The organism is Cellulosimicrobium funkei (assembly GCF_001019615.1).
GTDB classification, from domain to species: domain Bacteria; phylum Actinomycetota; class Actinomycetes; order Actinomycetales; family Cellulomonadaceae; genus Cellulosimicrobium; species Cellulosimicrobium cellulans_E.
Window position 1 is genome coordinate 1 of record NZ_JNBQ01000024.1, and the last position, 55,867, is coordinate 55,867.

Annotated in this window: 55 protein-coding genes and 1 tRNA gene (1 of these 56 cut by a window edge); 32 read left to right on the plus strand and 24 right to left on the minus strand. The window is 74.0% G+C overall.

The features are described from left to right. From FB00_RS22400 to FB00_RS14760, 9 genes are all read left to right on the plus strand, one after another. On the plus strand, nt 1-194 hold a 194-nt coding region (locus FB00_RS22400), incomplete at its 5' end, for a PUA domain-containing protein (RefSeq protein WP_047233690.1). 53 nt (nt 195-247) lie between these two features. Further along, nucleotides 248-1,594 carry a glutamate-5-semialdehyde dehydrogenase gene (locus FB00_RS14730; protein ID WP_047233691.1) on the plus strand — a complete coding sequence of 449 codons (1,347 nt, stop codon included), beginning with the start codon at nt 248-250 and terminating at the stop codon, nt 1,592-1,594. Nucleotides 1,595-1,785: 191 nt separating this feature from the next. Next, nucleotides 1,786-1,941, plus strand: a complete 156-nt coding sequence (locus tag FB00_RS22405) for a hypothetical protein (protein ID WP_021483496.1) — start codon at nt 1,786-1,788, stop codon at nt 1,939-1,941. 43 nt (nt 1,942-1,984) lie between these two features. Next, a complete protein-coding gene (gene nadD, locus FB00_RS14735) occupies nt 1,985-2,590 on the plus strand; it encodes a nicotinate-nucleotide adenylyltransferase (protein ID WP_047233692.1) in 606 nt (201 codons plus the stop codon). Next, nucleotides 2,583-3,692 (plus strand): hypothetical protein, encoded by a 1,110-nt coding sequence (locus FB00_RS14740; RefSeq protein ID WP_156186424.1) that lies wholly within the window; start codon nt 2,583-2,585, stop codon nt 3,690-3,692. Before nadD ends, FB00_RS14740 begins: the two co-directional genes overlap by 8 nt. 25 nt (nt 3,693-3,717) lie before the next feature. Then, on the plus strand, nt 3,718-4,164 hold the full coding sequence (gene rsfS, locus FB00_RS14745; RefSeq protein ID WP_047233694.1) for a ribosome silencing factor: 447 nt from the start codon (nt 3,718-3,720) through the stop codon (nt 4,162-4,164). After that, entirely contained in the window at nt 4,161-4,841 is a 681-nt protein-coding gene (locus FB00_RS14750; RefSeq protein ID WP_047233695.1) for a histidine phosphatase family protein, read from the plus strand. Before rsfS ends, FB00_RS14750 begins: the two co-directional genes overlap by 4 nt. 79 nt (nt 4,842-4,920) lie before the next feature. After that, nucleotides 4,921-4,993 (plus strand) — tRNA-Ala (locus FB00_RS14755). Between the two features lie 184 nt (nt 4,994-5,177). Beyond that, nucleotides 5,178-6,536 (plus strand): hypothetical protein, encoded by a 1,359-nt coding sequence (locus tag FB00_RS14760; RefSeq protein WP_047233696.1) that lies wholly within the window; start codon nt 5,178-5,180, stop codon nt 6,534-6,536. A 16-nt stretch (nt 6,537-6,552) separates the two neighbouring features. Here FB00_RS14760 and FB00_RS21240 read toward each other — a convergent pair whose 3' ends face one another. Then, nucleotides 6,553-7,533 (minus strand): SH3 domain-containing protein, encoded by a 981-nt coding sequence (locus FB00_RS21240; RefSeq protein ID WP_156186425.1) that lies wholly within the window; start codon nt 7,531-7,533, stop codon nt 6,553-6,555. A 171-nt stretch (nt 7,534-7,704) separates the two neighbouring features. Here FB00_RS21240 and FB00_RS14770 point away from each other — a divergent pair, with 171 nt between their 5' ends. After that, entirely contained in the window at nt 7,705-8,550 is an 846-nt protein-coding gene (locus FB00_RS14770) for an aldo/keto reductase (protein ID WP_047233697.1), read from the plus strand. Between the two features lie 94 nt (nt 8,551-8,644). On the opposite strand, the gene FB00_RS14775 is transcribed toward FB00_RS14770, so the two are convergent. The 3 genes from FB00_RS14775 to FB00_RS14785 all read right to left on the minus strand — a co-directional run bounded on the left by FB00_RS14775 (nt 8,645) and on the right by FB00_RS14785 (nt 11,010). Further along, a complete protein-coding gene (locus FB00_RS14775) occupies nt 8,645-9,094 on the minus strand; it encodes a hypothetical protein (protein ID WP_047233698.1) in 450 nt (149 codons plus the stop codon). 79 nt (nt 9,095-9,173) lie between these two features. After that, nucleotides 9,174-10,106, minus strand: a complete 933-nt coding sequence (locus tag FB00_RS14780) for an aldo/keto reductase (protein ID WP_047233699.1) — start codon at nt 10,104-10,106, stop codon at nt 9,174-9,176. A 43-nt stretch (nt 10,107-10,149) separates the two neighbouring features. Further along, entirely contained in the window at nt 10,150-11,010 is an 861-nt protein-coding gene (locus FB00_RS14785) for an aldo/keto reductase (RefSeq protein WP_047233700.1), read from the minus strand. A gap of 164 nt (nt 11,011-11,174) precedes the next feature. Here FB00_RS14785 and FB00_RS14790 point away from each other — a divergent pair, with 164 nt between their 5' ends. The 5 genes from FB00_RS14790 to FB00_RS14810 all read left to right on the plus strand — a co-directional run bounded on the left by FB00_RS14790 (nt 11,175) and on the right by FB00_RS14810 (nt 15,284). Continuing rightward, nucleotides 11,175-12,128, plus strand: a complete 954-nt coding sequence (locus FB00_RS14790) for a LysR family transcriptional regulator (protein ID WP_082141357.1) — start codon at nt 11,175-11,177, stop codon at nt 12,126-12,128. Beyond that, nucleotides 12,125-13,405, plus strand: coding sequence for an MFS transporter (locus FB00_RS14795; RefSeq protein WP_047233701.1), 1,281 nt, complete (start codon nt 12,125-12,127; stop codon nt 13,403-13,405). Before FB00_RS14790 ends, FB00_RS14795 begins: the two co-directional genes overlap by 4 nt. Before the next feature lie 9 nt (nt 13,406-13,414). After that, nucleotides 13,415-13,666, plus strand: coding sequence for a hypothetical protein (locus FB00_RS14800; protein ID WP_047233702.1), 252 nt, complete (start codon nt 13,415-13,417; stop codon nt 13,664-13,666). A gap of 107 nt (nt 13,667-13,773) precedes the next feature. Further along, nucleotides 13,774-14,367, plus strand: a complete 594-nt coding sequence (locus FB00_RS14805; protein WP_047233703.1) for a carboxymuconolactone decarboxylase family protein — start codon at nt 13,774-13,776, stop codon at nt 14,365-14,367. Further along, nucleotides 14,364-15,284, plus strand: a complete 921-nt coding sequence (locus FB00_RS14810) for an RNA polymerase sigma-70 factor (protein ID WP_082141358.1) — start codon at nt 14,364-14,366, stop codon at nt 15,282-15,284. The genes FB00_RS14805 and FB00_RS14810 overlap by 4 nt, the downstream gene beginning before the upstream one ends. Here FB00_RS14810 and FB00_RS14815 read toward each other — a convergent pair. After that, on the minus strand, nt 15,271-15,489 hold the full coding sequence (locus FB00_RS14815) for an SCO4848 family membrane protein (protein ID WP_047233704.1): 219 nt from the start codon (nt 15,487-15,489) through the stop codon (nt 15,271-15,273). The genes FB00_RS14810 and FB00_RS14815 overlap by 14 nt on opposite strands. 170 nt (nt 15,490-15,659) lie before the next feature. Between FB00_RS14815 and FB00_RS14820 the strand changes: the two genes are divergently transcribed. After that, on the plus strand, nt 15,660-16,490 hold the full coding sequence (locus FB00_RS14820; RefSeq protein WP_047233705.1) for a siderophore-interacting protein: 831 nt from the start codon (nt 15,660-15,662) through the stop codon (nt 16,488-16,490). A gap of 36 nt (nt 16,491-16,526) precedes the next feature. On the opposite strand, the gene FB00_RS14825 is transcribed toward FB00_RS14820, so the two are convergent. Both FB00_RS14825 and FB00_RS14830 read right to left on the minus strand, forming a co-directional pair. Further along, the gene (locus FB00_RS14825) at nt 16,527-17,636 is read right to left on the minus strand and encodes a fatty acid desaturase family protein (protein ID WP_047233706.1); all 1,110 of its coding nucleotides are present in this window, start codon (nt 17,634-17,636) and stop codon (nt 16,527-16,529) included. A 154-nt stretch (nt 17,637-17,790) separates the two neighbouring features. Continuing rightward, nucleotides 17,791-18,744 carry a helix-turn-helix domain-containing protein gene (locus FB00_RS14830; RefSeq protein ID WP_047233707.1) on the minus strand — a complete coding sequence of 318 codons (954 nt, stop codon included), beginning with the start codon at nt 18,742-18,744 and terminating at the stop codon, nt 17,791-17,793. Between the two features lie 90 nt (nt 18,745-18,834). Here FB00_RS14830 and FB00_RS14835 point away from each other — a divergent pair, with 90 nt between their 5' ends. After that, on the plus strand, nt 18,835-19,233 hold the full coding sequence (locus FB00_RS14835) for a hypothetical protein (protein WP_047233708.1): 399 nt from the start codon (nt 18,835-18,837) through the stop codon (nt 19,231-19,233). Nucleotides 19,234-19,317: 84 nt separating this feature from the next. Here FB00_RS14835 and mqo read toward each other — a convergent pair whose 3' ends face one another. The 4 genes from mqo to FB00_RS14855 form a co-directional block, all read right to left on the minus strand. Beyond that, entirely contained in the window at nt 19,318-20,838 is a 1,521-nt protein-coding gene (gene mqo, locus FB00_RS14840) for a malate dehydrogenase (quinone) (RefSeq protein WP_052877706.1), read from the minus strand. A 484-nt stretch (nt 20,839-21,322) separates the two neighbouring features. Next, nucleotides 21,323-22,150 (minus strand): maleylpyruvate isomerase family mycothiol-dependent enzyme, encoded by an 828-nt coding sequence (locus FB00_RS14845; RefSeq protein ID WP_197088824.1) that lies wholly within the window; start codon nt 22,148-22,150, stop codon nt 21,323-21,325. Further along, nucleotides 22,147-22,836, minus strand: coding sequence for a pyridoxine/pyridoxamine 5'-phosphate oxidase (locus tag FB00_RS14850; RefSeq protein WP_047233710.1), 690 nt, complete (start codon nt 22,834-22,836; stop codon nt 22,147-22,149). Before FB00_RS14850 ends, FB00_RS14845 begins: the two co-directional genes overlap by 4 nt. Next, a complete protein-coding gene (locus FB00_RS14855) occupies nt 22,833-23,408 on the minus strand; it encodes a TetR/AcrR family transcriptional regulator (RefSeq protein WP_047233734.1) in 576 nt (191 codons plus the stop codon). The genes FB00_RS14850 and FB00_RS14855 overlap by 4 nt, the downstream gene beginning before the upstream one ends. Before the next feature lie 122 nt (nt 23,409-23,530). Here FB00_RS14855 and FB00_RS14860 point away from each other — a divergent pair, with 122 nt between their 5' ends. Further along, nucleotides 23,531-24,943, plus strand: coding sequence for an MFS transporter (locus FB00_RS14860; protein ID WP_231581873.1), 1,413 nt, complete (start codon nt 23,531-23,533; stop codon nt 24,941-24,943). 14 nt (nt 24,944-24,957) lie between these two features. On the opposite strand, the gene FB00_RS14865 is transcribed toward FB00_RS14860, so the two are convergent. Then, on the minus strand, nt 24,958-26,136 hold the full coding sequence (locus tag FB00_RS14865; protein ID WP_047233711.1) for an aminopeptidase P family protein: 1,179 nt from the start codon (nt 26,134-26,136) through the stop codon (nt 24,958-24,960). Nucleotides 26,137-26,260: 124 nt separating this feature from the next. On the opposite strand from FB00_RS14865, the gene FB00_RS14870 reads away from it, so the two are divergent. Continuing rightward, nucleotides 26,261-26,641, plus strand: coding sequence for a cupin domain-containing protein (locus FB00_RS14870; RefSeq protein ID WP_047233712.1), 381 nt, complete (start codon nt 26,261-26,263; stop codon nt 26,639-26,641). Between the two features lie 77 nt (nt 26,642-26,718). Here FB00_RS14870 and FB00_RS14875 read toward each other — a convergent pair whose 3' ends face one another. The 6 genes from FB00_RS14875 to FB00_RS14900 form a co-directional block, all read right to left on the minus strand. Beyond that, on the minus strand, nt 26,719-27,654 hold the full coding sequence (locus tag FB00_RS14875) for an NADP-dependent oxidoreductase (protein WP_047233713.1): 936 nt from the start codon (nt 27,652-27,654) through the stop codon (nt 26,719-26,721). A 102-nt stretch (nt 27,655-27,756) separates the two neighbouring features. Beyond that, entirely contained in the window at nt 27,757-28,164 is a 408-nt protein-coding gene (locus FB00_RS14880) for a VOC family protein (protein WP_047233714.1), read from the minus strand. 68 nt (nt 28,165-28,232) lie between these two features. Beyond that, on the minus strand, nt 28,233-29,540 hold the full coding sequence (locus FB00_RS14885) for an amidohydrolase family protein (protein WP_331386748.1): 1,308 nt from the start codon (nt 29,538-29,540) through the stop codon (nt 28,233-28,235). Further along, on the minus strand, nt 29,537-30,793 hold the full coding sequence (locus FB00_RS23025; RefSeq protein ID WP_047233715.1) for a YncE family protein: 1,257 nt from the start codon (nt 30,791-30,793) through the stop codon (nt 29,537-29,539). Before FB00_RS23025 ends, FB00_RS14885 begins: the two co-directional genes overlap by 4 nt. Before the next feature lie 114 nt (nt 30,794-30,907). After that, complete coding sequence (locus FB00_RS14895; RefSeq protein WP_047233716.1) at nt 30,908-31,417, minus strand: nitroreductase/quinone reductase family protein; 510 nt, start codon at nt 31,415-31,417, stop codon at nt 30,908-30,910. Between the two features lie 83 nt (nt 31,418-31,500). Beyond that, a complete protein-coding gene (locus tag FB00_RS14900; protein WP_047233717.1) occupies nt 31,501-34,203 on the minus strand; it encodes an ATP-dependent DNA ligase in 2,703 nt (900 codons plus the stop codon). Between the two features lie 254 nt (nt 34,204-34,457). Between FB00_RS14900 and FB00_RS14905 the strand changes: the two genes are divergently transcribed. Then, nucleotides 34,458-35,156: a GTP pyrophosphokinase gene (locus tag FB00_RS14905; RefSeq protein WP_082141365.1), complete on the plus strand. Its 699-nt coding sequence runs from the start codon at nt 34,458-34,460 to the stop codon at nt 35,154-35,156. Nucleotides 35,157-35,204: 48 nt separating this feature from the next. Here FB00_RS14905 and FB00_RS14910 read toward each other — a convergent pair whose 3' ends face one another. Next, nucleotides 35,205-36,011: an ABC transporter permease gene (locus FB00_RS14910; RefSeq protein ID WP_047233719.1), complete on the minus strand. Its 807-nt coding sequence runs from the start codon at nt 36,009-36,011 to the stop codon at nt 35,205-35,207. Then, nucleotides 36,008-36,979: an ABC transporter ATP-binding protein gene (locus tag FB00_RS14915; protein ID WP_047233720.1), complete on the minus strand. Its 972-nt coding sequence runs from the start codon at nt 36,977-36,979 to the stop codon at nt 36,008-36,010. The genes FB00_RS14910 and FB00_RS14915 overlap by 4 nt, the downstream gene beginning before the upstream one ends. Before the next feature lie 172 nt (nt 36,980-37,151). On the opposite strand from FB00_RS14915, the gene FB00_RS14920 reads away from it, so the two are divergent. Both FB00_RS14920 and FB00_RS14925 read left to right on the plus strand, forming a co-directional pair. Continuing rightward, entirely contained in the window at nt 37,152-38,354 is a 1,203-nt protein-coding gene (locus FB00_RS14920; RefSeq protein WP_052877709.1) for a sensor histidine kinase, read from the plus strand. Beyond that, nucleotides 38,351-39,019, plus strand: coding sequence for a response regulator (locus FB00_RS14925; protein WP_047233721.1), 669 nt, complete (start codon nt 38,351-38,353; stop codon nt 39,017-39,019). Before FB00_RS14920 ends, FB00_RS14925 begins: the two co-directional genes overlap by 4 nt. Nucleotides 39,020-39,025: 6 nt before the next feature. On the opposite strand, the gene FB00_RS14930 is transcribed toward FB00_RS14925, so the two are convergent. Further along, entirely contained in the window at nt 39,026-39,328 is a 303-nt protein-coding gene (locus tag FB00_RS14930; RefSeq protein ID WP_047233722.1) for a DUF1905 domain-containing protein, read from the minus strand. Between the two features lie 124 nt (nt 39,329-39,452). Here FB00_RS14930 and FB00_RS14935 point away from each other — a divergent pair, with 124 nt between their 5' ends. From FB00_RS14935 to FB00_RS14945, 3 genes are all read left to right on the plus strand, one after another. Continuing rightward, on the plus strand, nt 39,453-40,496 hold the full coding sequence (locus FB00_RS14935; protein ID WP_047233723.1) for a Ku protein: 1,044 nt from the start codon (nt 39,453-39,455) through the stop codon (nt 40,494-40,496). Between the two features lie 122 nt (nt 40,497-40,618). Then, the gene (locus tag FB00_RS14940; RefSeq protein WP_047233724.1) at nt 40,619-41,071 is read left to right on the plus strand and encodes a VOC family protein; all 453 of its coding nucleotides are present in this window, start codon (nt 40,619-40,621) and stop codon (nt 41,069-41,071) included. A 135-nt stretch (nt 41,072-41,206) separates the two neighbouring features. Continuing rightward, complete coding sequence (locus FB00_RS14945) at nt 41,207-42,937, plus strand: hypothetical protein (protein ID WP_047233725.1); 1,731 nt, start codon at nt 41,207-41,209, stop codon at nt 42,935-42,937. Nucleotides 42,938-43,017: 80 nt separating this feature from the next. Here FB00_RS14945 and FB00_RS14950 read toward each other — a convergent pair whose 3' ends face one another. After that, complete coding sequence (locus FB00_RS14950) at nt 43,018-43,638, minus strand: TetR/AcrR family transcriptional regulator (protein WP_047233726.1); 621 nt, start codon at nt 43,636-43,638, stop codon at nt 43,018-43,020. Between the two features lie 220 nt (nt 43,639-43,858). Between FB00_RS14950 and FB00_RS14955 the strand changes: the two genes are divergently transcribed. The 6 genes from FB00_RS14955 to FB00_RS14980 all read left to right on the plus strand — a co-directional run bounded on the left by FB00_RS14955 (nt 43,859) and on the right by FB00_RS14980 (nt 51,359). Beyond that, complete coding sequence (locus tag FB00_RS14955; RefSeq protein WP_231581874.1) at nt 43,859-45,427, plus strand: MFS transporter; 1,569 nt, start codon at nt 43,859-43,861, stop codon at nt 45,425-45,427. A 97-nt stretch (nt 45,428-45,524) separates the two neighbouring features. Further along, nucleotides 45,525-47,381, plus strand: coding sequence for a metallophosphoesterase family protein (locus FB00_RS14960; protein ID WP_047233727.1), 1,857 nt, complete (start codon nt 45,525-45,527; stop codon nt 47,379-47,381). 54 nt (nt 47,382-47,435) lie between these two features. After that, a complete protein-coding gene (locus FB00_RS14965; RefSeq protein ID WP_052877710.1) occupies nt 47,436-48,140 on the plus strand; it encodes a YceI family protein in 705 nt (234 codons plus the stop codon). A 35-nt stretch (nt 48,141-48,175) separates the two neighbouring features. Further along, complete coding sequence (locus tag FB00_RS14970) at nt 48,176-48,910, plus strand: metal-dependent transcriptional regulator (RefSeq protein WP_047233728.1); 735 nt, start codon at nt 48,176-48,178, stop codon at nt 48,908-48,910. A gap of 126 nt (nt 48,911-49,036) precedes the next feature. Next, entirely contained in the window at nt 49,037-50,347 is a 1,311-nt protein-coding gene (locus tag FB00_RS14975; RefSeq protein WP_082141362.1) for an MFS transporter, read from the plus strand. 355 nt (nt 50,348-50,702) lie between these two features. Further along, nucleotides 50,703-51,359, plus strand: coding sequence for a vitamin K epoxide reductase family protein (locus tag FB00_RS14980; protein ID WP_052877711.1), 657 nt, complete (start codon nt 50,703-50,705; stop codon nt 51,357-51,359). 57 nt (nt 51,360-51,416) lie between these two features. On the opposite strand, the gene FB00_RS14985 is transcribed toward FB00_RS14980, so the two are convergent. Beyond that, nucleotides 51,417-51,860: a YbjQ family protein gene (locus FB00_RS14985; protein WP_047233741.1), complete on the minus strand. Its 444-nt coding sequence runs from the start codon at nt 51,858-51,860 to the stop codon at nt 51,417-51,419. 68 nt (nt 51,861-51,928) lie between these two features. On the opposite strand from FB00_RS14985, the gene leuS reads away from it, so the two are divergent. Then, on the plus strand, nt 51,929-54,928 hold the full coding sequence (leuS, locus tag FB00_RS14990) for a leucine--tRNA ligase (RefSeq protein WP_082141363.1): 3,000 nt from the start codon (nt 51,929-51,931) through the stop codon (nt 54,926-54,928). Between the two features lie 315 nt (nt 54,929-55,243). Here leuS and FB00_RS14995 read toward each other — a convergent pair. Further along, nucleotides 55,244-55,867 carry part of the coding region annotated (locus FB00_RS14995; protein WP_047233729.1) for a helicase HerA-like domain-containing protein on the minus strand (this coding region is incomplete at its 5' end). 1,178 nt of the annotated region lie beyond the right edge of the window, so 624 of the 1,802 annotated nt are shown.

Below are 55,867 nucleotides of genomic sequence, written 5' to 3' on the forward strand. Positions count from 1 at the left end.
CCGGGGACCCGGTCGAGCTCGTGACGTCGGACGGGCGCGTGGTCGCCCGCGGGCTCGTCGCGTTCGAGTCCCGCGACATCCCCGACCTCCTGGGCCGGTCCACCGCCGAGCTGCGCGCCGAGCTGGGCGAGGGCTACGACCGCGAGGTCGTGCACCGCGACGACCTCGTCCTCGTCCGCAAGCGAGCGCGCTGACCGGTCGTCGGACGGCGCCCCCGGCGCACGGTCGACCGACGTAGGCTCGGTCCATGACCACCACCGAGGACGCGCCCGTCGTCGCGGGCGCCGCCGAGCCCCAGCCCGCAGGTCACGCCGCAGCGGGTGCCACGACCGACGTCGCGACCGCCGTCGAGGACGTCGCGCGCCGCGCCAAGGTCGCCTCGCGCACGCTGGCCACGGCCACGCGCGCGACCAAGGACGCCGCCCTCCTCGCGCTCGCCGACGCGCTCGTCGCGGCGACGGACGAGATCGTGGCCGCGAACGCCGTCGACCTCGAGCGCGAACGCACGAACGGGATGAGCGAGGGCCTGCTCGACCGCCTCGCGCTCGACGGCCCGCGCATCGCCGCGATCGCCGACGCGCTGCGCGCCCTCGCGGGTCTGCCGGACCCGGTCGGAGAGGTCGTGCGTGGCTCGACGCTGCCGAACGGGCTGCGCCTGCGCCAGCTGCGCGTGCCCATGGGCGTCGTCGGCATGATCTACGAGGCGCGGCCCAACGTCACCGTCGACGCCGCGGGGCTCGCGCTGAAGAGCGGCAACGCCGTGATCCTGCGCGGCGGGTCGGCGGCGGCGAGCTCCAACGAGGTGATCGTGGGCGTGCTCTCTCGCGCGCTCGAGGCGCAGGGCCTGCCGGGCGACCTCGTGCAGTCGATCGACCGTCACGGGCGGCCGGGCGCCGTCGCGCTCATGCACGCGCGCGGGCTCGTCGACGTGCTCGTGCCGCGCGGCGGGGCCGACCTCATCCGCACGGTGGTCCGCGAGTCGACCGTCCCCGTCATCGAGACCGGCGTCGGCAACGTCCACGTGTACGTCGACGCGAGCGCGGACCGGGCCATGGCGCTCGAGATCCTGCTCAACGCCAAGACGCAGCGCGTGGGCGTGTGCAACGCCGCGGAGACGCTCCTGGTCCACGCGGACGCCGCACAGGACTTCCTGCCCGCCGCCCTCGCCGCGCTCACCGCGGCGGGCGTCGTGGTGCACGGCGACGACCGCACGGCCGGTCTCGCGCCCGAGGGCACCGAGGTGCTCGCGGCCACCGACGAGGACTGGGCGACCGAGTACCTCGCGCCCGAGATCGCGGTGCGCGTCGTCGACGACCTCGACGCCGCGATCGAGCACGTGCGCACGTGGACGTCCGGGCACACCGAGGCGATCGTCACGCGCGACCTCGCGTCCTCGGAGCGGTTCGTCGCCGAGCTCGACTCGGCCGCGATCATGGTCAACGCCTCGACGCGGTTCACCGACGGCGGCCAGTTCGGCCTCGGCGCGGAGATCGGCATCTCGACGCAGAAGCTCCACGCGCGCGGCCCGATGGGCCTGGCCGAGCTGACGACGACGAAATGGGTCGTGCACGGCGACGGTCACGTTCGTCCGTGACGAGCGGTTCGTCGGCAAGTACCTGATACCTGCCGGACCAGGCCGCCGGGCGGTCGTGAGAGACTGGTCGGCGACCGGAGCCCGTCCGGTCCGCCGTCGGGCCGGTCCCGGCGGGCGTACCGATCCACCGCACCACCCCGGACCGCGGCACGACACCGTCCGCCCCGGGGACGACCTTCGAGGAGGACGTCGTGATCTCTGCCGTCGTGCTGGCCGCCGAGGAAGGCGCCGAGGCCGCGTCGCACCTGCCCATCCCGCCGCTCGCCTACGGGCTGCTCGGGTTCGGCGGGCTCGTGGCCCTGCTGCTCGTGACCTACGCGTTCCGCAGCGTCGGCACGCGGCACTGACCGGTAGCGAACGACGGAAGCGCCCGCGACCGATGACGCCCCGATGAGCCCCCGCCGTCCCCGCCTGGGGGTGATGGGTGGCACGTTCGACCCCATCCACCACGGCCACCTCGTCGCGGCGAGCGAGGCCGCGGCGCGGTTCGACCTCGACGAGGTCGTGTTCGTCCCCACGGGCAAGCCGTCGTTCAAGCAGCACCAGAGCGTCAGCCCGGCCGAGCACCGGTACCTCATGACGGTCATCGCGACCGCCTCGAACCCGCGGTTCACGGTGAGCCGGGTCGACGTCGACCGGCCGGGACTGACCTTCACGGTCGACACGCTGCGCGACCTGCGGGCCGCGCGTCCGGACGCGGAGCTGTTCTTCATCACGGGTGCGGACGCGATCGAGCAGATCCTGACCTGGAAGGATGCCGACGAGCTGTGGAAGATGGCACACTTCGTGGCTGTCTCCCGCCCGGGCCACAGCCTGAGCGTCGAGGGTCTGCCGCCGGGCGTGGTCACCATGCTCGAGGTCCCGGCCCTCGCCATCTCGTCGACGGACTGCCGTCGGCGTGCGGAGGCGGGCCAGCCGGTGTGGTACCTGGTTCCGGACGGCGTGGTCCAGTACATCGCCAAGCACGGTTTGTATCGAGGTCAGCACGATGAGTGACAACGGCAGCAACATGCAGCCCGTCCGCCCCCTCACGCGGCGCGAGATGCGCGAGCGCGAGCAGGCGGCCGCGGCCGAGCGGTCCGCGCAGCCCGGCACGCCTCCACCCGCGCCGGCGCCCGGTGCCGGTGGGTGGCAGCAGCCCGCCCCGGCGCGGCCCGCTGCTCCGGCGACACCGCCGCCGTCGCGCCGCACCCTGCGCGAGACGACCGGTCCGACGGACTATCCGTCGCAGCCGTCCGTCGTCCGCCCGCCGGCCGCCTCGGGCGGCATGCGCGGTCTCGACGAGACGGGTCGCCTCACCCCGGTGCAGGAGACCGCGGAGCGCGTCGCGATCCGCCCGCCGGCCCCGACCCCCGTCGTGCCGACGCGCACGAGCTCTCGCCCCCCGGCGGGCACGCCGCGGCCCACCGTGCCGGGCGCTACCGGCCCCGTCCGACCCCCGACGCCGTCCGCCCCCGTGGGCGGGTTCGGTTCCGCGCCGGTGGGCCGGGTCGGAGCGCCCGAGGCGCCGCCCGCCCAGCCGCAGCGGCTGTCGGCCTTCTCGGCCCCGGCCGCGGGACCTGCCGCGCCTCCCGCCACGCCTGCTCCGGCACCCGCCCCGTCGCCGTGGGGAGCGACCGCGGCGCCCGCGCCCGAGCGCACGCCCGCTGCCGCGCGGCCGGCGGCTCCGCCCGCGGCGGCCCCGCCCGCCGAGACTCCCGGGGCCGCGCTCCCGTGGTCGGCGATCACGTCGGGCTCGGCGCCTGAGCCGGCGAGCGCGGGTCGCGAGCCCGCCTCGCCCTTCGGCGGCGTGCGCGAGCAGCCGGCCGCGGCGCCCGCCGCCGCGAGCGGCCCGTCCGACGACCTCTTCCCCCGTGTGCGCGCCCGCGCGGACGAGCTCGACGACGAGGCGGACGACGACCTCGACGACGAGCCGCGCGGCCCCTCGTACACGTGGCTGCACTACCTCATCCTCGTGGCCGTGGCGTTCGTCCTCGGCCTGCTCGTGTGGACGCTCGTCTCGCGCGACGACCCGGGCCTCGCCACCGAGGACACGAGCGCGTCGGCGACCGCCGTGTCGACGTGGGACGACCCCGGCACCCTCGACACCGGCCGCTGAGCGGCCGCACCACGAACGGAGACACGTGACTGCCACCGAACGAGCCGTAGAGCTCGCCGTCATCGCGGCGCGGGCGGCGTCCGACCGCAAGGCCGAGGAGATCATCGCGCTCGACGTGAGCGAGCAGCTCGTCCTCACGGACGTGTTCCTCATCGCCTCCGGGTCGAGCGAGCGCCAGGTCTCGGCGATCGTCGACGCGGTCGAGGAGGCGATGTACAAGGCGGGCTCCAAGCCGATCCGACGTGAGGGCAAGCAGGAGGCCCGCTGGGTCCTCATCGACTTCGGCGACGTCGTCGTGCACGTGCAGCACTCCGAGGACCGCGTCTACTACGCGCTCGAGCGCCTGTGGAAGGACTGCCCCGTCGTCGAGCTCCCCGAGGACGCGCGCGGCGGCGACGGCACGGCCGACGACGCCGACGACACGACCCGCGGCGACGGCGCCATCCGCCTCTCGGGGGAGCCCCTGGCGTGACCGCCGGCACGCTCGTCCTCCTGCGCCACGGCCGCACGGCGTACAACGCCGCGATGCGCCTGCAGGGCCAGGTCGACATCCCGCTCGACGGCGTCGGGCAGTGGCAGGCCGAGCACGGCGCGAAGGCGCTCGCCAGCGCGCACCGCGCGACGCGCGTCGTCGCGTCCGACCTCGTGCGCGCCGCCGACACCGCTCGCGCGTACGCCGGTGCGATCGGCGCGGACGTCCAGCTCGACCCTCGGCTGCGCGAGCGCGGCTTCGGGGAGTGGGAGGGGCTCACGGGCCCGGAGATCGCGGACCGCTGGCCCGAGGAGTACGCGGCGTGGCGCCGGGGCGAGGAGCCCACGCGCGCGGGCGCCGAGACCAAGGCCGCCGTCGCCGCGCGCCTCGTGGAGGCCGTCACCGAGCACGTCGAGTCCCTCGAGAAGGACGACACGCTCGTCGTCGTGTCCCACGGCGCCGCGATCACGCTCGCCGTCACCGCGCTGCTCGGGCTGGACCCGGAGGGCTGGCGCGGGATCTCCGGGCTGCACAACGTCCACTGGTCCCACCTGCACCGTTCCGCACCCGCCGCGACGCCCGGGTGGCGCCTCGTGGCGCACAACGTCGGTGCCGGGTTCCCCCTCGACGAGTGGAACGCGGGACCGGATTGGAATCTGGAGCCGGTTTCTGCGTAGACTAGCGACGCTCCGCAGGACGGGAAACCGGCCGGGGGAGTGTTCATCCAGTGTTTGACCAGGATCTTCGCAGATCCACGGGGCTGTGGCGCAGCTGGTAGCGCACCTGCATGGCATGCAGGGGGTCAGGGGTTCGAGTCCCCTCAGCTCCACCGGATCGAAGCGGGGCGTCGTTCATCGGCGCCCCGCTTTCGTCGTCTCTGCGCTGCGTCGGGTCGTGGCTCTCGCTCTCCTGCTCGGCGCGCCTCGGCGGCCGTGAGGGCTGGCCGGTAGGGTCGGCCCCGCCCGTCCTGCCGTCCGGCGGCCGGGCGGTCTCGACGGGAAGCGGAGGCGCGCATGCCGGGTTCGACAGGCGTCCTCGCCGTGGTGGCGGACGCGATCGGCGCAGCACGCGCCGAGCAGGTGCTGACCCGGTTCGACCGGTACTCGAACCAGCCGAACGCCATCAAGGGGGCCGTGCGCCTCCCGAGTGACCCCGCCTTGGAACGAGCCGCGCTGCGGGTGTTCGACGACCCGGACCTCGGGGCGCTCGCCGGTCTCGACGCGTCGAGCCTCGCCGAGGCGCTCGATGCGCGGACGCTCTGGGCGCTCCTCGCGTTGGCGGCCCGGGCGGACGTGACCGTCCTCGACCGGCTCCCGGCCGACACGGCAGAGCGGGGCGCTCCGAAGATCGCGACGATCCGCCGGGCGGCCGCGAAGCACGCGGCGGCGCTGGGGTCCGCGCCTGCCTCGCCTGCTGCGTCCGCCTCGGCTGAGGCTCCTGGCTCGTCGCCTGCGCCCGCAGGGAACGACGTCCCGGCGCTCCCCGAGAAGGTGGCGCAGGTGGCGTCGTGGCTCGCGGTGCACCCTGGCGCGGACCCCCGGTGGTTCGCGGCACGCCCGGGGCAGCGGGCGGCCGAGCGGCGGGTGGCCTTCCGGGCGCTGGGGAGCATCGGGACCCCCGCGGCGCTCGACGTGCTCGCCGGGTACGCGCGCGACGGCTATCCCGACGTCGAGCTGGCGGAGCTGCACCGCGCGTGGGGGAGGTTCGACCGGCGGGCGTTCGCCGCGACGATGTTCCGCCCGGAAGACACCATGCTCCAGCTCGGTGCGTGCTCCACGCTCGAGGGGATCGGCGCCGTGCAGGGGCTCACGGGGCTCGGCGTGATCCTCACCGAGCGCGCCGACCTCGCGCCCCTGGCGGAGTGCACCGCGCTCCGGCGGCTGCACGTGAACGTCGCCTGTGCCGCCGGCGTCACGGGCGTCGAGGCGCTGTCACAGCTGCCCGGGCTCACCGAGCTGCACCTGCTCGGCACGACCCGGGGTGCCGACCTCACCGCGCTGCGAGGCACCGCCGTCGAGCGGCTGTCGCTGAGCCTCGACGGCGCAGACGGCGCGTTCCTCTCGCGGCTGCCGCACCTGAGGTCGCTCAAGCTCTCCGGCGGGTCGGCTCCTGAGGACTCCGGGTACGACGGCGAGGACGGTACCGTTCCGCTGCCCGCGCACCCCGGGCTCGTCGACGTCGTGCTGCGGCTGCTCGCCGACGGCGTCCAGGTGGTCGTGCTCCGCCACGAGCGCTCGTGGGTGTCGCGGCTGACGGCAGCAGTCCCGTCCGACGTCTTCGTGGTCGAGCGCAGCGGCTACGTGGGCCTGACCCGGGACGGGTCGGACGTGGAAGGTCTCGGCAGGAGGCTGTTCTCGAACGTCGTGCCGTGACGGGTGGCGGCGGAACCTAGGACGTGCTGACGTGCACGTGGTCGAAGTGGTTGGCGGTCGTGCCGCCGCGGTCCTCCATGCCGGACCACGCGCTCGCGGGGTCTCCAGCCATCCAGATCTGCTGCTGGTAGATGAGGTACGTGATCCCCAGCGCCCCGGCGTTGGCCTGGAGGTAGCGGGCGATCTCCCAGCCCGTCTCGCCCGTGATCATGATGTCCAGGGCGCGGCCGGTGCCGTGGTCGCCGCTGTCGCCCGGGCGGATCCCGCCGTAGGAGGTCACCTGCGGGAAGATCGCGCACACCGCACGGTAGACCGCGCGGGCGTTGGACTGGAGCGACGACTCGATCCCGGAGCTCACCGAGCAGGCGGCGTCGGAGATGCCGCTCGCGCTCGACCCGCCGCCGCTCGCGGCGGTCGCCGCCGGCGCCTCGGGCTGGGAGTCCGCGAGGAAGCTCGACTTGATCCAGGCCGCGGCCCCGTCCCAGACGACCTGGCTCCACTCGCCCTCGGTGGCGCCGGTGACGTCGACGGCGGTGGCGAACGCGGCGGTCGCGACGCGCCCGGCGTCGGCCGACGGCCCGGTGCGGACGTTGACGGCGTCGGTGGTCCAGAGCTGACCGGTGGCGACGGGGACGACCGGGGCCGGCGGTGCCACCTCGGCGGCAGGGACCACCGTGATCTTCGCCGCGGTCTCGACGACCGGGGACTCCTGGGTCGCCGCCGGGGGAGCGACGCGCTCGGCGGAGCGGCTGGCGGCGCCGGTGCCGCGGTCGACCGTCGTCCCGGACGCCGGCTCGACGCTCAGCGGTGCGAGATCCGGGTTCCCCTCGGCGGGCTGGGGGCCCGCGCCGACGACGCCTGCGCCGAGCAGCCCCACGAGCGCGAGCGCCGGGAGCTTGAGGGCACGCGCCGGGAGCGCGGGGAACGACGGCAGGGCAGGGAGCCGGAGGGAGCGCGCGGGCGCTGCGGGTGCGGCGCTGTGGCGGCCTCGGGACATGGTGCGCTCCGGTTCGTTCGTGATCAGGACCGCGCCCATGTAACCAAACCGTGATCTACAAAGTCCAGCCCGGATCTCGCCGTGCAGGTCAGGGACTCATGAGCGCGAGCGCTGAGTCGCATGCCCGGCAGTCGTTGGACGCCTGGACGGCCGGTTCCTAGGCTGGAGGGCATGACCGCTCCCTCTGTCCCGACCGTGACGCTCAACTCCGGTCACACCATCCCCCAGCTCGGCTTCGGCGTCTTCCTCGTCCCGCCGGACGAGGCGGAGAAGGCCGTGAGCGAGGCCCTCGAGGTCGGCTACCGCCACATCGACACGGCCGCGATCTACCGCAACGAGGAGGGCGTCGGCGCCGCGATCGCGAAGAGCGGCGTCCCGCGCGACGAGCTCTTCGTCACGACCAAGCTGTGGAACGACCGTCAGTCCGGCGAGCAGCCGCACGACGCGATCCGCGAGAGCCTGGACAAGCTCGGCCTCGAGTTCGTCGACCTCTACCTCACGCACTGGCCGGCGCCCGCCCAGGACCAGTACACGAACGCGTGGGCCAAGCTCGTCGAGATCCGCGACGCCGGCCTGGCGCGCTCGATCGGCGTCTCGAACCACCTGCCCGAGCACCTCGACCGGATCGTCGCGGACACGGGCGTGGTCCCCGCCGTCGACCAGATCGAGCTGCACCCGGCCTACCAGCAGCGCGACGTGCTCGCGTGGGCCGACGCGAACGGCATGAAGATCGAGGCGTGGGGCCCGCTCGGCCAGGGCAAGTACCCGCTGTTCGAGCGGCAGGCCGTCGTCGACGCCGCGGCCGCCCACGGCGTGACGCCCGCCCAGGCGGTCCTGCGCTGGCACCTGCAGCGCGGTTTCATCGTGTTCCCCAAGTCGTCGCGCAAGGAGCGCATGGCGGAGAACTTCGACCTCTTCGGGTTCGAGCTCACGGCCGACGAGGTCGCGGCGATCGACGCCCTCGACACGGGCGACGGCTCGGGCCGCGTGAGCGCGCACCCGTCCGAGGTCAACTGACCCCGTCTCCCGGGGCCTCCACGGGCACTCGCAGCACGACGAGGGGCGCCGTCCGGAAGGACGGCGCCCCTCGTCGTGCGCGGGGGAGACCCGGTCAGCCGCAGTCGTCGCAGATGCCCGTCGCGGGCAGCACCGTGAAGCACGTGGGGCACACGGCCGGCGGCTTCTCGGGCTCGGACGCACGCGGCGTCGTCGTGCGCCGCGGGGCGCGGGGCGCGGTCGCGGCCTTCGCCGCGGTCCGACGCGCGGGTGCCGGCGCTGCGGGCGCCGCGCCCGGCACGTCGAAGCCGCGCTTGCGCAGCAGGTCCGCGACGCTCACGGGGCTGTTGCGGAACTCCTCGGCCGTCGCGACGCGGCCGGTCGCGTACCGGTGCGCGACGCCGAGGATCGCCTGGGCGTCGTACGCGCGGTCCTCGTGGAGGAGGGGGGTGCCGGGGGCGGCGGTGAACCCGTAGACCCCGAGGAACGCGTCCCGGCCCCGGTCGTCCCAGTCCGCGATCGCCTGGAGGATGTGCTGCCGGGTCACTGCCGAGAAGGTTGCCACGGCACGAGCCTAGACCGCCCCGCAGGGCGGCCCGGACGGCCGGTGCGTGACCTCCGACACCAGCGTCCGGGCACGCGCGTCAGGGGACGGTGTAACCAGCGGCGCGGAACAGCTCGTACCACTCCGCGCGCGTGAGCGGCACCTCCGAGCCGAGGGCCGCGCCCGCCACGCGCTCGGGGCTCGTCGTGCCGAGCACGACCTGCATCCGTGCCGGGTGCCGCGTGATCCAGGCGGTCGCGATCGCGATGGGCGGGACGTCGTAGCGGGCGGCGAGACGGTCGATCACGGCGTTGAGCTCGGGGTACTTCTCCGAGCCCAGGAAGACGCCGGTGAAGAACCCCGCCTGGAACGGCGACCACGCCTGGACCGTGATGTCGTGCAGGCGGCAGTAGTCGAGGATCCCGCTGTCGCGGCTGATCGACTGGTCCAGGCCCTGCATGTTCGACGCGACCCCCTGCGCGACGATCGGCGCGTGCGTGATCGAGAGCTGGAGCTGGTTCGCGACGATCGGCTGCTCGACGTACCGGCGCAGCAGCTCGATCTGGCCCGGCGTGTGGTTCGAGACCCCGAACGCGCGCACCTTGCCCGCGGCGTGCAGGTCGGCGAACGCGCGCGCGACCTCCTCGGGCTCGACGAGGGCGTCGGGGCGGTGCAGCAGCAGGATGTCGAGGTAGTCGGTGCGCAGGGCCTCGAGCGAGCCCTCGACGGACGCGACGAGGTGCTCGTACGAGAAGTCGAAGTACGGGCCCTCGGGCACGATGCCGGCCTTGGACTGGATGACCCACTCCGCGCGCTCGGCGAGGGAGAGGTCGAGCGCCTCGGCGAAGCGACGCTCGCAGCCGTGGAGCTCGGAGCCGTACACGTCGGCGTGGTCGAGGAACGTGATGCCGGCGTCCCGTGCGGTGCGCACGAGGGTGCGGACCTCGTCGTCGGTCTTGTCCTGGATGCGCATCAGGCCGAGCACGACGTCCGGCACGACCAGGTCGGTGCCGGGCAGGGTGAAGGTCTTCATCGGTGGAGCTCCTTCGCGGGGGTGGGGAGGGTTCCGGCGGTCGTCACGCGGCGGAGAGCCGCGCGACCTCTTCCGGGGTCAGGACGAGGTCTGCGGCGGCGGCGGAGTCACGGATCGACTCCGGCCGCGAGGCGCCGGGGATGGGGATCACGACGGGTGCGAGCGCGAGCTCCCACGCGAGCGTGACCTGGTAGACGCTCACGCCGTGCGCGTCGGCGACGTCCTGGAACACGGCGTGGCGCGCGCCGAGCTCGGCGGCGTTCGCGATCCCGCCGAGCGGGCTCCACGGCAGGAACGCGACGCCGAGCGCCGCGCAGTGCTCGAGCTCGCCCTGGCTGGAGCGGAAGCGCGGCGAGAACTGGTTCTGCACGGACGCGAGCCTGCCGCCCAGGAGGTCGTGCGCGAGGTCGATCTGCCCGACGTCCGCGTTCGAGATCCCGGCCTGCTGGATCACGCCCTCGTCGAGCAGCTCGACGAGCGCGCCGACCGAGTCGGTGTAGGGGACCTCGGGGTCGGGGCGGTGGAACTGGTACAGCCCGATCGCGTCGACGCCGAGCCGGCGCGCCGACTCCTTGGCGGCGCGCTTGAGGTAGGCAGGGTCTCCGTTCCGGGTCCAGGTGCCGTCGCCAGGTCGCAGATGGCCGCCCTTGGTCGCGACGAGGACGTCGGAGGTGTCGCTGCCGTACGAACGGAGGGCACGGGCGATCAGCTCCTCGTTGTGCCCGACCTCGTCGGCGTGCAGGTGGTAGGCGTCGGCCGTGTCGATCAGCGTGACGCCGGCGTCGAGCGCGGCGTGGACCGTCGCGACGGACCGGGCCTCGTCCGGTCGGCCCTCGATCGACATCGGCATGCCGCCGAGACCGATCGCGGAGACCGTCCGGGATCCGAGAGTGCGCTGCTGCATGGGGGACTTCCTCACGGTTCAGGGGTAGGAAGGGTCGTCGCCCGCCTGCGAGGGCGGAGCGCCGGGCAGTGCGAGACGACGGACCGGGACTGCTCGAGCGTAGGAAGCGATAATCTAGAAGTCCAACAACTAGTAGTTGTCAAATAGAGAAGTGCGAGTGGTCAATGGATCTTCGGCAGATGGAGTACCTCGTCGCGCTCGCGGACGAGCGCCAGTTCACCCGCGCGGCGCAGCTCGTCGGCGTCTCCCAGTCGGGCCTGTCCGCCGCGGTCCGCAGCCTCGAGGAGGAGCTCGGCGCGAGCCTGTTCACGCGCACGACGCGCCGCGTCGAGCCCACCGAGGCGGGCCTGGCGCTGCTGCCGCACGCACGCTCCATGCTCGCGCAGGCGGCCGCCGGTCGCGACGCGGTCGTCCGCGCGACGCGCGCGCTGTCCGGCTCGCTGCGCGTGGGATCGGAGCAGTGCCTCGGGGTCCTCGACGTCACCACGCTGCTCGAGCGCTTCCACCGCCGCTACCCCCAGGTGGAGATCCACTTCGCGCAGGCCGGCTCGCACGACCTCCTCGCGCGCGTGCGCGAGGGCGACCTGGACGTCGCGTTCGTCGCCACCACCGAGCACCTGGGATCGCTGTCGCAGACCGTGCTGGGCAGCGAGCCGCTCGTGCTCGTATGCGCGCCCGAGCACCCGCTCGCCACGCGCGGCCGGGTGGACTGGGCCGACCTCTCCGGCCAGGAGTTCGTCGACTTCGACCCGTCGTGGGGCGCGCGTCCCGTCAACGACGCCACGTGCGCCGCGCACGGCGTGCACCGCCGCGTGCGGTGCTCGGTCAACGACGTGCACACGCTCCTCGAGCTCGTCGACCGGGGCCTCGGGATCGCGCTCGTCCCGCGCCACGTCGCGGCGAAGCCTCAGGCGGAGCGCCTCGTCACGCTCGCGCTGCCCGAGGCCGGCGCGCCCAGCTGGGTCGTCTCCGTCGTGACCGGGCGCTGGGACAGCGGGGCCTCCGCGGCGCCCCAGCTCCTCGAGCTCCTCGCCGACGCGCCCGCGTGCCGTGGCGTCGAGGTCACGCGACCCGACGGCGAGCGGTCGGGCGTCGAGGTCGCGGCGGAGGTGCGGTGACCGCCCCCGCGGGCACCGACGCGCCGCTCTTCCCCCTGCGCAGCGTCGTCCTCGGCGCGTTCGTCCCGACGCTCGTCCTCGAGATCGGCATCGGGGCGATGCTGCCCGTCGTCGCGGTCACCGCGACCGGACGCGGGGCGAGCCTCACCGTCGCGGGGCTCGTCGCCGCGCTCGTCCCGATCGGCAAGATCCTGTTCGACCTCCCGGCCGGGGCGCTCGCGCAGCGGATCGGCGACCGGGCGGCCATGCTGCTCGCGGGCGGCGTCGCCGTCGTCGCGTTCGCGACGATCGCGCTCAGCCCGAACCTCGGGGGACTGGCTGCTGGCGTCCTCGCCCTCGGTGCGTCGACCGCCGTCTTCAACCTCGCCCGTCAGGCCTACCTCACCGAGATCACCCCGCCGCTGCGGCGGGCGCGCGTCCTGTCCACGCTCGCGGGCGTGCACCGCATCGGGCTGTTCCTCGGTCCGTTCGCGGGGGCGGCCGTCATCGCGGCGACGGACGTGCGCGGCGCCTACTGGCTCGGCGCCGTGGCCGCGCTGGCGGCGGTGGCGGTCCTCGCCGTCGTGCGCCCGGAGCCGGCGGCCCAGGACGGGCCGGGCCGCGTACGGACACGCGGCCCCGCGGCAGGACCGCGGGTGACCATCGCCGGCGTGGCGCGCGAGCACCGGCGCCTCTTCGCGACGCTCGGCGTCGCGATCCTCCTCGTGAGCGCCGTGCGCGGGGCGCGCCAGACCGTCATCCCGCTCTGGGGCGAGCACCTCGGGCTGGACGCGGAGGTGACGTCGCTGATCTTCGGCGTCTCCGGCGCGCTCGACATGCTGCTGTTCTACCCGGCGGGCAAGGTCATGGACCGGTTCGGACGGCTGTGGGTGGCCGTGCCCTCGATGCTCACCATGGCCGCCGGGCTCGCGCTCCTGCCCTTCGCCCACACGGTGGGCGCGGTGACCGTCGTCGCGGCACTGCTCGGGGTCGGCAACGGGATGGGGTCGGGCATCGTCATGACGCTGGGGGCCGACGTCGCACCCGCAGAGGTGCGCCCGACCTTCCTCAGCGTGTGGCGCCTCTTCCAGGACACGGGCGACGCGCTCGGGCCCCTCGTGCTCTCGGCGGGGGCAGCACTGGGGTCGCTCGCGGCGGGGCTCTGGGCGACGTCGGTGCTCGGCGCGGGGTCCGCGGCGGCCCTCGCGCGCTGGGTGCCCCGGTACTCGCCGCTCGCGAACCTCGTGCGGCCGCGCGCCGGGCAAAAGGCCGTGCGCGTCCCGTCCGACGCGCCCTAGCGTGGCGGGATGGCGAGCGACGGCACCGATCCCGGCCCGTTCCCCGACCCGTTCGACCACCAGGTGACCCAGGACGGTCGCGTCCGGGTCGCGCGCGGCGGGCGCGTCGTCGTCACCGTCGCCGGGACGGCGGCCGACCGGCTCGTCGTGGCCCTGGAACGGGCAGAGGCGCGCGACGACGAGGGCGAGGTCCAGCTCCTGCTCGCCAGGGCGACGGGGAACTACCGACGCGGCAACGAGAAGCGCGCCCACCGGCCGTGACGCAGGTCACGCGCGGGCATGTCACGCGCGGCCCGCGGCGGGCGTCTGGATGGTCGACCTCGCGCACGACCGGCGCGCACCGCGCCGGCTGACGGAAGGAGACCCTCGTGGCCCGCATCTCGCTCGACCCGCCCCGGACCCTGCTCAACCGCACGCTCGCCGCGCTCTCGCGGCGGCGGTACGGCGCCGTGCTCGAGCCGCTCGCCGCCGTCGGGCACAACCCGCGCGTCGCGACGACGTACGGCGTCCTCGAGGCGGGCGTCGCGCGCTGGCGGACGCTCGACCCGACGCTCTCGGCGCTCGCGGTCATGGCCTCCGCGGTGCAGATCGGCTGCTCGTGGTGCGTCGACTTCGGCTACTGGGAGTCGGAGCACGGCGACGTCGACCCCGGCAAGCTCCACGACGTGCCCGCGTGGCGCGAGAGCGACGCGTACAGCGCCGTCGAGCGGCGCGTGCTCGAGTACGCCGAGGCGGCGACCGCGACCCCGCCGACGGTGACGGACGAGCTCGCGGCCGCGCTGGTCGACGACCTGGGCGAGCCCGCGTTCGTCGAGCTCACGGCCCTGGTCGCGCTGGAGAACCTGCGCAGCCGGATCAACGCGGCCCTCGGACTGTCCAGCCAGGGCTTCAGCGACCGGTGCGAGGTCCCGCTCGGCGGGGGGCTGCGCGCGGCAGGCACGGCTGGCAGGCTGGCCGGGTGAGCGAGAGCGCCGGGTCCCCGCCGCCGGACGGCGCCGCGGGGCCCCGCGGTCCCGGTGCGGCCCTCGCGCCGTTCACGACGCACCGTCGCCTGCTCTTCACGGTCGCGTACGAGATGACGGGCTCCGCCGCGGACGCCGAGGACGTGGTCCAGGAGGCCTGGCTGCGCTGGTCGTCGGCGGACCGGTCCGGCGTCCTGGACCCGCGCGCCTACCTCGTGCGCGTCACGACACGGCTCGCGCTCGACCGGCTGCGCACGCTGCGGACGCGGCGCGAGACGTACGTGGGGTCGTGGCTGCCCGACCCGCTCCTCACGACGCCGGACGCCGCGCTGCAGGTCGAGCGCGCGGAGGACGTGTCGATGGCGCTGCTCGTCGTGCTGGAGACGCTGAGCCCGCTCGAGCGTGCCGTGTTCGTGCTGCGCGAGGTGTTCGACGTCCCCTACGACGAGATCGCGGACGGCCTCGACCGCTCGCCCGAGGCCGTGCGCCAGACCGTGCACCGCGCGCGCGAGCACGTACGGGCGCGGCGCCCGCGGTTCACCCCGCCCGACGACGCGCAGCGCGCGGCGGTCGAGCGGTTCATGGCCGCGTGCGCGACGGGAGACACGACCGCGCTCGTCGAGATCCTCGCGCCGGACGTCGTCGTGGTGAGCGACGGCGGCGGCAAGGCGCGCGCGGCCCTGCGGCCCGTGACGGGTGCGGACAAGGTGGCGCGGATGCTCGTGGGTCTCTCGGCGAAGCCCGAGACGACGGCGATGGCCTTCGAGCCCGCGCTCGTGAACGGCGCTCTGGGCGGCGTGTGGACCGTCGGCGGGGAGCCCGCGATGGCCGCGACCGTCGAGTACGACGGCGAGCGCGTCGTGCGCGTCCTGCTCTTCCGCAACCCGGAGCGGCTGGCCGGGCTCAGACGAGCGTGAGGACGCCCAGCACGCCGACCGCCAGGGCCAGCACGAGCGAGACCGCGATGAGCGCGACGTGCACCGTGAGGAAGCGCGTCGCGCGCCCGTCGGCGTCACGTGCGCGCGGGTCCTTGGCGATGCGCTGGAGGAACCGCGGCCAGATGAGCAGGTTCCACGCGGCGGTGACGAGCAGGACGACGGACCAGGCGACGGGGAGCTCCACGCACCGAGCATGACACCGGTCTGCGACGTCCCGGGACGGAGGAGCGCGCACCGGGTGTGGGATCGACCACATCGACGCCGGGTGTCAGGTGAGGCTAGCCTTGCCTCGGTTCCGTGATCGCGGGGCCGTCGTCCGCCCGGCACGCCGGGCCGCACCCCGAGGAGCCACCGGTGGCCACCTTCAAGACGGTCAAGCCCGCCGACGCTCACGTCGTCACGCTGAGCGTCGTCGGGAGCAAGCGGGTGAGCCCCCACGTCGTGCGGGTCACGCTCGGTGGCGACGACATGGAGCTCTTCACGCCGATGGGCTTCGACCAGTGGTTCCGGCTCTTCCTGGCCCGCGACGACCAGGACTCCCTCCGGCTGCCGACGCGCACCTCGGGCCTGTGGTACGTCCAGTACCTCGCGACGCCCAAGGCGCGCCGGCCCTGGGTCCGCAACTACACGGTGCGCGCCGCGCGGCCCGACCTGCGCGAGATCGACGTCGACTTCGTCGTCCACGGCGACGCCGGCCCCGCGTCGTCGTTCGCGCTGTCCGCGCAGCCGGGGGACCGCGTCGGCCTGCTCGACCAGGGGGTCGGCTACAACCCGCGCGTCCCGCACGACTGGACGCTCGTCGTCGCCGACGAGACCGGGCTGCCGGCCGTCGCGGGGATCTGCGAGTCGCTGCCCGACGACGCGCGCGGCCTCGCGATCGTCGAGATCCCCGAGGCGGCGGACGCGCAGGACTTCCGCGTGCCGGCGGGTGTCGAGCTCCGCTGGGTCGTGCGCGAGGGCGCGGCGCCCGCGGGCACCGACCCGCACGAGCTCCTGCCCGGCGCGCTGGCGCTCGAGGCCGTGCGGTCGGCCGACCTGCCGTCCGGGCCCGTCTACGCGTACGCGGTGGGGGAGTCGACGCTCGCGACCGGGGTGCGCCGCCACCTCGTCAACGACCGCGGCGTGCCCAAGACGCACGTCGACTTCGTCGGGTACTGGCGGCACGGTCACGCAGCGTCCGCCTGACCGGACGGCGCGGCCCCGGCGGGTCCCGCGCGGCCGTCAGACCTTGCGGAGCTGGCGGAACATCGGGCAGTCGAACGGGTCGCGCGCGGAGAGCCCGACGCGGTTGAGGTACCGGACGACGATGCCGTAGGACTGCACGAGGCTCGTCTCCGTGTAGGGCAGGCCGAGGTTCGCGCAGTGCTCGCGCACGATCTCGCGCGCCCGCGCGAGGTGGGGCCGCGGCATGCTCGGGAACAGGTGGTGCTCGATCTGGAAGTTGAGCCCGCCCATGAGGATGTTCATCCACCAGCCGCCGCGGATGTTGCGCGACGTGAGGACCTGCTTCGAGAGGAAGTCGATCTTCGTGTTCTCGGGGATGATCGCCATGCCCTTGTGGTTCGGCGCGAACGACGCGCCCATGTAGACGCCGAACACCGCGAGCTGCACGCCGAGGAACGCGAAGGCCATGCCGAGCGGCAGGAACCAGAAGATCGCGCCGACGTAGAGCGACAGGCGCAGCGTGAGGATCACGAGCTCGAGGACCCGGGCCCGGAGGTTGCCTCGCGCCCGGCCGCCCGCGAGGAGCGAGCGGTACGCCTGGACGTGCAGGTTGAGACCCTCGAGTGTGAGCAGCGGGAAGAAGAGCCAGCCCTGGTAGCGGTTGATCACGGAGCGGAAGCCCTTCGCCGCGGCGGCGTCGTCGTCGAGGAAGACGACGACGTCCGGGGCGATGTCCGGGTCCTTGCCGCGCTGGTTGGGGTTCGCGTGGTGGCGTGTGTGCTTGTTCATCCACCACGAGTGGCTGATCCCCACGACGCCGTTCGCGAGGATGCGGCCCAGGCGGTCGTTCGCCGGGCCGGACGCGAAGACCTGGCGGTGGGACGCCTCGTGGGCGACGAACGCGAACTGCGTGAAGATCAGGCCGAGCGCCCCGGCGATCAGGAGCTGGAACCACGAGTCGCCGAGGAGGACGAACCCGGCGACGGCGCCGCCGAGCGCGAGCGTCAGGACGGCGAGGGTCCAGAGGTAGTAGCCGTGCGTGCGGTGGAGCAGTCCGGCGTCGCGCACCGTGCGCGACAGCGCGCTATAGGTGCTGGTGACGGCGCCCGGCTCGTCGGTGCGGGGGCGGGTGGCCCGGAAGCCCGGGCGCACTGCGGCAGAGGTCATGTGCGGCCTCGCAGGGTGTCGGTGTCGACTTCCCAGCCGCGGAGGTGAGCGGGTGCTCGTGGTGCAGATCACCCCACCCTACGGGACCGTAGGTTGCGCGCGCGAGCGCGGCACGTGAAGAACTCGCGCAGGAGCCTCGGGGGCCGCGTCGTCGTCAGGCGGCGAAGCGGAACGTCTGGCGGTACTCCGTCGGCGTGATGCCGACCGCGCGCCGGAAGTGGTGGCGCAGGAGCGCCGCCGACCCGAACCCGCAGCGCCGCGCGACCTCCTCGAGGTCCAGCGTCGACTCCTCGAGCAGGGACTGCGCGTGCCCCACGCGCTGCGACGTGAGCCACGCGAGCGGCGTCGTGCCCGTCTGGGCGACGAACGAGCGCGCGAACGTGCGCTCCGACGTGTGGGCGCGCCGAGCCAGGTCCCGCACCGTGAGCGGTTCGTCGAGGTGCTCGGTCATCCACTCCAGCAGCTCGGCGAACGAGTCCTCCTCGCACTCGGGGACCGGGCGCTCGATGAACTGTCGCTGTCCGCCGTCGCGCTGGGGCGGCACGACCATGCGCCGCGCGATCGTGTTCGCGACCTTCGCCCCGAGCTCGCGCCGCACGAGGTGCAGGCACGCGTCGATCCCGGCGGCGGTCCCGGCGCTCGTGACGAGGTTGCCGTCGTCGACGAACAGCACGTCCGGGTCGATGTCCAGGCTCGGGTACCGGCGGCGCAGCTCGTCGGCGTGCATCCAGTGGGTCGTGACGCGTCGCCCCTCGATCACGCCGGCCGCGGCGAGGAGGAAGACCCCTGAGCACACGCTGAGCAGCAGCGCGCCGCGCGCGGACGCGCGCCGGACCGCGTCCAGCACCTCGGGCGGGTAGTGCGAGCCGATGCGGATCGCCGGGACGATGAGGAGGTCGACGTCGTCCGTGGCGTCGAGCCCGTGGTCGGGGACGACCTGCGCGCCGACCGACGTGTGCACGGGCCGCCCGGCGACCGGTCCGCACACGCGGAAGTCGAACGACGGGACGCCGTCCTCGCTCCGGTCGAGGCCGAAGACCTCGCACACGACGCCGAACTCGAACGGGGCCAGGCCGTCGCACACGACGGCCGCGACGGAGCGCACCATGCACGGCACGCTACGCCTTTGGCGGGATCTTGTCGAGAGGTGTCGGTCCTGCCACTCGTCGCCCGCCACGTGCGACGACAGGGTGGAGGCATGGACATCTTCTGGGGTGTGGTGGTTCTTCTCCTCGTCGTCGGCCCGACCGCCGCGGCGCTCGCGGTGCGGCGCGCGGACCCCGCGCGGCCGTGGTTCCCCGCGGGGTCCGACGGCGCGTGGCCGGGCGGTGGCGCGTGGGGTGACCGGTCGGTCCACGGCGAGCGCTGGGACCGCGACGCGCAGCGGCTCGACGCCGACCTGCGGGCAGCGGCCTCGCGCCCGGACCTGCAGGGCGGTCGTGTCGACCCGCACGAGGTCGCGACCGAGCTCGTGCTGCGGCGTGTCGTCCCCAATCCCGCCGTGCGGGACGGCGTCCGCGGGCTCCCGCCGGCTCCCGCGACGCACGCCGAGCCGGCACCGGCGCGCGCGGGGCGGCGCGTGCGGCTCCCGCGCTGACCGTCGCGGCCGGGCGCGGGACGCACGACGGCCCGGACCTCGTGGAGGTCCGGGCCGTCGCGGGGGAGGGGCGTCAGATCGTGGTCAGGCGCGCGAGCCGACGGCGTCGACGTCCGCGCCGCCCGTGAGCTGGTCGAGGCCCTCGAGCTCCTCGGCCTCCCACGGCGCCTGGCCGAGGCTCGGGATCATCGTCGCGAGCTCGGGGCGCCACTTGGTGAAGCGGGCGGGGAAGCAGCGCTCGAGCAGGTCGATCATCGCGGGGACCGCGGTCGACGCGCCCGGAGAGGCGCCGAGCAGGCCCGCGATGGAGCCGTCGCCCGCGGCGATGACCTCGGTGCCGAACTCGAGGACGCCCTTGCCGTCCTTGTCCTTCTTGATGACCTGGACGCGCTGGCCCGCGGTGATGGTCTCCCAGTCCTTCGGGTGCGCCGTCGGCATGAAGCCCTGGAGCGCCGTGAACTTGGTCTCCGGGCTCGCGAGGAGCTGGCCGACCAGGTACTGGGTGAGATCGAGGTTCTTCAGGCCCGCGCCGACCATCGAGCCGAGGTTGTGCAGGCGCAGCGACGTGAACAGCCCGAGGTACTTGCCCTTCTTGAGGTACTTGGGGCTGAACCCGGCGTACGGGCCGAACATCAGGTACGTCTTGCCCTCGACGACCCGCGTGTCCAGGTGCGGGACGGACATGGGCGGGGAGCCGACGTCGGCCTTGCCGTACACCTTGGCCTGGTGCTGCGCGACGAGCTCGGGGCTGTCGGTGCGCAGGAACTCGCCGCTGATGGGGAAGCCGCCGTAGCCCTTGGCCTCGGGGATGCCCGCGGCCTGGAGCAGCGGCAGGGCACCGCCGCCCGCGCCGACGAACACGAACCGGGCCTCGACGGTCGAGCGGCGCTTCGGGGCGTTCCACGAGCGGTCCTTGACCGTCAGGCGCCAGCGGCCGTCCTTCGTCTTCTTGAGGTTCTTCACCTCGTGCTCGAGGAAGAGCTGCGTGCCCTGGGAGACGAGGTAGTCGACGAGCTGCTGCGTGAGGGCGCCGAAGTCGACGTCCGTGCCGCTCGTCGCGCGCGTCGCCGCGACCGGCTCGTCGCCGTCGCGCTCCGCGACGAGGAGCGGCGCCCACTCGGCGATCACGGCGGGGTCGTCGCTGAACTCGAGCTCGCTGAACAGCGGGTGCTGGCCCAGCGTCTCGAACCGGCGGCGCAGGTAGTCGACGTTCTCCGCGCCGCGCACGAACGTCATGTGCGGCGTGCGGGAGATGAAGCTCGCGGGCTGCGGGAGCGCGCCCGTCGTGAGCAGGTGGTGCCAGAACTCGCGCGACACCTCGAACTGCTCGTTGATCTTCACCGCCTTGGTGATGTCGATCGAGCCGTCCGCCTTCTCCGGCGTGTAGTTCAGCTCGCACAGGGCGGCATGACCCGTCCCGGCGTTGTTCCACGGGTTCGACGACTCCTGCGCCACGGCGTCCAGACGCTCGTAGATGCGCACGGTCCAGGAGGGCTCCAGGACCTTGAGGAGAGCCCCCAGCGTGGCGCTCATGATGCCACCGCCTATGAGGGCTACGTCGATCTGGTCTGCGCTGCTTGCGGGGTTGCTCGCTCGACTCGACACGCTCCGATTCTACGCTTGTGAAAGAGTGCACTAACTGTGCGGTGCGTCACGGGCGTGCGTCACACTTTCCCGGGACGAACGTCCCGAGCGGCACAGGCCGGACGTCTCGCCCCTCGTGGCGCGGCCTTTCCACGCCGAGGTAGGACCGTGGTCGCGTGAGGTAGAGCCGTGGTCGCGCGAGGTAGAGCCGTGGTTCGTGTGCTCGACGGCGTGTGGCCGGGTTGGGTGGTCGGGGTGGGTGGTGGTGCCGCGTCTACCATCCGCCGCTCGTTCCTCGCGGCTCCCGCCAGGCCCGCCACGACGCGGCACCACCACCCACCCCGCCCTACGTCGTCTCGCCCTGGTCGTTGCTCACCCGGGCTACCACCCGCGGCGTCGGTTCGTCCGCGTCGTCGCCCGTACGTCGCCGCTGAGCCGCGCGCGGGCCTGCGCGCCTACCGTCGTTCTCCCTGGGCGGGCAGAGGTCTCTCGCGTGACCTGGGTTCTACCTCGGCGGGGAGTAGGGCGAGGGCCAGGGGCCGATCTGGGGGAGGGCCGTCGGTTCGCCGGCGCGGAAGGCGTCGGGCTCGGCGCCGGGGGTGCGGCCCGCGAGCCAGGCGGCGACGTCGGTCAGGCGACCCCGGACGACGACACCGGCTCGCGCGTCGAACCCGGGGTCGCTCCCCACGGGAGTCTCCGAGTGGGGACCTGTCCCAGGTTCGGCAGCGAGGCGAAGGCCGCCCGGGCCCACCCTCAGCCGGGTGGGCTCGTCGGCGAGCTCGACCAGGACGTCGTCCGGGAGGCGGACCCCGAGGAAGTCGAGGAGGTGGAGTCCGAGCGCGCGCGGCCAGGTGTCGAGGTCGAGCCCGGCGTCGAGGTCGACGGCGTGGATCCGGACCTCGCGCCACCATGCGACGAGCGCGTCCACGACGGTCCCGTCGCGGTAGGTGACGCGCGCGTCCCAGCCCGGCGAGCCGGCGGGGGGCCAGGCCGCGTCGAGACGCTCGGCGAGCGACTCGAGCGCGTGCACGTGCTCCGCGACCGACCGGCGCGCGCCCGCCTGGATGCCGGCCTCCCGGCCGGCCGCTCCGCCGTCGTAGACCTCGACGAGCTCGCCGTGGGCGGCCCGCTCCGCCTGGCGGGCCATGGCCTTGCCGATCGCCGTGACGTGCGCGAGCACGTGGCTGCGCGACCAGCCGGGCAGGGCGGACGGGCCCGCGAGGCCGGCGTCGTCGAGGTCACGCGTCGCTGCGGTGACGGCGTCGAGGGCGGCGCGCGCGTCGCGACGCACCTCCTCGACGTCCGGCGCGACGGGTGCGGTGGGATTGGTCACGGCCACAGGAGCTCCTTCGTCCAGGGATGAGGTGTCGCGGTTCCCGCTTCGGTCGACGCGGTGTAGCGCAGGCGGGTCTGGCCGTCGGGCGAGGATGCCCAGAACTCGACGCTCGTCGGCTCGAGCGCGTACGACGCCCAGGCGTCGAGCACGAGCCCGGGCTGGGCGCGGACCTGCGCGAGCGCGGCGTCCCACGCGGTCCGGTAGGCGTCCGGTGACGCGAGTGGGGCGCTCTGCGGCCCGGCGAGCGCGGTGGCACGGGAGAAGTCGGAGCGGGCGAGGAAGTCGGCGGCCGACGCCTCGGGTCCGAGCGGGACGACCGGTCCGCGCACCCGGACCTGGCGACCGTGCTCGCGCCAGAAGAACGTCAGCGCGGCGTGCGGGTTCTGCGCGAGCGCGACGCCCTTGGGCGAGTCGGCGCGCGTGGCGAAGACCCAGCCGTCGCCGTCGACGTCCTTGAGGATCAGCGTCCGGGCGTCGACCCGGCCGCTCGCGTCGGCGGTCGAGAGCGTCGCGGCATGCGGTGCGGGCAGGCCGGCGCCGATCGCCTCGTCGAGCCAGCCGACGAAGAGCGTGCTCGGCTCCTCGGGCGCTGCGTCGACGTCGAGGCCGGGCAGGTCGGCGCCGAACACCGGGAGCGCGCGCAGGCGCTCGCGCAGGGACGGGCGGTCGGGGGTGCCGGTCATGTGTCCTCCAGCGGGTCGGCGGGGCGGGGGTCGAGCAGCGCGACGAAGCCCCGCGCGGCGGCGGTCATCGCGTCCGGGTCGTCGAGGGCGCGCGCGAGGACGTACCCGCCCTGCACGATCGCCACGGCGGCGTGCGCACGGTCGCGGGCGGCGTCGTCGGGCAACCCGTCCTCGGTGAGGACGGTGGTGGCCAGCTCGACGAGCCCGCGGAAGTAGGCGTGGACCTCCGCGGCGAGCTCGGCGTCGTCCATGACGGCCTGGTCGCTCACGAGGCGGCCGACCTTGCACCCGGCGAGCGCGGGGCGCGGCCGCTCGAGGTAGCGGACCAGGCGCTCGACGGCGGACCCGCCCGCGTCGAGGTCGCGGTGCGCGGCGTCGAGGCCGGCCGTCGTCGTGGCGTGCACGGCGGCCGCGGCGAGGTCGTGCTTGGTGGGGAAGTGGTGGTAGAGGCTGCCTTGGCCCACGCCGCTCGCGGCGAGGACCTGGCGTGGGCTGGTCGCGCCGACGCCCTGGGCCCAGAACAGGTCCTGCGCGGCCGCGACGAGCCGCTCGCGGGCGTCGGTCGTCGTCATGCTGACCACCGTACCTACCTCTAGGTATGGTGTCGAGTCGTCGCTCCTCGGACCACCTCGCGTCACACCTCGCCGTCGCGCTCGGTCGGGACGGCATGAGAGTCGAGTCGTACGGTGGGTCGGTGACGGTGCAGCAGCGGGTGCTGGTGGTCGCGGTCCTCGCGTCGTTCGTGTCGTTCCTGGACGGCTCGGTGGTCAACGTCGCGCTGCCCGCGATCTCCGCCGAGCTGACGACCGGTCCGGTCACGGGCCTTGCGCTGCAGCAGTGGGTCGTCGACGCCTACATGATCACGCTCGGTGCCCTCATCCTCCTGGCGGGCTCCCTGTCCGACGTGCACGGCCGGCGCCGCATCATGGCGATCGGCCTCGTCGGCTTCGCGGCGACGTCGGTCGCGTGCGCGCTCGCACCCGACGGGCTGTTCCTCGTCGTCGCGCGCGGGCTCCAGGGCGTCGCGGGCGCGCTGCTCGTGCCGAGCTCGCTCGCCATGATCATCTCGACCTTCGACGGCGAGCGGCAGTCCCGCGCGATCGGCTCCTGGACCGCGTGGACCAGCACCGCGTCGCTCGTCGGGCCGCTGCTCGGCGGGATCCTCATCGACACGATCTCGTGGCGCTGGGTGTTCTGGATCAACGTGCTGCCCGTCGCGGTGACGCTGTGGCTGCTGCGCGGGGTGCCGCGGTCCGCCGCGGAGGAGCCGGGGGCCGCGGGTGGCCCAGACGGGCGCCGGCGCATCGACGTCGCCGGGGCGACGCTCGCGGCGGTCGGGCTCGCGGGCACCGTGTTCGCGCTCATCGAGCAGGGCCGGTTCGGCTGGGCGAGCCCGGTCGTGTGGGGGCCCTGCCTCGTCGGCGTGGCGTGCCTCGTCGTGTTCGTGTGGTGGGAGCGGCGCGCCCCCGACCCCATGCTGCCGCCGCGGCTCTTCCGCGTGCGCAACTTCGCGTGGGGCAACCTCGCGACCGCCGCGATCTACGGCGCGCTGTACTTCGGCGGGTTCGTCGTCACACTGTTCCTCCAGCAGATCGGCGGGTACAGCGCCACCGCCGCCGGGCTCGCGCAGCTCCCCGTGACGCTCGTGCTCCTCGCGCTGTCCACGCGGTTCGGGGCGCTCGCGGGCCGGTACGGCCCGCGCCTGTTCATGACCCTCGGGCCGATCGTGGGCGGGGCGGGCTACCTCCTCCTGCTCACGACGACCGACGACGCCGTCTACGTCACCCAGGTCCTCCCGGGCCTCGTGCTCTTCGGCCTCGGCCTCGCGATGACGGTGGCGCCCTTGACGTCCGCGATCCTCGGCTCGATCCCCGCGTCCGACGCCGGCATCGGGTCGGCGGTGAACAACGCCGTGTCGCGCGTGGCGGGGCTCGTCGTCATCGCGTTCGCGGGCGTGATCGTCGGGGGCGTGCTCGACCTCGACGGCTTCCACCGCTCGCTCGTCGTCACCGCCGCGCTGCTGGTCCTGGGCGGCGTGCTGAGCTGGGTCGGCATCCGCAACGAGAAGGTGCGCGCGACCGCGGACGCCGTCTCCGGGGACCGCTGATCGGCCTGCGGCGCCTACCGCACCGTCTGGAGGTCGTGGGTCGAGGTGTTGAGGCGGCGCGCACCGTCGGGCGCGTCGGGCGGGAACGCGACGACGATGTCCTCGATCCGCACGCCGAACCGCCCGGGCAGGTAGATGCCCGGCTCGACGGAGAAGCACATGCCGGGCTCGATCGGGCGGTCCTCGCCCTCCACCATGTACGGCGGCTCGTGGGTCGTGGTGCCGATGCCGTGCCCGGTGCGGTGCACGAAGTACTCGCCGTAGCCCGCGTCGGCGATGACGGTGCGGGCCGCGCGGTCGACGTCCTGGCACGTCGCGCCCGGGCGCACGGCGTCGACCCCGGCCTGCTGGGCGCGACGCACGACGTCGTAGACCTCGCGCTGCTGTGCCGCCAGGGCGTCGTCGGTGCCGCCCTCGACCAGGACCGTGCGCGTCGTGTCGGAGCCGTAGCCGTCGCGCAGCCCGCCGAAGTCGAGGACGACGAGGTCGCCCGGCTCGATGACCCGGTCGCCCGCGTCGTGGTGCGGGTCGGCGCCGTTCGGCCCCGCGCACACGAGCGTGAAGTCGACCTGCTCGTGCCCGTGCTCGCGCAGGAACCGGTCGAGGTCGGCGGCGACGTCCCGCTCGCGCCGGCCCGCGAACGCGACCTCGCGGATCTGGGCGAACGCCGCGTCGGCGGCGGCGCCCGCCGCGGCGAGGCGCTCGACCTCCTGCGCGTCCTTGACGGCGCGCAGCGTCGGTACGGCGTCGGTGAACGCGGTGAAGCGCGCGTCCGGGAGCGCCCGCTGGAGCCCGAGCACGTGCAGCGCCCACGTCGAGTCCGAGACGGCGTAGGTGCCGGTCCCGTCGAGGAGCCGCGCCGCGGCGGCGTGCTCGTCGTCGCCGTCGCGCCAGGTCACGACGTCGAGCCCGTCCGCGCCCGGGGCCGAGACCAGGTCGCCCCGCTCGAGCAGCGGCACGACGACGGACGCGCTGCCCTCCGCGCCCGGTTCGCCCGCGGGGATCGCGAGCAGCGTGAGGCGCTCGGTGTCCGGCGGGGCGTAGCCGGTGAAGTAGGCGAGGTCGGGGCCGGGCGAGACGAGGAGCCCTGCCAGGCCCGCCTCGCGGGCGTGCGCGGCGGCGCGCTCACGGCGGGCGGCGTAGACCTCGGGGCCGAACGCGGCCCCCGGACGTGCGGCGTCGGTGCTGCTCATGGTGACAGCGTGGCACCGCTCACCCGCGAGATCGACCCGAACGGCCCGACGTCGACCCTCTGAAGGTCGATCTCGGACGTGCAGGTCGATCTCGTGGCGGGCAGGGGAGTGGCAGGGTGGGCACATGACCGACGTGCGCAACCTCTTCGCCGCCCTCGACGCGTTCGACGGGCACTGGCAGCCGCACCGCGTGACGAGCCTCAACGACGAGGACGTCAAGGTGGTCAAGGTGCTCGGCGAGTTCGTCTGGCACACCCACCCCGAGACCGACGAGCTGTTCCTCGTGCTCGCGGGCGAGCTGACGATCGACGTGCGCGAGGGCGGGGTCGAGCGTGCGGTCGTGCTGGGGCCGCACGACCTGTTCGTCGTGCCGCGCGGCGTCGAGCACCGCCCGCGGGCCGCCGTCGAGACCTCCGCGGTGCTCGTCGAGCGCCGGGGGACGGTGAACACGGGGGACGCGGGCGGCGACCTGACCTCGCCGGTGCGCGAGCTGCCGGACGCCTGACGACGGCGAGATCGACCCGAGCGGCCGAGATCGACCCTCGGTGGGTCGACCTGGCGACGCTCGGGTCGATCTGCCGCTCAGACCCGGACGACGACCTTCCCGCGCACGTGGCCCGACTGGCTCGCGCGGTGCGCGTCGGCGGCGTCGGCGAGGTCGAACACCTCCGCGACCTCAGGACGCAGCAGGCCCTCGTCGCCGAGGCGCGCGAGCTCCGCGAGGTCCGCCGCGTCGGGGCGCACCCACACGTAGTGCCCGCCGAGCTCGTCGCGGGCGCGGGCGTCCGTGATCGAGGCGACCGTGCCGCCGTCGCGCAGGACCTGGGGCACCGAGTCGAGCGCGTCGCCGCCCACGTAGTCGAGGACGACCTCGACGCCCTCCGGCGCGAGCGCCCGGACGCGGTCCGCGAGCCCGTCGCCGTACGTGACCGGCTCGGCGCCGAGCGAGCGGAGGAAGTCGTGGTTGCGCTCCGACGCCGTGCCGATCACGCGTGCGCCGAGGGCCCGCGCGATCTGGACGGCGAACGACCCCACGCCGCCGGCCGCGGCGTGCACGAGCACCGTCTGCCCCTCGGCGACGCCTGCGCGCCGGATCGTCTGGTACGCCGTCAGACCCGCGAGCGGCACCGCGGCCGCCTCCTCGAACGACCACGCGGCGGGCTTGCGCGCGAGCGTGCGCACCGGCGCCGCGACGAGCTCCGCGAACGTCCCGCCCGAGACCTCGCCGCCGATCACGTCCTTGCGCACGTAGCCGTACACCTCGTCGCCCACCTGGAGCTCGGGGGTGTCCAGCCCGACGCGCTCGACGACGCCCGCGACGTCCCACCCGGGGACGACGGGGAAGGCCACGTCCATGATCTGGTCGAGGTAGCCCTCGCGGACCTTCCAGTCCACCGGGTTGACGCTCGCGGCGCGCACACGCACGAGCACGGAGTCGGGCCCGACCTTGGGGGTCGGGAGGTCGGTCGTCTCGAGGACGTCGGGGCCGCCGTAGCGGGAGTAGGTGATGGCTCGCATGACGGCGGCAACGGCACGCGCGCCCGCTCGATTCCCGGTCTGCCGGGGGAGAGGCGCGGGTCACACCGGTGCGCACGCCCGTCGCGTCGTCCCTCAGGGCGGTCAGCCCTCGAACGCCGTCGGGTCCATGAAGAGGACCTCCCACTGGTGGCCGTCGAGGTCGGCGAAGCTCCGCGAGTACATGAACCCGCCCTCCTCCTGCGGGTCCTTGACCGCGGTGGCGCCGGCGGCGAACGCCGCGTCGGCGAGCCGGTCGACCTCGGCCCGGCTGTCGACGCTCAGCGCGTTGATGACCTCGGTCGTCGCGGTCGCGTCGGCGACGGACTTGTTCGTGAACTGCTTCGCGAACTCCTCGGTGAGGAGCATGACGTAGATAGTGTCGCTGATGACGATCGAGGAGGCGTTCTCGTCCGTGAACTGCTCGTTCACCGAGTACCCGAGCGCCGTGTAGAACGCCTTGGAGGCGTCGAGGTCCTTGACGGGCAGGTTGACGAAGATCTGCGTGCTCATGAGTGCGCCTCCGGCATCGTGGGCGGTTCGCCCGGTACGTGGTGTCGTGGGGGTAGACGACAGGTCCCTCATGAACTCATCGCCCGGCCGCGCACGAGTCGCGGCCGGGCGACGGAGCGCCGCGGCGCCTCAGGCGAGCACGTCGCCGTCGCGCGCGACGACCCGGCCGGCCGCGACGACGAGCGCGCGGCGCGGGGCGCGCACGACGGCGTCGGGCACGTTCTCGGCGTCGACGAGCACGACGTCCGCGGGGCCCCGACGACGAGGTCGTGCACGTCGCGGCCGACGAAGCGCGCGGCGTCGGACGTCGCGATGCGCGCCGCGGTGGCGAGCTCCTCGTCGTACCGGAAGCGCGACAGGCGCGCGAGCTGCGTCGTGAGGGCGAGGAGGTCCCCGGTCCCGTACGGCGACCACAGGTCACGGATCCCGTCGGTGCCGAGCCCGACGGCGACGCCCGCGGCACGCAGCGCGTGCACGGGCAGGGGCGCGGCGCCGATCGGCGCGACGGTCGTCATGGTGATGCCGGCCTCGCCCATCGCGGCGACGAGGTCCGCCTGGCGCGACGCCGGGACGTCGCCGACCGCGAAGCCGTGCGCGACGTTGACCTTGCCCTGGAGCCCCGCGCGCAGCGTGCGGTCGATCATGAGCTCGACCTGGAACGCGCCGAGGTCGCCGCCGTCGTGCAGGTGCACGTCGATGCCGACGCCGCGGCGCTCCGCGATCGCGAAGAGCCCGTCGAGCTGGCCGACCGGGTCGCGGTCGATCGACGCGGGGTCGAGCCCACCGATGTGCTCGGCCCCCGCGGCCGCGGCCGCGTCGAGCAGGTCCAGCACCCCGGGACGGCGCAGCACGCCGTCCTGCGGGAACGCGACGATCTCGGCGTGCACGGCGCCGCCGAGCGCCGCGAGCGCCTCGCGCACGACCTCGATGCCGCGCAGGCCCAGGCCGAGGTCGACGTCCACGTGGGTGCGGATCGCCGTCGTGCCGTGGCGCACGAACTCGCGCAGCACGGCGAGGGTGACGTCGACGCCGGGGATGCCGAGCTCGTCGCGGTGCGCGCGCTCGTGCGCGATGCGGCCCTGCGTCGTCGCCTCGCCCCCGTAGCTGACCCACGGCTTGCCCCACCAGCTCTTGTCCACGTGCGCGTGGGCGTTGACGAGACCGGGCAGCGCGAGCAGGCCGCGGCCGTCGACGACGCCGGCCGCGCCACCCGTCGGCGAGCCGGCCGGCGTGCCCGACGGCGCCGCGACGGCGGGGTCGTGCGGCGTCACCGCGGCGATGCGCCCGTCGGCGACGTGCAGGTCGACCCGCTCGCCGCCCCAGGGGCGGACGTCGCGCAGGACGGTGACGGTCTCGGGGGCGTTCGGGCTGGTCATGCGGCGGGTCCTTCCGGGAGCGGGACGACGACCTGGGGCCGTCCGGGGATCTGGATCTCGTACGTGGCGAGGGTGTCGAGGTCGACGACGGTCGCGCCGTCCCACGCCTCGGCCTGCGTGTAGCCGCCGGCGAGCACCGCGCTCAGGCCTCCGGTCGCGGGGTCGGTCCACGTGGTCGCGGTCTCGTGCCGGCGCGTCAGCGGCGCGACCTGCTCGGCCCCGGTCGCGGGGTCGAGCACCGTCACGTTCGGTCCGCCCGCGGCGTTGCCGAACGGGCCGTTGCCCACGACGACGACGCGACCGTCGGGAGTGCGCGCGACGCCGTGCTGGTGGCTGTCCGCCGCGGAGGGCACGCTCGTCGCCGTGCCGGTGGCCGGGTCGAGGCGGACCAGCACGCGGCCCTGGTAGGGGAGCAGGAGGGAGCCGTCGTCGTCGAGCACGGCGTAGTGCGGCTTCTCGAACGACGCGAGCCCGCCCTCGGTGCCGAACGGCGCGACCTCGATGCGCCGCGCCTCGAACGTCGTGGTGTCGACGACGTGCACGGAGAACTCGTCGTGGTCGACGGTGTAGACCTCGCTGCCGTCGGCCGCGACGAGCACGTCGAACGGACGCAGGCCCACGGGCGTGCTCGCGAGCACCTCGCGCGACGCGACGTCGATCGTCTCGAGCGTCGACGAGTCGCCGCGGTGGACGGCCACGTAGACGCGGGTGCCGTCGGGCGACACCGCGATGCCCATGCCGCCGCGGCGGTACTCGCCGAACCCGACCCGGGCGGGCGTGTCCCGGTAGGGGATCAGGTCGACGCGCTCGCGCGTGGCGAGGTCGACGACCGCGACCCCCTGCGCCGTCGAGACGTACGCGCGCATCGTCGGGGCGTGCACGGCGACGCCCCACGGCGCCGCCCCGACCTCGATGCGGTCGACGACGGCGCTGCCCTCGCGGATCGTCGGGTCGACGACGGCGAGCCCGTCGGACTCCGCCTCGGTCGCGAGCAGGTAGCGCGCGGGCGCCTCGACGGGCTCCTCGGGAGCCGCGGGCGCGTCCGACGGGTCGGGCGCAGGGGTCGGGGCGGGGGACGTGACGTCGGGGTTCGGCGTGGGATCGGGCGAGGCGGCGTCGCCCGCGCTGCCCGGAGAGCAGGCCGCGAGCGCCGCGACGACCGCGGCCGTCGCCCACGCCGTGACGACGTGCCGGGTGCGACGCGTGCGACGGCTCGGGGGCGCGGCACCACCGGGAGCGGAGAGGGGAGCCATGGCAAAATGGTATACCAATCACCCCGGCGAGCCTTCGCGACACCGCACGCGGTGACCCGACCGGGCCGGCGGCCACGTGACGACCCGGGAGGACGCGTCGGCAACGCTCCCGGCCTACGCGCGGTCGCCCGCCGGCGCCTCCACGGTCCGGGGCTCGAGGACGACGACCGCCGTCTCGGTCGGGCGCCGCGCGGCGAACCCGTCCAGCGCGTGGTCGAACGTGCGCCACCGCTCCCAGAGCCGGGCGCGCTCTGCTCCCCGGGCCGCCCGGCCGTGCACGGCACGCGTCTCGCCGTGCAGCTCGACGGTCGTGTCCGGGTGCGCCTGGAGGTTGAGCCACCACGCGGGCTCGGGCGCGGCCCAGCCGTTCATCGCGAGCGTGACGAGGTTCGGGCCGTCCTCGAAGTACCCGACGATCACGTCGTGCTCGCGGCCGGTGCGTCGCCCGACCGTGCGGAGCAGGAGCGTGCCCCACTTCTCGGGCTGCGGGCGCCACAGGCCGCGCCGGTGCCCGGTGACCCAGTAGTACGCGCGGTGCACGACCCAGGCCGTGCGGACGAACCAGCGCGGCGGGAGTCGCGGCGGACGCTCGGGGGCGGGAGGTGCGGAGGAGGTGTCGGTCATGGTCACCGTCCTGCGTCGGAGGGAAGCCGAGGAACCTCGACGCAGCAACGGTCCCGCGGGCCGGGGGGCGCGTCAACGGTCCGTCACCGGTCGAGCGTCGCGGGCTCCTCGCGCACGACGTCGGACGGCGACTTGTCGCGCCGCCACCCCTTCCACACGGGGTGCCGCAGCTTGCCGAACGGGATGTCATCGCCCTCGCCCTCGCCGGGCCCCGTCCACTCGGCGTAGACGACCTCGGCGACCCGACGCGGCGACACCCAGCGCGCGTCCCGCGCGTCCTCGCGGGGCACTCCTGTCGCGGGAGACGTCGTGCGCTCGATCCGGCCGAGCTCGGCGACGAGGTCGCGTCGTTCCGCGTCCGTGAAGCCCGACCCGACGCGGCCCACGTAGACCAGCCGGTCGCCGTCGGGCACGGCGAGCAGCAGCGACCCGACGAGGTGCGCCCGGTCGCCGTGCCCCGGCCGCCACCCCACGACGACGACCTCCTGCGACTGCGCGTGCTTGAGCTTGAGCCACAGCGCCGAGCGGCGGCCGGACGAGTAGGTGCCGTCGCGCCGCTTGGCGACGACGCCCTCCAGGCCGAGCCGCCTCGACGTCTCCATCGCCGCGTCGAGGTCGCCGTCGAACGCGGGTGGCACGTGGACCGGTGCGCGCGCGTCGCCTAGCACGTCCTCGAGCACCTCGCGCCGCTCGTCGTACGGGCGCTTGGCGAGCGACCGGCCCCCGGTCTCCAGGAGGTCGAACAGCATGAGGTCGACCGTGACCTTGCGCCGGGCCGCCGCGACGTCCCCCGGCTTGGCGATGTTCGCGCGCTGCTGGAGGCGCCGGAAGCTCGGCCGCCCTCGCGCGTCGAGCGCGACGATCTCGCCGTCCAGCACGACCGGCAGCGCCTCGGCCGGGACCTGCTCGGCGAGAGCCTGGAGCTCCGGGTACGTCACCGTCATGTCCTTGCCCGAGCGGCTCACGAGCCGCACCTGCCCGTGCGACACGTGCGCGAGCGTCCGGAACCCGTCCCACTTCATCTCGAACGCCCAGCCGTCGTCGTCGTGCAGGTCGCCCGCCGACGCGGGCGACGCGAGCATGGGTCGCCAGTCCGTCCGGGCCGGCGTTGGCTCGGCGTGATCGTGGTCGTGGTCGTGGTCGTGGTCGGGTTGGGTGGCGGGTGGGGCGCTCGCGCCGGGTCTACCATCCGCGCCTCGTTCCTCGGCGCTCCCGCCAGGCCCGCCACGACCCGGCGCGAGCGCCCCACCCGCCTTCTTCGTCTCGCCCTGGTCGCGGCCTCCCGCGGACGCCGCCCCCGAGGTGCCGCCGCGCGGGGCCATGAGGTGGATGAGCCAGTTGTCCTCGTCGCGGCCGTCGCGGCCGCCCGTGTGGATGAGCGCGAGGCGGCGCGTGCCGTGCTGCTCGCCGTGGAGGGTGACGATGACCTCCTTGCCGTCCCGCCACTTCTCCAGCTCGTACGTGCCGGCGTCCCAGATGGTCACCTCGCCCGCGCCGTACTCGCCCTTGGGGATCGTGCCCTCGAACGCCCCGTACGCGAGCGGGTGGTCCTCCGTCTGGACGGCGAGGTGGTTCTTCTTCGGGTCGGTCGGCTCGCCGCGGGGCAGCGCCCAGCTCACGAGGACGCCGTCGTGCTCGAGCCGGAAGTCCCAGTGCAGGCGCCTGGCGTGGTGCTCCTGGATGACGAAGCTGTTGCCCTCGCTCGCCGGTGGTGCCTCGTCCGGGACGGGCTCGGGCGTCCGCGCGGCGTCGCGCATCGAGCGGTAGCGGTGCAGGCGGTCGGGTCGCTCGTCGTCCCCGGACCCGGAGGCGTCCGCGCCGGCGTCGCCCGACGTCGCAGCGCCCTTGCGCTCGAACGTCGCCATGCGCTCGGGTGTGGGCTCGAGCGCGGCGAGGTGGCCCAGGGTGAGCGCGGCGAGGGGGTCGCCGATCGTCCGCACGCGCTCGACGACCTCGTCGGCGTCGAGGTGGCGGAGACCCGGGTCGTCGAGCTCCTCCCACGTGCGGGGGGCGGCGACGGTCGGGTGCTCGCGCCCCCGCAGGGAGTACGGTGCGATCGTCGTCTTGTTGCCGTTGTTCTGGCTCCAGTCGACGAGCACCTTGCCGCCGCGCAGCGACTTCTTCATGTCGCTCACGACGAGGTCGGGGTGCTCGGCCTCGAGGTAGCGCGCGAGCTCGTGCGCGACGTCGGACACGGCCGCGGCGTCCTGCTTGCCGTCGAGCGCGGCGTACAGGTGGATGCCCTTGGAGCCGCTCGTCACGGGCAGGGGGTCGAGCCCCATGCCCCGGAGGATCGTCCGGGCCAGGCGTGCGACCTCCGCGCACTCGGGCAGCCCGGCTCCCGGCCCAGGGTCGAGGTCGAGGACGAGCCGGTCGGGGTTGAGGTGGACCCCGGTGCGGCCGAACTGCCACTGCGGCACGTGCAGCTCGAGCGACGCCGTCTGGCCGAGCCAGGTGAGCGTCGCCAGGTCGTCCACGAGCACGTAGTCGTTCGCGCTGCTCTTGTGCTGGATGCGGCGCGTGCGGACCCACGACGGCACGCCCTGGCCCGCGTTCTTCTGGAAGAAGACCTGGCCCTCGACGCCGTCGGGCCAGCGCTTGCGCGTCGCGGGCCGGTGGGCGCAGTGGGGGAGCATGACGTCGGCGACGGCCGCGAGGTAGGCGAGCACGTCCGCCTTCGTCGTGCCGGTGGCGGGGTACAGGATCTTGTCGAGGTTCGTGAGCCGCAGGCGGTGGCCACCGACGTTCACCGTCTCGCCCGCGCCGCGGCTCGATGTGGTGGCCATGGGCCCATCGTGGCGCGCACGGGGCGGCGCCGCCTGCGGGGCGGGCCCGGACGAGGGACCAAGGGCCCTGTCCGCGGGCCGTCGCGGGAACTTCCCGGCGTCCCTGACCGTGCACACTGGAGGAGGCGGTCCGACCATCCGGGGAGACCGCCGGACGAGGCCGCACCGAGAGGACCACCGTGACGCACCTGACGACCGACGACGTCCCGCCCTCCGGGGAGATCCGTCCGCGGGTGCGCGAGTTCCGCCGGCTGATGATGACGTACAAGTTCGGCATCGACGAGGTGATGACCAAGATCACCGTCCTGCGCGACGAGTTCCGGCACATCCACGACTACAACCCCATCGAGCACCTCGGCTCGCGCCTGAAGTCGATCGACTCGATCTTCGCCAAGGCGCAGCGCAAGGGGATCCCGCTCACCCCGGAGGGCGTGCGGGAGAACATGTTCGACGTCGCGGGCGTGCGCGTGACGTGCAGCTTCGTCTCCGACATCTACCGCGTGCGCGACATGCTCGTCGGCCAGCGCGACCTCACCGTGCTCGAGGAGCGCGACTACATCGCGCACCCCAAGGGCAACGGCTACAAGAGCCTGCACCTCATCGTGAAGGTACCGGTCTTCCTCTCGGACCGGGTCGAGGACGTCGTCGTGGAGATCCAGCTCCGCACCATCGCCATGGACTTCTGGGCGAGCCTCGAGCACAAGATCTATTACAAGTACCAGCGCGACGTGCCCCAGCACCTCACCGACGCCCTCAAGCTCGCGGCCGACGTCGCGGCGACCCTCGACACGACGATGGAGCGCATCCACGACGAGGTCCGCGAGCTGGACGGCGAGGCCGAGCCCGTCGAGACCGCGGACGCGCTCGTGTCGCCGCGCGAGATGGTCGAGAACTTCATGAGAACGGTGCAGGTCGCCGACGAGGCCTTCCACGAGCGTCGCCACGACGGCTGACGCCGCCCGCCCGAGGGGCGAGCGGCGACCGCCGGCGGCGGGGCCAGATCAGGTCCAGCGGAACCAGCGCGCCGCGCCGGCGGCGCCCACCGCGACCGCGACGCCGAGCGCGACGAGGTGCGCGGCCGCCACGGGCTGCCCCGCCCACGCGTCGCCGAGCGCCTGCACCGCGGCGCCGAAGGGGAGCAGCTCCCCGACGCGCGCGACCGGCTCGGGAAGGTTCGACACGTCGCCGAACATGCCCCCGGTCGCCCCGAACGCGAAGAACGCGACGAGACCGAGCGCGAGCGCGGCGTTCGGGGTCGGCGCGACGGCGGCCACGAGCATCCCGACCGCGTACATCGCCGCCGACGCCAGGGCGAGCACGCCGAGCGCGACCCCGGGGGACGCCGGGAGCCGCGCGTCGAACGCGACCGTCGCGACGACGAGGGCGAGCGCGACACCCCCGGCGGTCTGGGCGACGCTCACCACGACCTGCGCGACGAGCACCATCGCGGGCGACGCGGGCGTGACGGACAGGCGCTTGAGGACGCCGGACCGCCGGTAGGAGGCGAGGAAGCTCGGCATGTTGATGACGCCGATGATGCCGACGACGATCGCGAGCACGACCGGGATCACGAAGACGTCGAACGCCGTCCTTCCCCCCGAGCCCGGGAGGACCATCGTCGTGGCGTCGCTGACGCCGTACATGACGAGGATCAGCACGGGCATGCCGAACGGCATGACGAGCCCGGCGGTGTCGCGCGCGACCATGCGGGCCTCGGCCCGGACAAGGGCGGCCCACGCGCGCGGCCCTGGCCTGCTCGGTGCGCGGCGCCCGGACGGCGTCGTGACGGCGGGGACGGCGGTGGTCATGCGGCCTCCTCGGTCGGGGCGGTCGTCGCGCGGGGCCCGCCCGACGGGTCGTCGGTGAGCGGGCGTCCCGTCAGCGCGAGGAACGCGTCGTCGAGCGTCGCGCGCTCGAGCCGGGTCTCCGTCGCGACGACGCCGGCCCGCACGAGCGCGGTGCTCACCTCCTGGAGCAGGTCGCCGCGGCCGGTCACCACGACCTGCTCGCCGCGGACCGCCACCTCCTCCACGCCGGGGAGTCGGTCCAGGAGCCCGGGCGGCAACGGCTCCGTGACGCGGAAGCGCACGCGCTGGTCGAGCCCGGCGGCCGCGACCAGCCCGGCCGGGGTGTCGTGCGCGACGACGCGGCCGCTCTCGAGGAGCGTGACGCGATCGCACAGCCGCTCGACCTCCTCCATGAGGTGCGACACGAGGAGCACGGTCGTGCCGCCGTCGCGCAGGTCCTCGACGACGCCCCACACCTGACGGCGTGCCTGCGGGTCGAGCCCGGTGGTGAGCTCGTCGAGGATCACGACGCGCGGGTCCCCGACGAGCGCGAGCACGATCGCGACCCGTTGCTGCTGACCCCCCGAGAGCCGCTCGTAGCGCACGTCCCGCTGTTCCTCGAGCCCCAGGGTCGCGACGAGCTCGTCGGGGTCGCGGCCCGCGCCGTAGAACGTGCGGTAGAGGTGCGCGAGCTCGCGCACCGTCAGCGCGCCGTGCAGGAACCCCGACTGGAGCTGCACCCCCAGCACCTGGCGCACCGCGGCGCGGTCCGTGAACGGGTCGAGGCCGAGCACGCGCACGGACCCGTGGTCGGGGCGGCGCACGCCCGCGACCATCTCGACCGTGGTCGTCTTGCCCGCCCCGTTGGGGCCGAGGATGCCCAGGACCTCGCCCTCGACGGCGACGAGGCCGACGTCGTCCACCGCCGTCGTCGACCCGCCCTTGCGGCGGTAGCGCTTCGTGAGGTTCCGTGCGTCGACGGCGTCCATGTCGTCCTCCTGCTCGTCCGCGGTGTGCCCGTGACCGGTCGGGGCGGTCCCGCCCAGGTGCTCCCTCGACGCTAGGGACCGGTGGGACCGGCCTGCGCGTGCCGGTCGTCACCGACGTCGCCCATGACTTCCGGCACGTCGCGCGCGGCCGGCGGGTCCGTAGGGTGGAGGGATGCGACGGACCGACCCGGAGGTGTGGGCGGGCGTCGCGATGCTCGTCGTCATCCTCGGCATCGGGGCGCTCGTCCCGATCGCCGCGCCCGGCGCCCTGACGGTCCCCGTCGTGGCCTGGCTCGCGGTGTTCGCGGCGTTCGTCCTGGTCACCGTGGTTATCGTCCTCGGGTCCGGGTTCGCGACGCCCCGCGCACGCACGCTGCTCGGCGCGCAGGTCGTGCTCGTCGCGACGCTCGTGCTCACGGCCCCGGGCGCGGGCTGGCTCCCGATCCTGCTCGTCGTCGTCGCGGCGCTGAGCGTGTACGTCGCCCCGGTGCCCGTCGTGGCCGTCGTCGTCGCCGTGAACGTCGTCGTCGTGGGGGTCGCGTCCGGCCTGCGCGGCTCTGTCACCGACGCCCTGCTCACCGCGACGATCTACCTGCTGCTCCAGGTCGCGAGCGTCGGCTCGACCCTCGCGCTCCAGCGCGAGCGGCGCATGCGCGAGCAGCTCGCCGTCGCGCACGTCGAGCTGCGGGCCGCTGCCGTGCTGCGCGACGAGTCGACGCGCTCCGAGGAGCGCCTGCGGATCGCGCGCGAGCTGCACGACGTCCTCGGCCACCAGCTCACCGTGCTCGCGCTCGAGCTCGAGACGGCGAGCCACCAGGACGGCGAGCGGGCCCGCGAGCACGTGGTGCGGGCCAAGGACGTCGCGCGCGAGCTGCTCGGCGACGTGCGCGCGACCGTCGGCGAGCTGCGGCGGCAGGCCCCGAGCCTGGAGGAGTCGCTCGGCTCGCTCGTCGGGCGGGTGACCGTGCCGCGCGTGCGGATCGCCGTCGACGACGACGTCACGGTCGACGAGGAGCAGACGGTCGTGCTCGTGCGCGTGGTCCAGGAGGCGCTGACCAACGCGATCCGGCACGCCGAGGCCACCGTGCTCGACGTCGCCGTCACCGCCGAGGAGGGCCGGGTGCGGCTCGTCGCGCAGGACGACGGGTGGGGCGCCGCCCGCGTGGAGCCGGGCAACGGCCTGCGGGGGATCGAGGAACGGGTCCGGGCCGCCGGCGGCACCGTCCGCCTCGACGGGCGGAGCGGGTTCCGGGTCGAGGTCGAGCTCGCCCCCGAGCACAGGGCCGCCCTCACCGAGCGCCGCCGCGCCGGGGGAGACGTTCGAGCGATCCCGCGGGGCACCGCCCCCGTGCGGCCGACGGTGCCGGGCGCATGAGCGACGCCGCGGTGCGCGTCCTTCTCGTCGACGACCAGACCCTCGTGCGGCAGGGGATCCGCAGCCTCCTCGAGCTCGCGCCCGACGTCGACGTCGTCGCCGAGGCCGAGGACGGGATGGCGGCGCTCGCGGCCGTGCGCGAGCACACGCCCGACGTCGTTCTGCTCGACCTGCGCATGCCGCGCCACGACGGGATCTGGGCTCTCGAGGCCCTGCGTGAGAGCGGCGACGACACCCCGGTGCTCGTGCTCACGACGTTCGACGACGACGCCCTCGTCCTGCGGGCGCTGCGGGCCGGCGCGCGCGGCTACCTCCTCAAGGACGTGACGCTCGAGCAGCTCACCGGAGCGGTCCGCACGCTCGCCTCCGGCGGCACGCTCGTGCAGCCGTCGATCACCGACCGCCTCCTGCGCGCGGTGCGGGCCGGGACGGTCCCCGCCGACGACCTGGACGACGGCGCCGGCCCCGTGCAGGAGCTGACCGACCGCGAGCTCGAGGTGCTCCGCCTCGTCGCGGCGGGGTTCTCCAACCGCGAGATCGCGCACGCGCTCTTCCTCGCCGAGGGGACCGTGAAGAACCACGTGTCGACCGTGCTGCTCAAGCTCGGGACGCGCGACCGCACGCGCGCGGTCCTGCGCGCGCTGCACGTCGGCCTGCTCGGCTGACGCCTGTCAGAGCAGGGTCTCGACGCCGATCGTCACCCGGTCGCCGACGTCGACGCCCTCGGCGCGGCGGACCGCGGCCTTGATGGGGACGACGAACGTCTTGCGCTGCGCGTCGGGGAACACCGACGTCGACCAGCGCTGCGCCCCGAGCGTCACCTCGACCTTGACGGAGCCGAACCCCGCGGGCGGCAGCGGCAGCTCCGCGATCTCGTCGCTCACGTCCTCCGGCAGCGCGGCGAACACCCAGCTGTCGGTGCGCGCCTCCCACCGCCACAGCTCTGCCTCGAACTCGAACCTGGTCCCCGCCACCCGATCATGGTGCCGCGGGCCACCCACACGCGCGGCGTCGTCGGGAAGCCCGCGGGCGTCGCCCGCACGCGAACCAGCGCCGCCACCCCTCGCGGGCGGGCGCGCGGCGCGCCACCATGGACGGATGAGGGCCATCTGGAAGGGCGCCATCACGTTCGGCCTCGTCAACGTCCCCGTCAAGGTGTACTCCGCGACGGAGGACCACGACGTGCCGCTGCACCAGGTCCACGACAAGGACGGCGGGCGCATCCGCTACCGGCGCGTGTGCGAGATCGACGGCGAGGTCGTGCCCTACGAGCACATCGACAAGGCGTACGACGACGGCGAGCGCACGGTCGTGCTCACGAGCGAGGACTTCGCCGCGCTCCCCGCCGAGCGCAGCCGCGAGATCGAGGTCGTCGAGTTCGTCCCGAGCGAGCAGATCGACCCGCTGCTGCTCGACCGCAGCTACTACCTGGAACCCGACTCCAAGTCCAACAAGGCGTACGTGCTCATGCGGCGCACGCTCGAGGAGACCGACCGCACGGCGATCGTGAAGTTCGCGCTGCGCCAGCGCACCCGGCTCGCCGCGATGCGCGTGCGCGACGACGTGCTCGTGCTCCAGACGCTGCTCTGGGCCGACGAGGTCCGCGAGGCGGCGTTCCCCTCGCTCGACGACGAGGCGAAGGTGACCGATAAGGAGCTCGCCATGTCGGCGCAGCTCGTCGCGAGCTTCGAGGCCGACTTCACGCCCGAGGAGTACGAGGACGACTACCAGGCGCAGCTCCGCCAGCTCATCGAGGCCAAGCTCGAGCAGGGCGACGCGCTCGACACCGCCGAGACCTTCGGCGAGCAGCCCGAGGAGGGCGAGGGCGCCGAGGTCATCGACCTGATGGAGGCCCTGCGCAAGTCCGTCGCGTCGTCGAAGAGCAGCCGTGCGAGCGGATCGGGGTCGTCCGGCGGGTCGACGGCGAAGGGCGGCTCGGCCCGCAAGGCCGCCTCGTCGTCGGGCAAGAGCTCCTCGGGCTCCCGGGCGAAGAGCACGGGGACCAAGGACGAGGGGTCGAAGCCCGCCGCCAAGAAGACCTCGAGCCGCTCGTCGTCGAAGGAGAAGACGACGGCGAAGACGACGGCGAAGACGACGGCGAAGACGACGGCGAGGACGACGCGGAAGAAGGCGTCCGCGTAGGGTCGCGACCCTGCTCCCGGCGCCGCTCCGCGCCGTGCGATGAGTTCGGTGCCCGGCGCGCGTCGGAACGGTGAGGACGGTGGTCCGGCCGCCCGTGAGACCTGCGACGAACGGAGACGACGATGCGCGCGATCGTGCCGAGCCTGTGGTTCGACGGCAACCTCGAGGAGGCCATCACCTTTTACTCGAGCGTCTTCCCCGACGCGAAGGTCGGCGACGTGTTCCGCCAGCCCGACGGCACGGCGGTGTCGGCGGACTTCGAGCTCGCCGGGCACCGGTTCGCGGCCATCAACGGCGGCCCGCAGTTCCCGTTCACCGAGGCGGTGTCGTTCGTCGTCGAGTGCGAGTCGCAGGACGAGGTCGACGAGTACTGGGCCGCGCTCACCGACGGCGGCCAGGAGTCGCAGTGCGGCTGGCTCAAGGACCGGTTCGGGCTGTCGTGGCAGGTGGTCCCCGTGGAGTTCCTCGCGATGCTGCAGGACCCGGACCCCGCCCGCGTCCAGCGCGTCGTCGACGTGATGATGACGCAGGCCAAGCTCGACCTGGGACCGTTGCGGGCCGCCTACGACGGCTGACCCGACGCCAGGCAGCGGTGCAGCCGCACAGGTGGTCTGCGGGGGATGTCCAGACCGTGCCCAGGTCTGGTTGAATGCGCTCGTCATCTCCGCCGACGGCCCGCGCCGTCCTCTCGTGAAGGACCACGACACCGAGTGAAGAAGCTCCTTGCCGGCACCGTGGGGACGGTGCTGGCCCTCGGCGGGCTGGGCGTCGCCACCGCGACCCCCGCAGCCGCCGCTACCCAGTTCGTGCAGCCGTCCTGCAACTCTCTCTACGTCAGCCTCGAGGACTACCCGGAGGGGACCTCCGTCGTCGTGGTCCTCGACGGTGAGACGGTCGAGAGCACGACGTTCGACATCTCTTATGCCTTCTCGCACGACCTCGACTTCTCGACCCCGCACGACTGGAGCGTCGACGTCGACGCCCCGGGCGGCACGGACGGCGACTACTCCGACAGCGGTACCACCACCCCGTGCGACACCGACCCGAACGCGTGGGCGGACGCCTGGGCTTCGTGCGGTGAGCTCTCGACCTACGTGACCGGCTATCCGGAGGGCTCGCGCATCGTCGTGAGCCTGGAGGGCGAGGTCGTCGCGGACGAGACGTTCATCGGCTCCAGCGCGAACGGCTGGCCGCTGGACTGGCAGGTCGCGCACGACTGGTCGGTCGTGCTCGACGCGGCAGACGACGCCCTTGACCGGACCTGGTCCGGGACGACCGAGCCGTGCCGGTTCGACCCGAGCCTGCGCGTCGACGTCAGCGCCTACTGCGAGTCCCTCTGGGTGAACGTCGCGGGGTACCCGGCAGGGACGGCCGTCACCATCCGGCTCGACGGCGAGACCGTCGCGGAAGGTTCGGTCGACGAGAGCGGGTACTTCTCGGGCGGCTGGACCATCGACGGTTCGCGCTCCCAGGAATGGGTGGTCGTGCTCGACGCGGCGGACGACGCACAGGACCGGACCGAGACCGGGGTCTCCGAGCCCTGCTGGGTGGAGCCGAACACGGTAGAGCCGGTCACCCCGGTGACGGTGACGGACTGTTCCGCGACGCCCGCCGACGTCGTGCTGCCCGACGACACCGCCGAGATCACCTACGAACGCACGAACGACGGGATCGTCGCGACGGCCTCCCCGGGGTACGTGCTCCCGTCCTCCTCCGACCAGTGGGGGCCGCACGACGGCGGGCGGCTCCTTCTCGGCTGGCACTCGGTCGTCCGCCCACGCTGCGACCTCGAGGTCGTCTCGGTGACCCCGGTGTGCGACGACGGCCTGCCCTTCGTGGACGTCGTCGTAACGCCCCCGTCGGGCGCGGCCGAGGGAACGCTCGGCATCGAGTGGGTCGGCCCGAACGGCGGGTACGACGACGTCGTCTACGGCGGTGGCGGGTTCGGGCTGTCGTTCACGGGTCGTCAGCCGTGGCCGTCGTTCATCACGAACGACGACGGGACCGTCTCGCCGCAGCGTGACCCGGAGTGGCGCCTCGCCGACATCGACCTGGTTCTCGGAGTCTCGGTCCCGGTCGACGGCGGGTCGTTCTCGCGCTACCACCGCGCGCTCTGGGAGGACGCGCCGACCGACGACCCGTGCGCGGACGACCCCGGGCCGCACTTCTCCGTCGACGTGTCCGAGCGTCGGCTCGCGGGGAAGCTCTACCTCGCCGTGCGCGTCCTCAACGAGGGTGACAGCACCGCGGACGTGAGCGTCGAGACGCCGTTCGGCCGCAAGCACTTCCCGCGCGTCGCGGCGGGAGCGAGCGCGTACCAGGCGTTCGCGGTGCGGACGACCGAGCCGGTCGAGGGCCAGGTGGACGTCTCCTTCACGGCCGACGTCGACGGCGAGTCGGTGACGCGCGAGCGTTCCGTCCCGTTCTGGCTCGGCGGGTAGTCGCAGGCGACGCCTGAGCACGAGGGCCCGGTGGCGCGTCGACGGACGTGCCGCCGGGCCCTCCCGCTGCCGATGACTGCTCAGGCCGTCGACGCGCGCCGCAGCGCGACCAGCTCGCCGATGAGCTGGAGGAGGTCGTCGACGTCGTCGCCCGGGCGCGGGCCGCGGAAGACGAGGTCCTCGCCCGCGGCGTCGTCGGCCTCGGATGCGCCACCGGTGACGCGCCCGAGCACGTCGCTGCTCAGCGCGGCGTGCGCGTAGAGCCCGTCGCTGAGCAGGACGATCGCGTTCGCGACGACGGGGTCGCCGACCTCGTCGAGGACGGCGCGGGTCCAGGCGTCGTGCGCGCCGTCGAGCGCGGCGCGGGCGCGCGGGTATGACCCCTGGGCGAGCCGGGAGACGGCGAGGTAGACGAGCTCGAACTCGGTGTCGACGAGCGTCGAGGTGCGGATGAGGTAGTCGACGGCGCCCGCGGGCGCGGCACGCATCGTCTCGACGTCGGCGGCGGTCAGCTCGCGCAGGTGCTCGGTGAGGCCGTCGGCGAGTGCGTCCTTGGACCCGAAGTGGTAGAGCAGCCCGCCCTTGGAGACGCCGGCACGCTCGGCGACGGCCTCGAGCGTGGCGGCGCGCTCACCCTGCTCGACGAGGAGGGACGCGAACGCGCGCAGGACCTTGGCGCGGGCAGCAGGGGGCGGCGGCATGGTTCCGAGGGTAGTGGGAGAGCGTGTTGTGGCTGGCCGTCCGACCGGGGGCGGTGCCGCAGGCGACGGCCGACAGGGGAGAGGCGGCGGTGCGCAGCGTCACATCGTGCTCGGGATGACGGCGAGGCTTGAGATCGTTACTGTACCGTCTGGACGGTTTGGAAGTTCGGCGCCACCGCGCCGCCCCGACCGCCCGCAGAACGTGGAAGGACCTCTCGCCGTGACGACCCCCGTGACGACGACCTCGACGGCCGGCCGGACCGCGCCCGGCCAGCACGCGCCCGCGACGCGCGGACCCGCGCGCGGCGCCGCCGGTCGCTGGTTCGCGCTCGCCGTGCTCATGCTCCCGGTGCTGCTCGTGTCGATCGACAACACCGTGCTGAGCTTCGCGCTGCCCCAGATCTCCGAGTCGCTCCGCCCCAGCGGGACGCAGCTCCTGTGGATCATCGACATCTACCCGCTCGTGCTCGCCGGCCTGCTCGTGCCGATGGGCTCGTTCGCCGACCGCGTCGGCCGTCGTCGGCTGCTCCTCGTCGGCGCCGTCGGCTTCGCCGCCGTGTCGGTCGTCGCCGCCTACGCGCCCACGGCGGGCGCGCTCGTCGCGTCCCGCGCCGCGCTCGGCTTCTTCGGCGCGATGCTCATGCCGTCGACGCTCTCCATCCTGCGCAACGTCTTCGTCGACCGCGAGGAGCGACGCCTGGCCATCGCGATCTGGGCGGCCGGGTTCGCCGCCGGGTCCGCGCTCGGCCCGATCGTCGGCGGGTTCCTGCTCGAGCACTTCTGGTGGGGCTCGGTCTTCCTCCTCGCCGTCCCCGTGCTCGTGCTGCTGCTCGCGCTCGCGCCGTTCTTCGTGCCCGAGTCGCGCGACCCCGCCCCGGGCCGCATCGACGTTCTGTCGATCGTGCTCGTCATGGCGACCATGACCCCCGTCGTGTACGGCATCAAGATGCTCGCCAAGTCCGGGGTGAGCACGCTCGCCGTGGGGAGCGTCGTCGTCGGGCTGGCCGCCGGGGCGCTGTTCGTGCGCCGCCAGCTCCGCCGGCCCGACCCGATGATCGACGTGCGCCTGTTCACCCACGGCGCGTTCAGCGGTGCCGTGCTCGTCAACCTGCTGTCCGTGTTCTCGCTCGTCGGGTTCCTGTTCTTCGTGTCCCAGGACGTGCAGCTCGTGCTCGGGCTCACGCCGATGCAGGCGGGCGTCGCGCTCCTTCCCGGCCTGATCGTCATGATCGTGGCGGGTCTGGGCGTCGTGCGGGTCGTGCGCCGCGTGCGCCCGGCGCACGTCGTCGCCGTCGCGCTGCTGTTCTCCGCGACGGGGTACGCGATCGTCGCCGCGGGCGCGGGGGAGAGCACCCTTCTGCTGCTGGTCGTGGCGTTCGTCGTGCTGTCGCTCGGCGTCGGCGCGGCCGAGACCGTGTCCAACGACCTCATCGTGTCGTCCGTCCCCGCCGCCAAGGCGGGCGCGGCGTCCGCGATCTCCGAGACCGCGTACGAGGTGGGGGCCGTGCTCGGCACGGCCGTCCTCGGGAGCATTCTCACGGCGTCGTACCACGCGAACGTCGTCGTCCCGGCGGGCGTCCCCGCGGCCGACGCCGTCGCCGCGGCCGAGACGCTCGGCGGTGCCACCCAGGTCGCGTCCACCCTGCCCGCGGGACAGGCGCAGGCGCTGCTCGACTCCGCGCACGCCGCGTTCGGCAGCGGCGTGGGCACGACGTCGCTCATCGGCGTGGTGCTCATGCTCGTCGCCGCGGGCGTGGCGCTCGTCACGCTGCGGAACGCGAAGTCCTGACGACGCGCCGTCCCACGCGCCCCGCCGCACCCTCGCGGCGGGGCGCGCGGCGCTCGCGGTTGGCGGCGAGAGCCGCGATCCGGGAGGCTGGGCGGTGATGAGCCGTCCGCACCGCACCCCGCCCCGCTGGGTCCGCTGGACCCTCGCCCTCCTGCTCGCTCTCGTGCCGTGCGTCGTGTGGGGGGTCACGACCGCGACCGCCGAGCGCAGCCTCGGCCCCCATGAGGCGCTCTACGAGGTCACGACGAACGGCCTCGTCACCGTCGACCTCGGCCCGCTGGGGACGATCCAGATCGACTCCCCGCTGCCGCTCGGCCTCGGCGCCGACGTCACGGTGGAGGAGATCCCTGCGGACCTCACCGCGGTCGGGCAGGCCGACACGCTCGAGGGCCTGTCGCAGGACCTCGAGGACTACCTGCGCTTCTTCGGCGGCCCGCAGGAGACCATCGGCTCCGTCGCGCGGGCCCTCGTCGTCGACGCGCTGCGCCGGACGGGGTTCGCGATCCTCGTCGTCGGGGCCGTCGGCGCCGGGCTCTACCTGCTGCTCGGCCCGCCGCGCCGCCGCGAGCTCACCGAGCGCGTCGCGCCGCGGACGTACGAGATCACGGCAGGCGTCGTGCTCGTCTCCCTCGTCGGCGTCTCGCTCGTCGCGAGCGACCCCGGCACGACGACCGGCCCGTCCCAGCGCGCGTCCGCCGTCTTCGACGGGACCCCGCTCGAGGGTGCGCGCATCACCGGCCGGCTGGCGGGCGTCGTCGACACCTACGGCGCGATGCTCATCGACCTCTACCGCGAGAACGAGGACTTCTACGCACGCGCGGACGCCAACCTCGTCGCCGCGTGGGACCGGCGCGACCGCATCCAGCGACTCACCGCGCCGCTGGCCGCGGCCACCACGACGTCCGACGACGAGCCCTCGCCCGACGACCCGACGTCGCCCGACGCGACCACCACGACGGGGGACGAGGACGGTGCGCCCGACGCCCCGCCGTCGGGCACCGGTGACGAGGACGCGGGCGGGGACGTCTCCGGCGCGGAGGGGTCGGCCGACGCCGAGGCGATGGAGGAGCCCGCCCCGGAGCCCGCGGCCGAGGTGGACCTCGTCACGCTCCTCGTCGTGAGCGACCTGCACTGCAACACGGGCATGACGCCGCTCATCCGGACCGCGGCCGAGCGCTCCGGGGCGTCGATCGTGCTCAACGCCGGGGACACGACGATGAACGGCACGGCGGTCGAGTCGTTCTGCGTCGACTCGTTCGCGTCCGCGGTGCCGAAGGGCGCGACCATGGTCGTCTCCGACGGCAACCACGACAGCGTCGAGACCTCGGCGCAGGAGCGCGCCAACGGCCAGACCGTGCTGGACGGGAAGGTCGTCGAGATAGAGGGGATCCGCATCCTCGGCGACCGCGACCCGCTCGAGACGCGCCTCGGCCTGGGCAGCCAGCCGCCCCGCGAGGAGACCCCCGAGGAGTACGCGGCCCGGCTCACCGAGGTCGCGTGCGCCGAGCAGGAGGACGGCGACGGGATCGACCTCCTCCTCATCCACACCCCGCGCATGGGGAACGAGGCCCTCGACTCCGGCTGCGTGCCGAACCAGATCTCCGGCCACATGCACACCCGGTCCGGCCCGGAGCGGATGGGCGGCGGCGTCCGGTACGTGAGCGGCAGCACGGCGGGGGCGGTCAAGGACCAGCTCCGCATCGGCCCGCTCAAGGGCACCGCCGAGATGACGGTGCTGCGCTTCGACCCCGAGCGGCGCCGCATCGTCGACTGGCAGCTCGTGCAGATCGGGACCGACGAGTCCGCGAAGGTCTGGCCGCGCATCGCCTGGCCCACGCCGTCGGGCGTGCCGGTGGTCGAGGAGCCGGCCGGTGACGGCAGCGAGGAGGGCGTCGAGGGCGGGGAGGTCCCGGCCGACGAGCCCACCGACGACGTGCCCGCCACCGAGGGCTGAGACGGCGCGCGTCGGTCCTGGCCGCGCGTCGCCGGACACGGCAGGATGTGCCGTATGAGCAGGTCCACGCGCTGGATCGTCGTGTCGGTGGTCCTCGCGCTCGTCGTGGTGCTCCTCGCGCCGTTCGTGTACTCGGAGGTGCAGGAGGGCCGGACGCCACCGCCGTTGGGCCTGCAGTCGCCGGGGGAGGAGACGGCTTCCGCGGCGCCCGCCGAGCCGGGGCCGTTCGACGTCGACGGCGAGTGGGTCGTCGGGCCGGGGTCCGAGGCGGGCTTCCGCGCCGACGTCCTCGAGGTGCCGGCCGACGAGGCTGTGCTCCTGGGCGTCACCTCGGACGTCACCGGGACGTTCCGCGTGCGGTCGGGCTCGTTGGAGACCGCGACCGTGACGGTCGAGACGACGACGCTCCGGACCGGGTCCGCCGTGGCGGACCGCCAGCTCCAGCAGGCCCTCGAGACCGACCTCTACCCGACCACGCTCTTCTCGCTCACGTCGCCGCTCGACGTGAGCGAGCTCTCGTCCACGACGGCACCGGTGCGCCTCGAGGCATCGGGTGCGCTGACGATCCGCGACGAGACCGAGGCCGTGACGGTGGCGCTCGAGGCGCAGCGCTCCGGCGACGGGGTGCTCGCGACCGGCGCGATCGGCGTGCGCTTCTCCGACTTCGGCATCGCGGTGCCGCCCGTCGCGCCGGTCCAGGTGCGCGACGAGGGCACGGTCGAGGTGCGGCTCCAGCTCGTCCGGCCCGCGAGCCCCTGAGAGTCGCGCCCGGCCCTGTGACCTAGGGTGGTCGGGTGGACCACCCGACCGACCTGACGCCCGTCGCCCAGGACTACCTCAAGGTCGTCTGGGCCGCCCAGGAGTGGTCGGACGAGAGGGTGACGACCAAGCTCCTCGCCGAGCGCATCGGTGTCGGCGCCTCCACGGTCTCGGAGACCGTGCGCCGCCTCAGCGCCCAGGGTCTGCTCGAGCACGCGCCCTACGGGGCGATCACGCTCACCGAGCGCGGGCGCAGCCTCGCGCTCGCCATGGTGCGACGCCACCGGCTCCTCGAGACCTACCTCGTGTCCGAGCTCGGCTACGGCTGGGACGAGGTGCACGACGAGGCCGAGGTGCTCGAGCACGCCGTCTCCGACCTGCTCATGGAGCGGATCGACGCGCGCCTCGGGCACCCGACGCGCGACCCGCACGGCGACCCGATCCCCGGTGCGGACGGGAGCGTCGTGCGTCCCCCCGCGGTGCCCCTCGCGGACCTCGTCGTCGGAGACCGGGGGACCGTGGCGCGGATCTCCGACGCCGACCCGGACGTCCTGCGCTACCTCGCCGAGATCGGGGTCGGCCTGGACACCGGCGTCGAGGTGCGCGAGCGCCGCGAGTACGCCGGCATCCTCTCCGTCGTCTGGTCGCCGCCCGACGCTGCCGGGGCGGACGGCGGTCCCGACACCGCGCGCCCGACGCCGCCCGCGCAGCTCGGCCTGCGCGCCGCGGACCACGTGTGGGTCGTGCGCGCGGAGCCGGTCTCCGCCTAGACTGGCCGCCTACCCCTGTTCTCTCGTCGCCGACGTCGTCGACACCCCTCGAATCGATTCGATCGTTGTTTCGGTCCGAGGTCTCTACCGCCGCCCTGCCCACGACGCCCGACGCCCGAGGACACCATGACCGACAGCACCGCCACGCCCGCGCCCGCCGCGGACGCACCCCCCACGGGCACGCACCCCGCGAGCGCCGGGCGCCTGCGTGGGGCCGGCCCTGCGCTCCTCGCGCTCGCCATGGGCGGCTTCACGATCGGCACGACCGAGTTCGCGACGATGGGCCTGCTGTCCGACATCGCGACCGACCTGGACGTCTCGATCCCCACCGCGGGTCACGCCATCACGGCCTACGCCGTCGGCGTCGTCGTCGGGGCGCCGCTGCTCACCGTCGTCGCGGCACGCTTGCCCCGCAAGACGCTGCTCGTCGCCCTCATGGCGTTCTACACGCTCGGGAACCTCTTCTCCGCGACCGCGGGGAGCATCGAGACGCTCGTCGCCGGGCGGTTCCTCGCGGGGCTGCCGCACGGCGCGTTCTTCGGCGTCGGGGCCGCGGTCGGCGCAGCCGTCGCCGGCCCCGGACGCCGCGGGCGCGCCGTCGCGACGATGATGGCCGGGCTGACCATCGCGAACGTCGTCGGCGTCCCGCTCTCGACCTTCGCCGGGCAGCAGCTCGGCTGGCGCGCCGCGTTCGTCGTGGTCGGCGCGCTCGGCCTCGTCACGCTCGCCGCCCTGTGGTGGCTCGTCCCGGCGGGCGCCGGGAACGAGGACTCGAGCGTGCGCCGCGAGCTCGGCGCGCTGCGCAACGGGCCCTTGTGGCTCGGGTTCGTCGGGGCCGCGGTCGGGTTCGGCGGCATGTTCGCCGTCTACTCCTACGTCGAGCCGACCATCACGCGCGTCACCGGCCTGTCGTCCGCCGCCGTGCCGCTCGTCCTGGCGATCTTCGGCGTCGGCATGACCGCCGGCACGGTCCTCGGCGGCCGGCTCGCCGACCGCTCCGTCATGCGCACCGTCTACCTCGGGTTCGGCTCCACCGGCGTGACGCTCGCGCTGTTCGCCCTCACCGGCCACCACCCCGTCCCCGCGGTGCTCTCGCTCTTCCTGCTCGGCGTGACCTCCCAGGTCCTCGGCCTCTCGCTCCAGACACGCCTCATGGACCTGTCGCCCGCCGCGCCCTCGCTCGGCGCGGCGCTGTGCCACTCCGCGCTCAACGTCGGCAACGCGAACGGGGCGTTCCTCGGCGGCCTCGTCATCGCCGCCGGCTGGGGCTACCTCGCCCCTGCCTGGACCGGCGTCGTCCTCACCGCCGCCGGCCTCGCGATCATCCTCCTCGTCGGCCGCCGCCCCGCCGGCGTCACCACCGCCACGCTGCCCGACGTCGACACCCGCCCCGACGACGCCCGCTCGTCGGCCGAGCCCTCCGCCCTGCCGAGGTAGATCTCCGGTCACGCGAGAGAGCGTGCCACGACTGCCCGCGACATGACCATACGGCCCGCTCGAGGCGTGGAGCAGACGCCGCGGGCAGTCGCCCGGGCGAGCACCGACCAGGGTGAGACGACGTCGGGCGGACCCAGGGCGACCACACGCCGTCGAGCAGGGTGACCACGGCTCTACCTCGCGCAAACCACGGCTCTCCCTCGCGCAACCACGGCTCTCCCTCGGCGGACCAGTGGCGACGCTTCGGGGTGCTCCCAGCCGGGATCCAGCGACGCGCGGTAGGTTGTGCCCTGCGCGCACCGCCGTGCGCCCCGTCACGTCCGGCGCGAGCCGGTGACCCACGAGGAGCGTCCCCGTGAGCAAGAGCGCCACCGCCGGTGCGAGCGTGTCCGCCGACCACGACGACGAGCTGCTGGAGTCGTCCGGTCCCCGCCCGATCAGCGCGCGCACGATGGGCTGGTTGCTCGTCGTGCTCGGCGCGATCGGTCTCGCCGGCTCGGCGGCGCTGGCGATCGAGAAGTTCCTCAAGCTCGCGGACCCGAACCACGTGCCGTCGTGCAGCCTCAACGCGCTCCTCGACTGCGGCGACGCGATGGACTCGTGGCAGGGCTCGCTCCTCGGGTTCCCGAACCCGCTGCTCGGCATCGCGGCGTTCCCGGTCGTCATCACGACGGGCGTCGTGCTGCTCGCGGGCGCGCGCCTGCCGCGCTGGTACTGGCTCGCGCTGCTCGGCGGGACGACCCTCGGCATGGGCCTGATCGTCTTCCTCATCTGGACGACGATGTACGAGATCTCGGCGATGTGCCCCTACTGCATGGTCGTGTGGTTCGCCATGCTCCCGCTGTTCTGGTACCAGGTGGTCCACGCGGTCCAGGAGGGGTACCTGCCCGCGGGTGACGGCGTGCGACGCACGCTCGTGGGCAACCGGCACCTGTTCCTGGCGATCGGCTACGTCGCGCTCGTCGCGTGGATCCTGCTGGTCAAGGGCCCGATCATCATGACGCTGTTCTGACACGCGCTGGCGCGCCGCGGCCCCGCGAGGGTCCGGCGGCGCGCCCCGCGGAGGGCGTCAGCGCCAGGCCGGCTGGTCCGGGGCGGCGTCCTGCGGGTAGCCGTGACCGCCCGGCTGCTGGGGTGCGGGGGCGCCTTGCGCCTGGTGGGCGGACTGCGCCGTCGCGCCGGGCTGCCCCGCCGGGATCGGCGTGACGACGACCGCGGTGCCGTACGCGCACACCTCCGAGAACGACGCCGCGATCTCGCCCGTGTCGAAGCGCATGCCGACGACGGCGTTCCCGCCACGACGCTGCGCCTCCTGGACCATGCGGTGCATGACCTCCTGGCGGGACTCGTAGACGAGCTTCGTGTACTCGGTCACCTCGCCGCCGCCGATCGAGCGGAACGACGCCACGAAGTTCGCGCCGATGTTCGCGCTGCGCACGGTCATGCCCATCACCTCGCCGAGCACCGCGTCGATGCGGTAGCCGGGCACCTCGTTGGTCGTCACGATGATCACGGCGCACATCTTCGCACGGGGTGGACGGGCCGCCGTCGGGCCGCTCTCCGGCCGGTAAACTCGGCCGGGTGACCACGCCTGACACCGCCTCGATCCCGCACGCCCCGGACGCCCCCGCCGCGGGCGGCCCCGCCCACCGCTACACGCCGGCGCTCGCGGAGCAGATCGAGCTCAAGTGGCAGGAGCTCTGGGAGCAGCGCGGCACCTTCTTCGCCGCGAACCCCACGGGGGAGCTCACGGACGGCGACGGCAACGGCCCCGAGGGCGCGAGCCCGTACTTCATCATGGACATGTTCCCGTACCCGTCGGGCGCGGGCCTGCACGTGGGGCACCCCCTCGGGTACATCGCGACGGACGTCGTCGGGCGCTTCCGGCGCATGCGCGGAGAGAACGTGCTGCACGCGCTCGGCTACGACGCGTTCGGCCTGCCCGCCGAGCAGTACGCCGTGCAGACGGGCCAGCACCCGCGCGTGACGACCGAGGCGAACATCGCGAACATGCGTCGCCAGCTCCGCCGCCTCGGCCTGGCGCACGACTCCCGCCGCACGTTCGCGACGATCGACCCCGACTACGTGCGCTGGACGCAGTGGATCTTCCTGCAGATCTTCGACTCCTGGTACGACGCCGACGCGCTGCGCCCCGACGGCGGTCGCGGCCGTGCGCGCCGCATCGCCGAGCTCGAGGCCGAGCTCGCCTCCGGTGTGCGGCCGGTGCCGGCCGGCGTCGACGGTGTCGAGGAGGGCGCGGACTGGGCGACGCTCACGCCGGAGCAGCGCCGCGCCGTCGTCGACTCCCAGCGCCTCGCGTACGTGGACGAGTCGCCGGTGAACTGGGCCCCGGGCCTGGGCACCGTGCTCGCCAACGAGGAGGTCACGGCCGACGGCCGCTCCGAGCGCGGCAACTTCCCGGTCTTCCAGCGCAGCCTGCGCCAGTGGAAGATGCGCATCACCGCGTACGCGGACCGCCTCGCCGACGACCTGGACCTCATCGACTGGCCCGAGAAGGTCACGGCGATGCAGCGCAACTGGATCGGTCGCAGCGAGGGCGCGCTCGTGCGGTTCGCCGTGCTCGGCACGCCCGACGGCGCGAACGACGCCGCGGCGGAGTCCGGCGGCGAGATCGAGGTCTTCACGACGCGCCCGGACACGCTGTTCGGTGCGACGTTCATGGTCGTCTCGCCCGAGCACCCGCTGCTCGACGAGGTCCCGGCGCACTGGCCGGACGGCACGTCGAGCGCGTGGACGGGCGGGCACCGCTCGCCGGTCGAGGCCGTCGCCGCCTACCGTCGTGAGGCGGCCGCGAAGACGGCGGTCGAGCGCCAGGCCGACGCGGGCAAGAAGACGGGCGTGTTCACCGGGCACCTCGCGGTGAACCCGGTGAACGGGCAGACGATCCCGGTCTTCACCGCCGACTACGTGCTCATGGGCTACGGCACCGGCGCGATCATGGCGGTCCCCGGCGGAGACGAGCGCGACTTCGCGTTCGCCGAGGCGTTCGGGCTGCCGGTCGTGCGCACGGTCGAGCCCGAGGGCGGGCTGCCGGAGGACTTCACGGGCCCGTACACGGGTGACGGGATCGCCGTCGGCTCGTCGAACGACGAGGTGTCGCTCGACGGGCTCGGCGTGGCGGAGGCCAAGCGTCGCATCACCGAGTGGCTGGTCGGCAAGGGCCTCGGCGAGGGCACCACGACCTACCGCCTGCGCGACTGGCTGTTCAGCCGCCAGCGCTACTGGGGCGAGCCGTTCCCCATCGTGTGGGACGAGAACGACCAGCCCGTCGCGATCCCCGACGCGCTGCTGCCCGTCGACCTGCCGGACGTGCCCGACTACGCGCCGCGCACGTTCGACGCCGACGACGCCGACTCGTCGCCCGAGGCGCCGCTCGGCCGCAACGACGAGTGGGTCAACGTCACGCTCGACCTGGGTGACGGGCCCAAGCAGTACCGCCGCGACACCAACACCATGCCCAACTGGGCGGGGTCGTGCTGGTACTACCTGCGCTACCTCGACCCGCGGTGGGACGGCGGCGCGGACGACGTCGTCGTCGACGAGGGCCTCGAGCGCTACTGGATGGGCCCGGAGCACAACCCGAGCGCGGGCCGCGCCGGGGGAGTGGACCTGTACGTCGGCGGCGTCGAGCACGCCGTCCTGCACCTGCTGTACGCGCGCTTCTGGCACAAGGTCCTCTACGACCTGGGCCACGTGACGAGCGTCGAGCCGTTCCACAAGCTCTTCAACCAGGGCTACGTCCAGGCGTACGCGTTCACCGACGCGCGCGGCCAGTACGTGCCGGCCGCCGAGGTCACGGAGGAGCCCGCGTCCGACGGCTCGGGCGAGGTCGTGTACCGCTGGAACGGCGAGGTCGTGCAGCGCGAGTACGGCAAGATGGGCAAGTCGCTCAAGAACGTCGTGACGCCCGACGAGATGTACGCGGAGTACGGCGCCGACACGTTCCGCGTCTACGAGATGTCGATGGGTCCGCTCGACCTGTCGCGCCCGTGGGAGACGCGCGCCGTCGTCGGGTCGCAGCGGTTCCTCCAGCGGCTGTGGCGCAACGTCGTCTCGGAGGAGACCGGTGAGCTGACGGTCGTCGACGAGCCCGCCGACGCCGCGACCCTGCGCGCCGTGCACCGCGCCATCGCCGACGTGCGCGTCGAGATGGAGCACATGCGCCCCAACACGGCGATCGCGAAGCTCATCACGCTCAACAACCACCTCACGTCGCTCGACCGGGTGCCGCGCGAGGCCGTCGAGCCGCTCGTCCTCATGACGGCGCCCGTCGCGCCGCACATCGCGGAGGAGCTGTGGGAGCGCCTGGGCCACGACCGCTCGCTCGCGCACGAGCCCTTCCCGACGGCGGACGAGCGCTACCTGGTCGAGGACACCGTGACGTGCGTCGTCCAGGTCAAGGGCAAGGTGCGCGCCCGCCTCGAGGTGCCGCCGTCGATCTCCGAGGAGGACCTCACGGCCGCCGCGCTCGCAGAGCCGAACGTCGTGCGCGCGATCGACGGCGCCGAGGTCCGCAAGGTCATCGTCCGCGCCCCCAAGCTGGTCAACATCGTCGTCTGACGCCCCGCCTCGCTGAGTGCATGAAAGAGTCGCGTCCGAAGCTGTCGGGCGCGACTATTTCAAGCACTCACGGTTGGCTTGGGGTCCGACGACGGGCCCTCGCCGCCAGGACACGGCGTACCAGTCGCTCGGGCCAGCGGAGCACGTCGTCGGCCGTCGCCGTGACGATGACGCCGCGCCACCCGGGGCGTCGGAACCCGTGCACGCGGAGCTGTGGACAACCGCTCCGTGGGTGCATGAAACAGTCGCGTGCACCCGGTGAGGACGCGACTATTCCATGCATTCAACGGTTGGGGTGGGGGCGGCGGGCGGGGGTCAGCGGCGGCGGGTGCCGAAGATGGTGCGGGTGAGCTCGCGGCCGAGCTGGGTGCCGGCCGAGCGGAGGAACGAGTCGAGCGGGCTCGACGACCGCGACGACCCGCCCGACCCCGAGCGGCTCTTCGCTGCCTCGCGCTCGAGCTTCGCGCGCATCTTCTCGAGCTCGGCCTGCTCCTTCTTGGCCGCGCGCTCGGCCTCCTTGGCGGCCTCCTTCGCCGCCTTCTCCTGGGCCGCCGCCTCGGCCTCGGCGGCCGCGGCCGCAGCCCGCGCGGCCGCCTGCTCCTGCACGCGCACCTGGAGCAGCTCGAACGCGGACTCGTTGTCGACCGCCGTCCCGTAGCGCGCGAACCCCGGCGACGCCGCGACGATCCCGTCGAGCACGGCGGCGGGCGCCGGCTCCATCGACGACTGCGGCGCCCGGACGCGCGTCCAGGCCACCGGGGTCGGCGCGCCCTTCTCCGTGAGGACCGTGACGACGGCCTCGCCCGTCCCGAGCGACTGCAGGAGCCGTTCGAGGTCGTAGGGGGAGGTCGGGTAGGTGCGCACGGCCGCTCGCAGGGCCGCGGCGTCGTCGGGCGTGAAGGCGCGCAGCGCATGCTGCACGCGGTTGCCGAGCTGGGC

What these genes read in the sequence shown, in the direction of transcription:
- FB00_RS14730 (WP_047233691.1), top strand. Translation starts at nt 248, where the DNA reads ATGACCACCACCGAGGACGCGCCCGTCGTCGCGGGCGCCGCCGAGCCC.
- nadD (WP_047233692.1), top strand. Translation starts at nt 1,985, where the DNA reads ATGAGCCCCCGCCGTCCCCGCCTGGGGGTGATGGGTGGCACGTTCGAC.
- FB00_RS14740 (WP_156186424.1), top strand. Translation starts at nt 2,583, where the DNA reads ATGAGTGACAACGGCAGCAACATGCAGCCCGTCCGCCCCCTCACGCGG.
- FB00_RS14760 (WP_047233696.1), top strand. Translation starts at nt 5,178, where the DNA reads ATGCCGGGTTCGACAGGCGTCCTCGCCGTGGTGGCGGACGCGATCGGC.
- FB00_RS21240 (WP_156186425.1), bottom strand. Translation starts at nt 7,533, where the DNA reads ATGTCCCGAGGCCGCCACAGCGCCGCACCCGCAGCGCCCGCGCGCTCC.
- FB00_RS14770 (WP_047233697.1), top strand. Translation starts at nt 7,705, where the DNA reads ATGACCGCTCCCTCTGTCCCGACCGTGACGCTCAACTCCGGTCACACC.
- FB00_RS14780 (WP_047233699.1), bottom strand. Translation starts at nt 10,106, where the DNA reads ATGAAGACCTTCACCCTGCCCGGCACCGACCTGGTCGTGCCGGACGTC.
- FB00_RS14785 (WP_047233700.1), bottom strand. Translation starts at nt 11,010, where the DNA reads ATGCAGCAGCGCACTCTCGGATCCCGGACGGTCTCCGCGATCGGTCTC.
- FB00_RS14790 (WP_082141357.1), top strand. Translation starts at nt 11,175, where the DNA reads ATGGATCTTCGGCAGATGGAGTACCTCGTCGCGCTCGCGGACGAGCGC.
- FB00_RS14800 (WP_047233702.1), top strand. Translation starts at nt 13,415, where the DNA reads ATGGCGAGCGACGGCACCGATCCCGGCCCGTTCCCCGACCCGTTCGAC.
- FB00_RS14825 (WP_047233706.1), bottom strand. Translation starts at nt 17,636, where the DNA reads ATGACCTCTGCCGCAGTGCGCCCGGGCTTCCGGGCCACCCGCCCCCGC.
- FB00_RS14830 (WP_047233707.1), bottom strand. Translation starts at nt 18,744, where the DNA reads ATGGTGCGCTCCGTCGCGGCCGTCGTGTGCGACGGCCTGGCCCCGTTC.
- FB00_RS14835 (WP_047233708.1), top strand. Translation starts at nt 18,835, where the DNA reads ATGGACATCTTCTGGGGTGTGGTGGTTCTTCTCCTCGTCGTCGGCCCG.
- FB00_RS14850 (WP_047233710.1), bottom strand. Translation starts at nt 22,836, where the DNA reads ATGACCGGCACCCCCGACCGCCCGTCCCTGCGCGAGCGCCTGCGCGCG.
- FB00_RS14855 (WP_047233734.1), bottom strand. Translation starts at nt 23,408, where the DNA reads ATGACGACGACCGACGCCCGCGAGCGGCTCGTCGCGGCCGCGCAGGAC.
- FB00_RS14865 (WP_047233711.1), bottom strand. Translation starts at nt 26,136, where the DNA reads ATGAGCAGCACCGACGCCGCACGTCCGGGGGCCGCGTTCGGCCCCGAG.
- FB00_RS14870 (WP_047233712.1), top strand. Translation starts at nt 26,261, where the DNA reads ATGACCGACGTGCGCAACCTCTTCGCCGCCCTCGACGCGTTCGACGGG.
- FB00_RS14875 (WP_047233713.1), bottom strand. Translation starts at nt 27,654, where the DNA reads ATGCGAGCCATCACCTACTCCCGCTACGGCGGCCCCGACGTCCTCGAG.
- FB00_RS14880 (WP_047233714.1), bottom strand. Translation starts at nt 28,164, where the DNA reads ATGAGCACGCAGATCTTCGTCAACCTGCCCGTCAAGGACCTCGACGCC.
- FB00_RS14885 (WP_331386748.1), bottom strand. Translation starts at nt 29,540, where the DNA reads ATGACCAGCCCGAACGCCCCCGAGACCGTCACCGTCCTGCGCGACGTC.
- FB00_RS23025 (WP_047233715.1), bottom strand. Translation starts at nt 30,793, where the DNA reads ATGGCTCCCCTCTCCGCTCCCGGTGGTGCCGCGCCCCCGAGCCGTCGC.
- FB00_RS14895 (WP_047233716.1), bottom strand. Translation starts at nt 31,417, where the DNA reads ATGACCGACACCTCCTCCGCACCTCCCGCCCCCGAGCGTCCGCCGCGA.
- FB00_RS14900 (WP_047233717.1), bottom strand. Translation starts at nt 34,203, where the DNA reads ATGGCCACCACATCGAGCCGCGGCGCGGGCGAGACGGTGAACGTCGGT.
- FB00_RS14905 (WP_082141365.1), top strand. Translation starts at nt 34,458, where the DNA reads ATGATGACGTACAAGTTCGGCATCGACGAGGTGATGACCAAGATCACC.
- FB00_RS14910 (WP_047233719.1), bottom strand. Translation starts at nt 36,011, where the DNA reads ATGACCACCGCCGTCCCCGCCGTCACGACGCCGTCCGGGCGCCGCGCA.
- FB00_RS14915 (WP_047233720.1), bottom strand. Translation starts at nt 36,979, where the DNA reads ATGGACGCCGTCGACGCACGGAACCTCACGAAGCGCTACCGCCGCAAG.
- FB00_RS14920 (WP_052877709.1), top strand. Translation starts at nt 37,152, where the DNA reads ATGCGACGGACCGACCCGGAGGTGTGGGCGGGCGTCGCGATGCTCGTC.
- FB00_RS14925 (WP_047233721.1), top strand. Translation starts at nt 38,351, where the DNA reads ATGAGCGACGCCGCGGTGCGCGTCCTTCTCGTCGACGACCAGACCCTC.
- FB00_RS14935 (WP_047233723.1), top strand. Translation starts at nt 39,453, where the DNA reads ATGAGGGCCATCTGGAAGGGCGCCATCACGTTCGGCCTCGTCAACGTC.
- FB00_RS14940 (WP_047233724.1), top strand. Translation starts at nt 40,619, where the DNA reads ATGCGCGCGATCGTGCCGAGCCTGTGGTTCGACGGCAACCTCGAGGAG.
- FB00_RS14950 (WP_047233726.1), bottom strand. Translation starts at nt 43,638, where the DNA reads ATGCCGCCGCCCCCTGCTGCCCGCGCCAAGGTCCTGCGCGCGTTCGCG.
- FB00_RS14960 (WP_047233727.1), top strand. Translation starts at nt 45,525, where the DNA reads ATGAGCCGTCCGCACCGCACCCCGCCCCGCTGGGTCCGCTGGACCCTC.
- FB00_RS14965 (WP_052877710.1), top strand. Translation starts at nt 47,436, where the DNA reads ATGAGCAGGTCCACGCGCTGGATCGTCGTGTCGGTGGTCCTCGCGCTC.
- FB00_RS14975 (WP_082141362.1), top strand. Translation starts at nt 49,037, where the DNA reads ATGACCGACAGCACCGCCACGCCCGCGCCCGCCGCGGACGCACCCCCC.